This window comes from Brevibacterium ravenspurgense, from assembly GCF_001584615.1.
Lineage (GTDB): Bacteria > Actinomycetota > Actinomycetes > Actinomycetales > Brevibacteriaceae > Brevibacterium > Brevibacterium ravenspurgense.
This window is the reverse complement of record NZ_LQQC01000012.1, coordinates 115,343-173,013: the sequence shown is the minus strand read 5'-3', so window position 1 is coordinate 173,013 and position 57,671 is coordinate 115,343. Positions and strand designations below refer to the sequence as shown.

At 62.7% G+C, this 57,671-nt stretch carries 50 protein-coding genes and 2 pseudogenes (2 of these 52 running past the window's edge); 26 read left to right on the top strand and 26 right to left on the bottom strand.

Annotated features, from left to right (window positions below; translation table 11 throughout):
- Positions 1 to 184, bottom strand: the beginning of a protein-coding gene (locus Bravens_RS09410) for an SDR family NAD(P)-dependent oxidoreductase (protein WP_019174350.1). Its footprint begins 578 nt before the window's first position; the window shows 184 of its 762 coding nt (coding positions 1-184); the start codon lies at positions 182 to 184; its stop codon lies beyond the left edge, outside the window.
- A 55-nt stretch (positions 185 to 239) separates the two neighbouring features.
- Complete coding sequence (locus tag Bravens_RS09405; protein ID WP_062022802.1) at positions 240 to 1,886, bottom strand: thiamine pyrophosphate-binding protein; 1,647 nt, start codon at positions 1,884 to 1,886, stop codon at positions 240 to 242.
- Between the two features lie 110 nt (positions 1,887 to 1,996).
- On the opposite strand from Bravens_RS09405, the gene Bravens_RS09400 reads away from it, so the two are divergent.
- From Bravens_RS09400 to Bravens_RS09380, 6 genes are all read left to right on the top strand, one after another.
- Complete coding sequence (locus Bravens_RS09400; protein WP_062022799.1) at positions 1,997 to 2,641, top strand: TetR/AcrR family transcriptional regulator; 645 nt, start codon at positions 1,997 to 1,999, stop codon at positions 2,639 to 2,641.
- Positions 2,642 to 2,650: 9 nt separating this feature from the next.
- A complete protein-coding gene (locus tag Bravens_RS10860; RefSeq protein ID WP_280512880.1) occupies positions 2,651 to 2,776 on the top strand; it encodes a hypothetical protein in 126 nt (41 codons plus the stop codon).
- 29 nt (positions 2,777 to 2,805) lie between these two features.
- Positions 2,806 to 4,311, top strand: a complete 1,506-nt coding sequence (locus tag Bravens_RS09395) for a succinyl-CoA:acetate CoA-transferase ScpC (protein WP_062022796.1) — start codon at positions 2,806 to 2,808, stop codon at positions 4,309 to 4,311.
- Positions 4,312 to 4,313: 2 nt separating this feature from the next.
- Positions 4,314 to 4,643: a rhodanese-like domain-containing protein gene (locus tag Bravens_RS09390; RefSeq protein WP_062023020.1), complete on the top strand. Its 330-nt coding sequence runs from the start codon at positions 4,314 to 4,316 to the stop codon at positions 4,641 to 4,643.
- Positions 4,644 to 4,990: 347 nt separating this feature from the next.
- Positions 4,991 to 6,643 carry a phosphoglucomutase (alpha-D-glucose-1,6-bisphosphate-dependent) gene (gene pgm / locus Bravens_RS09385; protein ID WP_062022793.1) on the top strand — a complete coding sequence of 551 codons (1,653 nt, stop codon included), beginning with the start codon at positions 4,991 to 4,993 and terminating at the stop codon, positions 6,641 to 6,643.
- 103 nt (positions 6,644 to 6,746) lie between these two features.
- Positions 6,747 to 7,955, top strand: coding sequence for an MFS transporter (locus tag Bravens_RS09380; RefSeq protein ID WP_062022790.1), 1,209 nt, complete (start codon positions 6,747 to 6,749; stop codon positions 7,953 to 7,955).
- A 1,198-nt stretch (positions 7,956 to 9,153) separates the two neighbouring features.
- Here Bravens_RS09380 and Bravens_RS10575 read toward each other — a convergent pair.
- The 3 genes and pseudogenes from Bravens_RS10575 to Bravens_RS09360 all read right to left on the bottom strand — a co-directional run bounded on the left by Bravens_RS10575 (position 9,154) and on the right by Bravens_RS09360 (position 13,517).
- Complete coding sequence (locus Bravens_RS10575) at positions 9,154 to 10,416, bottom strand: hypothetical protein (protein WP_157452745.1); 1,263 nt, start codon at positions 10,414 to 10,416, stop codon at positions 9,154 to 9,156.
- Positions 10,417 to 10,656: 240 nt separating this feature from the next.
- A pseudogene (locus Bravens_RS10480) lies at positions 10,657 to 11,552 on the bottom strand (IS110 family transposase).
- Positions 11,553 to 11,978: 426 nt separating this feature from the next.
- Entirely contained in the window at positions 11,979 to 13,517 is a 1,539-nt protein-coding gene (locus tag Bravens_RS09360; protein ID WP_082791119.1) for an MFS transporter, read from the bottom strand.
- A 295-nt stretch (positions 13,518 to 13,812) separates the two neighbouring features.
- On the opposite strand from Bravens_RS09360, the gene bioB reads away from it, so the two are divergent.
- Positions 13,813 to 15,009 (top strand): biotin synthase BioB, encoded by a 1,197-nt coding sequence (gene bioB / locus Bravens_RS09355; RefSeq protein WP_062022769.1) that lies wholly within the window; start codon positions 13,813 to 13,815, stop codon positions 15,007 to 15,009.
- Positions 15,010 to 15,124: 115 nt separating this feature from the next.
- Here bioB and Bravens_RS09350 read toward each other — a convergent pair whose 3' ends face one another.
- Positions 15,125 to 15,475 carry a TM2 domain-containing protein gene (locus tag Bravens_RS09350; protein ID WP_019174341.1) on the bottom strand — a complete coding sequence of 117 codons (351 nt, stop codon included), beginning with the start codon at positions 15,473 to 15,475 and terminating at the stop codon, positions 15,125 to 15,127.
- 280 nt (positions 15,476 to 15,755) lie between these two features.
- On the opposite strand from Bravens_RS09350, the gene Bravens_RS09345 reads away from it, so the two are divergent.
- The 3 genes from Bravens_RS09345 to Bravens_RS09335 all read left to right on the top strand — a co-directional run bounded on the left by Bravens_RS09345 (position 15,756) and on the right by Bravens_RS09335 (position 18,354).
- Positions 15,756 to 16,955 carry an IS110 family RNA-guided transposase gene (locus Bravens_RS09345; RefSeq protein WP_062022766.1) on the top strand — a complete coding sequence of 400 codons (1,200 nt, stop codon included), beginning with the start codon at positions 15,756 to 15,758 and terminating at the stop codon, positions 16,953 to 16,955.
- Positions 16,956 to 17,212: 257 nt separating this feature from the next.
- The gene (locus tag Bravens_RS10475; protein WP_082791117.1) at positions 17,213 to 17,740 is read left to right on the top strand and encodes a helix-turn-helix domain-containing protein; all 528 of its coding nucleotides are present in this window, start codon (positions 17,213 to 17,215) and stop codon (positions 17,738 to 17,740) included.
- A gap of 14 nt (positions 17,741 to 17,754) precedes the next feature.
- Positions 17,755 to 18,354 carry a PIN domain-containing protein gene (locus Bravens_RS09335; protein ID WP_062022764.1) on the top strand — a complete coding sequence of 200 codons (600 nt, stop codon included), beginning with the start codon at positions 17,755 to 17,757 and terminating at the stop codon, positions 18,352 to 18,354.
- Positions 18,355 to 18,437: 83 nt separating this feature from the next.
- Here Bravens_RS09335 and Bravens_RS09330 read toward each other — a convergent pair.
- A pseudogene (locus Bravens_RS09330) lies at positions 18,438 to 18,626 on the bottom strand (hypothetical protein); the annotation flags it as partial.
- A 452-nt stretch (positions 18,627 to 19,078) separates the two neighbouring features.
- On the opposite strand from Bravens_RS09330, the gene Bravens_RS09325 reads away from it, so the two are divergent.
- Positions 19,079 to 20,428 (top strand): sodium/glutamate symporter, encoded by a 1,350-nt coding sequence (locus Bravens_RS09325; protein WP_062022758.1) that lies wholly within the window; start codon positions 19,079 to 19,081, stop codon positions 20,426 to 20,428.
- 104 nt (positions 20,429 to 20,532) lie between these two features.
- Here the strand turns inward: Bravens_RS09325 and Bravens_RS09320 are convergent, their stop codons facing one another.
- The 4 genes from Bravens_RS09320 to Bravens_RS09305 all read right to left on the bottom strand — a co-directional run bounded on the left by Bravens_RS09320 (position 20,533) and on the right by Bravens_RS09305 (position 24,125).
- On the bottom strand, positions 20,533 to 21,438 hold the full coding sequence (locus tag Bravens_RS09320) for a hypothetical protein (protein ID WP_062022756.1): 906 nt from the start codon (positions 21,436 to 21,438) through the stop codon (positions 20,533 to 20,535).
- On the bottom strand, positions 21,439 to 22,542 hold the full coding sequence (locus Bravens_RS09315; protein WP_062022753.1) for a magnesium and cobalt transport protein CorA: 1,104 nt from the start codon (positions 22,540 to 22,542) through the stop codon (positions 21,439 to 21,441). It lies immediately after the preceding gene.
- 115 nt (positions 22,543 to 22,657) lie between these two features.
- Positions 22,658 to 23,149: a hypothetical protein gene (locus Bravens_RS09310; RefSeq protein ID WP_062022750.1), complete on the bottom strand. Its 492-nt coding sequence runs from the start codon at positions 23,147 to 23,149 to the stop codon at positions 22,658 to 22,660.
- Positions 23,150 to 23,306: 157 nt separating this feature from the next.
- Positions 23,307 to 24,125: a DUF8083 family protein gene (locus Bravens_RS09305; protein WP_062022748.1), complete on the bottom strand. Its 819-nt coding sequence runs from the start codon at positions 24,123 to 24,125 to the stop codon at positions 23,307 to 23,309.
- Between the two features lie 163 nt (positions 24,126 to 24,288).
- Here Bravens_RS09305 and Bravens_RS09300 point away from each other — a divergent pair, with 163 nt between their 5' ends.
- On the top strand, positions 24,289 to 24,489 hold the full coding sequence (locus Bravens_RS09300; protein WP_019175876.1) for a DUF3073 domain-containing protein: 201 nt from the start codon (positions 24,289 to 24,291) through the stop codon (positions 24,487 to 24,489).
- A gap of 131 nt (positions 24,490 to 24,620) precedes the next feature.
- Here Bravens_RS09300 and purM read toward each other — a convergent pair whose 3' ends face one another.
- The 5 genes from purM to Bravens_RS09275 are packed head-to-tail and all read right to left on the bottom strand — an operon-like array spanning position 24,621 to position 29,306.
- Positions 24,621 to 25,793 carry a phosphoribosylformylglycinamidine cyclo-ligase gene (purM, locus tag Bravens_RS09295; protein WP_244878151.1) on the bottom strand — a complete coding sequence of 391 codons (1,173 nt, stop codon included), beginning with the start codon at positions 25,791 to 25,793 and terminating at the stop codon, positions 24,621 to 24,623.
- Between the two features lies 1 nt (position 25,794).
- Complete coding sequence (gene purF, locus Bravens_RS09290; RefSeq protein ID WP_062022745.1) at positions 25,795 to 27,306, bottom strand: amidophosphoribosyltransferase; 1,512 nt, start codon at positions 27,304 to 27,306, stop codon at positions 25,795 to 25,797.
- Between the two features lie 31 nt (positions 27,307 to 27,337).
- Positions 27,338 to 27,769, bottom strand: a complete 432-nt coding sequence (locus Bravens_RS10720) for a hypothetical protein (protein WP_062022742.1) — start codon at positions 27,767 to 27,769, stop codon at positions 27,338 to 27,340.
- Between the two features lie 53 nt (positions 27,770 to 27,822).
- A complete protein-coding gene (locus Bravens_RS09280; RefSeq protein ID WP_062022740.1) occupies positions 27,823 to 28,206 on the bottom strand; it encodes a sterol carrier family protein in 384 nt (127 codons plus the stop codon).
- 8 nt (positions 28,207 to 28,214) lie between these two features.
- Entirely contained in the window at positions 28,215 to 29,306 is a 1,092-nt protein-coding gene (locus Bravens_RS09275) for an asparaginase (protein ID WP_062022736.1), read from the bottom strand.
- 74 nt (positions 29,307 to 29,380) lie between these two features.
- Between Bravens_RS09275 and purD the strand changes: the two genes are divergently transcribed.
- The 8 genes from purD (at position 29,381) to Bravens_RS09235 (ending at position 38,715) form a co-directional block, all read left to right on the top strand.
- Positions 29,381 to 30,670 carry a phosphoribosylamine--glycine ligase gene (purD, locus tag Bravens_RS09270; protein WP_062022734.1) on the top strand — a complete coding sequence of 430 codons (1,290 nt, stop codon included), beginning with the start codon at positions 29,381 to 29,383 and terminating at the stop codon, positions 30,668 to 30,670.
- Positions 30,667 to 31,590, top strand: coding sequence for a phosphoribosylaminoimidazolesuccinocarboxamide synthase (locus Bravens_RS09265; RefSeq protein ID WP_062022731.1), 924 nt, complete (start codon positions 30,667 to 30,669; stop codon positions 31,588 to 31,590). Before purD ends, Bravens_RS09265 begins: the two co-directional genes overlap by 4 nt.
- Before the next feature lie 66 nt (positions 31,591 to 31,656).
- Positions 31,657 to 31,914 carry a phosphoribosylformylglycinamidine synthase subunit PurS gene (gene purS, locus Bravens_RS09260; protein WP_061941593.1) on the top strand — a complete coding sequence of 86 codons (258 nt, stop codon included), beginning with the start codon at positions 31,657 to 31,659 and terminating at the stop codon, positions 31,912 to 31,914.
- 38 nt (positions 31,915 to 31,952) lie between these two features.
- Entirely contained in the window at positions 31,953 to 32,693 is a 741-nt protein-coding gene (gene purQ, locus Bravens_RS09255; RefSeq protein ID WP_062023009.1) for a phosphoribosylformylglycinamidine synthase subunit PurQ, read from the top strand.
- 4 nt (positions 32,694 to 32,697) lie between these two features.
- Complete coding sequence (locus Bravens_RS09250; RefSeq protein ID WP_062022728.1) at positions 32,698 to 33,726, top strand: DUF6882 domain-containing protein; 1,029 nt, start codon at positions 32,698 to 32,700, stop codon at positions 33,724 to 33,726.
- Between the two features lie 112 nt (positions 33,727 to 33,838).
- Positions 33,839 to 35,929 carry a prolyl oligopeptidase family serine peptidase gene (locus Bravens_RS09245; RefSeq protein ID WP_062022725.1) on the top strand — a complete coding sequence of 697 codons (2,091 nt, stop codon included), beginning with the start codon at positions 33,839 to 33,841 and terminating at the stop codon, positions 35,927 to 35,929.
- A 59-nt stretch (positions 35,930 to 35,988) separates the two neighbouring features.
- On the top strand, positions 35,989 to 36,972 hold the full coding sequence (locus Bravens_RS09240; protein ID WP_062022723.1) for a glycine betaine ABC transporter substrate-binding protein: 984 nt from the start codon (positions 35,989 to 35,991) through the stop codon (positions 36,970 to 36,972).
- 123 nt (positions 36,973 to 37,095) lie between these two features.
- Positions 37,096 to 38,715, top strand: coding sequence for a long-chain-fatty-acid--CoA ligase (locus tag Bravens_RS09235; RefSeq protein WP_062022720.1), 1,620 nt, complete (start codon positions 37,096 to 37,098; stop codon positions 38,713 to 38,715).
- 103 nt (positions 38,716 to 38,818) lie between these two features.
- Here Bravens_RS09235 and trhO read toward each other — a convergent pair whose 3' ends face one another.
- On the bottom strand, positions 38,819 to 39,709 hold the full coding sequence (trhO, locus tag Bravens_RS09230) for an oxygen-dependent tRNA uridine(34) hydroxylase TrhO (protein ID WP_061941579.1): 891 nt from the start codon (positions 39,707 to 39,709) through the stop codon (positions 38,819 to 38,821).
- Between the two features lie 131 nt (positions 39,710 to 39,840).
- Between trhO and Bravens_RS09225 the strand changes: the two genes are divergently transcribed.
- The 6 genes from Bravens_RS09225 to Bravens_RS09200 all read left to right on the top strand — a co-directional run bounded on the left by Bravens_RS09225 (position 39,841) and on the right by Bravens_RS09200 (position 48,807).
- A complete protein-coding gene (locus Bravens_RS09225; protein WP_062022717.1) occupies positions 39,841 to 40,665 on the top strand; it encodes an acyl-CoA thioesterase domain-containing protein in 825 nt (274 codons plus the stop codon).
- 159 nt (positions 40,666 to 40,824) lie between these two features.
- Positions 40,825 to 43,146, top strand: coding sequence for a phosphoribosylformylglycinamidine synthase subunit PurL (gene purL, locus Bravens_RS09220; RefSeq protein ID WP_062022715.1), 2,322 nt, complete (start codon positions 40,825 to 40,827; stop codon positions 43,144 to 43,146).
- Between the two features lie 490 nt (positions 43,147 to 43,636).
- Positions 43,637 to 44,614, top strand: coding sequence for a DUF2891 family protein (locus Bravens_RS09215; protein WP_082791133.1), 978 nt, complete (start codon positions 43,637 to 43,639; stop codon positions 44,612 to 44,614).
- 71 nt (positions 44,615 to 44,685) lie between these two features.
- Entirely contained in the window at positions 44,686 to 46,065 is a 1,380-nt protein-coding gene (locus Bravens_RS09210) for an NAD-dependent succinate-semialdehyde dehydrogenase (protein ID WP_062022711.1), read from the top strand.
- Positions 46,066 to 47,439, top strand: coding sequence for an NAD-dependent succinate-semialdehyde dehydrogenase (locus Bravens_RS09205; RefSeq protein ID WP_061941570.1), 1,374 nt, complete (start codon positions 46,066 to 46,068; stop codon positions 47,437 to 47,439). It abuts the gene before it with no gap.
- Between the two features lie 165 nt (positions 47,440 to 47,604).
- Complete coding sequence (locus Bravens_RS09200; RefSeq protein WP_082791115.1) at positions 47,605 to 48,807, top strand: cobalamin-independent methionine synthase II family protein; 1,203 nt, start codon at positions 47,605 to 47,607, stop codon at positions 48,805 to 48,807.
- Between the two features lie 130 nt (positions 48,808 to 48,937).
- Here the strand turns inward: Bravens_RS09200 and Bravens_RS09195 are convergent, their stop codons facing one another.
- The 9 genes from Bravens_RS09195 to Bravens_RS09155 all read right to left on the bottom strand — a co-directional run.
- Complete coding sequence (locus tag Bravens_RS09195; RefSeq protein ID WP_019175895.1) at positions 48,938 to 49,303, bottom strand: SdpI family protein; 366 nt, start codon at positions 49,301 to 49,303, stop codon at positions 48,938 to 48,940.
- A complete protein-coding gene (locus Bravens_RS09190) occupies positions 49,300 to 51,435 on the bottom strand; it encodes a S9 family peptidase (protein WP_062022708.1) in 2,136 nt (711 codons plus the stop codon). The genes Bravens_RS09195 and Bravens_RS09190 overlap by 4 nt, the downstream gene beginning before the upstream one ends.
- Positions 51,436 to 51,471: 36 nt before the next feature.
- Positions 51,472 to 52,758, bottom strand: a complete 1,287-nt coding sequence (locus Bravens_RS09185) for an adenylosuccinate synthase (RefSeq protein ID WP_062022706.1) — start codon at positions 52,756 to 52,758, stop codon at positions 51,472 to 51,474.
- Between the two features lie 214 nt (positions 52,759 to 52,972).
- Complete coding sequence (locus Bravens_RS09180; protein ID WP_082791114.1) at positions 52,973 to 53,434, bottom strand: DUF3151 domain-containing protein; 462 nt, start codon at positions 53,432 to 53,434, stop codon at positions 52,973 to 52,975.
- A 35-nt stretch (positions 53,435 to 53,469) separates the two neighbouring features.
- Positions 53,470 to 54,333 carry a hypothetical protein gene (locus Bravens_RS09175; RefSeq protein WP_062022703.1) on the bottom strand — a complete coding sequence of 288 codons (864 nt, stop codon included), beginning with the start codon at positions 54,331 to 54,333 and terminating at the stop codon, positions 53,470 to 53,472.
- Positions 54,330 to 55,451: a glycosyltransferase family 2 protein gene (locus tag Bravens_RS09170; protein WP_062022700.1), complete on the bottom strand. Its 1,122-nt coding sequence runs from the start codon at positions 55,449 to 55,451 to the stop codon at positions 54,330 to 54,332. The genes Bravens_RS09175 and Bravens_RS09170 overlap by 4 nt, the downstream gene beginning before the upstream one ends.
- Positions 55,452 to 55,456: 5 nt before the next feature.
- Complete coding sequence (locus tag Bravens_RS09165; protein WP_062022697.1) at positions 55,457 to 56,224, bottom strand: ABC transporter ATP-binding protein; 768 nt, start codon at positions 56,222 to 56,224, stop codon at positions 55,457 to 55,459.
- Positions 56,208 to 57,056: an ABC transporter permease gene (locus Bravens_RS09160; RefSeq protein WP_062022694.1), complete on the bottom strand. Its 849-nt coding sequence runs from the start codon at positions 57,054 to 57,056 to the stop codon at positions 56,208 to 56,210. The genes Bravens_RS09165 and Bravens_RS09160 overlap by 17 nt, the downstream gene beginning before the upstream one ends.
- Before the next feature lie 79 nt (positions 57,057 to 57,135).
- Positions 57,136 to 57,671: the end of an FAD-dependent oxidoreductase gene (locus Bravens_RS09155; RefSeq protein WP_062022692.1), read on the bottom strand. It continues 676 nt past the right edge of the window; only the last 536 of its 1,212 coding nucleotides appear in the window; its start codon lies off the right edge, out of view; it ends in the stop codon at positions 57,136 to 57,138.

Below are 57,671 nucleotides of genomic sequence, written 5' to 3'. Positions count from 1 at the left end.
TCTGCACGTCGGCCTTGACGAAGTGGGCGCGTTCGCCGAGTTCTTCTGCGGCCTTCGCACCGGCTTCTTCGTTGAGATCGATCATGACGACGTTGGCACCGGCCGCGAGCAGACGCTCGGTTGTCGCGCGGCCAAGACCGGACACGCCGCCGGTGACGAGGGCGGATACTCCCTGAATTTCCATAGCTATCTCCTCACTGTGGTGTTGCACAGCTCACTTTAGCGGCAAGTGATGCACCTTACGAACGGGGCTTGGGACGGAAGCGCTCCAGCGGATCGGTGACCACTTCGATGACGGTCGGCGCGGTGATTTCGCCGAGTTCTCCCAGCACCGAATCGAGTTCATCCAGGGAGCTCACGGTGTGCCCGGCAGCGCCCATTCCTCGGGCCATGGCGGCAAAGGACGGCCATTCGACGAACGAGGTTTCGCCCTTGGAACCGAAGTTCTCCAGCTTGTAGAACTCGGCACCGTAGCAGGAGTCGTTGAGCACGACGACCACCAGCGGCAGGCCGTCGCGCACCGCGGTGGAGACTTCCATGAGCGAGTGCATTGCCGCGCCGTCGCCGACCCACACGACCGTCGGGCGCGACGAATCCGCGTAGGCCGCACCGACACCCAGGGGGATGGCCAGACCGATCGCACCGAAGTAGCCGGCGAAGTCCCACTTGCCAGGGTCGACAACCATGTGCTGGACGACCGACGGGAAGTACATGCCGATGTCGGACACCTGGTTGATCTGCTTCTGGCCGTCGTGGCTGATGGCCGTGCTGATCCGCATTGCCGCGTCACGCACGTCAATGTGGTCTTCGCGCGAGGTGGAGCGGTAGTCATCGAGTGCCTCCCGCTGGGGGCGGTCCTCAAGTGCCGCAACGTACTTGGGTGCCGGGCGACTGTCCGCGTCCGGGTCGGCTTCCAGCAGGGTTCCGGCAAGAGCGTCGACCGCTGCCGCAACATCCGCCTGGATGGCGACGTCGACGGGACCGTATTTGCCGAGCGCTTCGGCGCAGCTGTCCACCTGGATGATCTTCTTGCCTTCCATCAGGTGGTAGTGGTCGGTCTGCCAGTTGTTCAGTGACGCCCCGAAGGCGATGACGACGTCGGCGTCACCCATGTATTCAACGCCGACTTCGTTGGACAGGGTGCCGTGGATGCCGAGGTTTTCCGGTTCGCCGCGGAACAGGTCCTTTGCAATGAGAGAGGTCATGACGGGAGCGCCGATCATGCGGGCGAAGCGCAGAACAGAATCGCGCGCACCTGCCGAAATGACACCTCGTCCGGCCAGGACCAGTGGACGCCGAGCCGACATGAGGTAGCCCAGAGCGTCCTCGACCCGGTCGGAGTCCGCGCCGAGCACCGATGCGGGCTGGCTGAGGTCGGGCAGTTCGGGCAGGTCGACTTCGTCGTTCATCTGCGCGTAGGGGATGTTGACGATCACCGGCTGCTGGCGAGCGCGAGCCCGCATAACGGCCTTGTGGATCGTCTTCACGGCATCTGCGCCGGAATAGGAGCGCTCATAGGCGGCACCTGTCAAAGCTGCGACTGCCGCGATGTCGATGCGCTGGTAGTGCTCATTGACGTCCGGGGTGTCGCCGGTCAGCAGCACCAGCGGTGTGCGGGCGCGCGCAGCTTCGGTCAGTGCGGTGATGGCGTTGGTGATTGCGGGACCGAAGGTGACAGTCGCCATGCCGACTTCGCCCGAGAAGCGGGCGTAGCCGTCAGCTGCCAAAACGACAGCGTCTTCGATTGACATGCCGATGTAGCGACCGTCGGTCTGCTCAATGAAATGACCCAGATACGCGAGGTTGGCATCACCCATAAGGCCGAACAGCGGCTTGCCGGAACGTTCGTGGGCAAGGAAGCGGCTAATCGCTTCGTAGTTCTTCACTGCGGACTCCTTTGTAACAGCGGCTGCGCATAGTGCACGCTGCACTGTACCCCGGAAGCGACCCTTTTGTATGCAGAACGATCGTTTGAACCTACGATAGCCTGGCGTTTATGAAACGTTCAGGACAACAGCTCAAGGGCCGCGACGCTATTCTGCGCGCCGCGCGGGAAACATTTGCGGCAAAGGGATTCGACGGTGCATCCATCCGCGACATCGCCAACACGGCGGGGCTGAACCTGTCTGCCCTCTATTACTACTTCGATTCGAAGCAGGCCGCCCTTTTCGAACTCATCCGCACCAGCTACCAAGAGTTCAACACCGCAATCGACGAGGCCCTCAACGCCGCCGAACCGGACCCGGTTGCCCGCGTGGCCGTGTTTGTGCGCGTTCTTGTGCGCTACCGGGCCGCGAACCTCGCAAGCTCCCGGCTTCTGCTGCTCGAAACAGAGCGCCTGAGCGAGGACTACCGGCCTGAGATCGATGAGCTGCGCGTCTTCACCCGCGGTCAGCTGTACGAACAGGTCCGCCTCGGCAAAGAGCAGGGTGTTTTCGACATCGACAACCCCGACCTCGCGGCCCGCTCCATTCTGGCCATCAGCAATGTCCTCCCTCAGTGGTGGAATCCGGACGGCCCACTGCAGGTCGAAGACCTCGAACGCGAATACCTCGAGCAGAGCCTGCGGATTCTGGGCTGCACCGAACGCGGTCCCCGCCTGACCGCCACAACGCTGCCGCCGATCCCCTCCGACGCATAAGGCCCAACCGTGGAGTTCTACGCGGCACTTGAGGACCTGCGCAAGGCGATCGAGGCGGGCAAGGCGAGCGGCACCTCGGGAAATGACAATGAAGAACCAACCGGCGGCACGGCAGGCGCCGACCCGGCGGTGTGAGCTGTTGCGCAATTTGGAACAATGAGGCTATGGCTCGCATTGTGAATACTGTTCTCGCGGACAAGGTGATGTCTGCCGAGGAAGCTGCTCGTTTCATCAACCCCGGCGACAACGTCGGAATGTCCGGCTTCACCGGAAGCGGATACCCGAAAGCCGTACCCACGGCACTGGCAAACCGCATGGAAGCAGCACACGATGCGGGGGAAGACTTCTCGATCGGACTGTTCACCGGGGCATCGACTTCGGATGAACTCGACGGAGCACTCGCCAAAGCCAAAGGTGTGCACTTCCGCACCCCGTTCAACACCGACCCCGACATGCGGGCAGCCATCAACAACGGCGACGTCGACTACCTCGACGCCCACCTGAGCCACCTGGCCCAGCAGGTGTGGTTCGGCTTCTACGGCAACCTCAACGTCGCCGTCGTCGAAGTCGCGGCCATCCTGCCCAACGGCCTGCTGGTGCCCGGCGCGTCCGTCGGCAACAACAAGACCTGGCTCGACCTGGCCGACAAAGTCATCCTGGAAGTCAACGAGTGGCTGCCCAACGAAATCGAGGGCTTCCACGACATCTACTACGGCACCCACATTCCGCCGCACCGCAACCCCATTCAGATCCTCGACCCCGCACAGCGGATCGGCGACCCCTACCTGCGGGTTGATGAATCGAAGGTCGTTGCGGTCGTCAAAACCAACTCCCCGGACCGCGACAACAAGTTCAACCCGGTTGACGAAAAGTCCGAGGCGATGGCGAACTACCTCATCGACTTCCTCCGTTCGGAAGTCAAGAACGACCGCCTGCCGAAGAACCTGCTGCCCTTGCAGTCGGGCATCGGCAACGTCGCAAACGCGGTGCTCGCAGGCCTGCAGGAATCCGAATTCCGCAACCTCACGTCCTTCACCGAGGTGGTGCAGGACAACCTGCTGAGCCTCCTGGAAGAGGGCACGTTCACATCCGTGTCCGCCACGGCCCTGTCGCTCACCCGCGAAAAAGCCCAGTACTTCAACGACAACGTCGAAAAGTTCAAGGGCCGCCTGCTGCTGCGCCCACAGGAAATGTCGAACCACCCCGAAATCGTCCGCCGCCTGGGTGTCATCGGCATCAACGGAATGGTCGAAGCCGACATCTACGGCAACGTCAACTCCACCCACATCACGGGGACGAAGATCGTCAACGGAATCGGCGGTTCCGGCGACTTCGCACGCAACGCGTTCCTCAACTTCTTCGTTTCGCCGTCCACCGCGAAGGATGACGCGATTTCGTCGATCGTGCCGTTCGCCAGCCACGTCGACCACACGGAACACGACACCCAGGTGATCGTCACGGAACAGGGAATCGCAGACCTGCGCGGGCTTTCGCCAATCAAGCGCGCCCGCCGCATCATCGACAACTGTGCCCACCCGAACTTCCGCGACAGGCTCACCGACTACCTTGACCGAGCCGTTGCCGCCGACCCCGGCGGTCAACACACACCGCACATTCTCGAAGAAGCGCTCAGCTGGCATATCAACCTGCGCGAAAACGGAAAGATGTGATCATGTTCGAAGAACCCACCTGCTCAGTCACCGAAGTCCCCGACGACGCGATCGTCCTCGACGTGCGCGGGCGCGACGAATTCGCCGCCGGCCACATCAAAGACGCCATCAACGTTCCACTGGACGAACTGCAGGAACGGCAAGACGAGGTGCCATTCGACGTCGACGTGTACGTCATCTGCCGCACCGGTCGCCGCTCAGCACACGCCACTCAGTTCCTCAACATGGCCGGCCACGACTGCATCATGGTTGTCGGCGGCATGGACCAGTGGCACCACGAAGCTGAACTGCCGATCGTCGCCGAAGGCGACGCCGCGCCGTACGTGAAGTAAAACTGCGCGTGGAATAAAGCCGCGTGTAAAGCAAAGCCCTCAGAGACAGCGAGCGGGCCGGAAGGAAAACCTTCCGGCCCGCTCTGTTTGGTCAAGGCAAGCAGTCGTTGACAGCCGCCCTCACCAGGGCTGTCAGCGATGCTTCCGGCGTGCCGACAGCCAGTTTTTGGGGCTCACGGCCAGTCTGAAGATGGCCGCGGAGCATTGCCCATAATGCACGACACGGTGCCATTTTCGAAACTTTGCTGCCGACACCTCGGCCTCATTCCGGACACCCGGAATCCGCTATTCAAGATTTACCGGCCCCACGGTGGAACTGAGCCGATAACTTCGGCACACTCTGCTGTATGAATGACCGCGCTGGACTTCCCGCTTCTGAAAGCGACCTCACCGACATCCCGCAGCTGCTGGATGACTACCACGACATCGTCCCGGGCCCGGACGATCCGGCCCAGCGGGTGTCGTTCGGCACCTCGGGCCACAGGGGCACCAGCTCTGCGGGTTCGTTCAATGAGGCCCACATCGCGGCCATCACTCAGGCGATCGTGGAATACCGGCAGGATCAGGGCATCACCGGCCCGCTGTTCCTGGCCCGCGACACGCACGCGCTTTCCGAACCGGCTTTCCTCACGGTCAACGAAGTTCTGGCGGCGGCGAACGTTCCCACGTTCATCGACGAACGTGACGGCTACACGCCCACTCCCGTGCTGAGCTTCGCGGTGCTGCGCCACAACCGTGAAGCCGCCGGCACCCACGGGCAGGCCGACGGCATCATCTTGACCCCCAGCCACAACCCGCCGACTGACGGCGGCATCAAGTACAACCCGCCACACGGCGGTCCGGCCGGTGCGGAGGAAACCGCGTGGATTGAGAACCGTGCCAACGAACTCCTTCCCCAGTGGCAGGACATTCCGCGCACCGAGTTCCAGCGAGCGTTCCACCTAGAGAACACGCAGAACTTCGACTACATCGGCGCCTATGTCGGTGCGCTTGACGATGTTGTCGACATGCAGGCCATCCAGTCTGCTGGTCTGCGGATCGGCGCTGATCCTCTGGGCGGTGCGGCTGTCGACGTGTGGGCGGCGATTGCCGACACCTACGACCTCGATCTGACCGTCATCAACCCCACGATCGACCCCACGTGGTCGTTTATGCACCTGGACTGGGACGGCAAGATCCGCATGGACTGTTCGTCCGAGTACGCCATGGCCGGACTGATCGAAGCGCGTTCGAGCTTCGACATCGCCGTGGGCAACGACCCCGATGCCGACCGCCACGGAATCGTCACCCCGGATGGCGGACTGATGAACCCCAACCAGTACTTGGCCACCGCGATCGACTATCTGCTCACCCACCGACCCGGTTGGACTGCCGGCGCGCTCGGCAGTGCCGGGGTCGGCAAGACGCTGGTCAGTTCGCGCTTGATTGATGCGGTCATCACGTCTCACGGCAGGTCCGTGTACGAGGTTCCTGTCGGCTTCAAGTGGTTTGTTCCGGGTCTTCTGGACTCAAGCTTAGTCTTCGGCGGTGAAGAGTCCGCTGGTGCTTCGTTCCTCGACAAGCAGGGACGCCCGTGGAGTACTGATAAGGACGGCATCATCATGAGCCTCCTGGCCGCGGAAATGCTGGCGGTGACGGGGCAGACGCCTTCGCAGCGCTGCGCTGAGCTCATCCAGAAGCACGGCGAATTCACCTACCGCCGCGTGGAAGCTGCTGCCGACCGCGAACAGAAGGCGAAGCTCAAGTCGATTTCAGCTGACAGCGTCACGGCTGACTCTTTGGCCGGTGAGCCGATTACGGCTGTGCGCTCTCACGCTCCCGGCAACGAAGCGGCGATCGGCGGTCTGAAGGTCGAAACCGAATCCGCGTGGTTTGCTGCTCGCCCTTCGGGTACGGAAGACATCTACAAGATCTACGCTGAATCGGCACGCGGCAGCGAACACCTGCAGCAGGTCATCGACGAAGCGCAGGCACTCGTAGACTCCGTGCTGGCTGAGTGAGGACGGCCTGTTTAGGCGGGCGTTTGGGTGCGTCGTAAGGCGGCGTTTGGCGTTGCCGTGAGGCGGGCGTTTGGCCCGTTGTGTCGCGGTCTAGGATGAGACCATGTTCTCTGCCTACCGCGATATCTTCGGCATCCCCGGCGCTTTGAAGTTCTCTGCGGCAGGTCTTATCGCCCGATTGCCGATTGCCCTTCTGGGCTTGGGCGTGGTGCTGTTCATTCAGGCAGAAACGGGCTCGTACGCTCAGGCGGGAATTGTGGCCGCCACCTTCATGACCGCGCAGGCGATTTCGAACCCGCTTCTGGGCAAGCAGATTGACCGGCACGGCCAGGCGAAGGTCATGGTGCCCGCGACGATCATCCACGTCATCGGCCTGGCAGGCCTGCTGCTGGTGGTGTACCTGCGGCTGTGGCCGGGACTGCTGTTCGCTTCGGCCGCTGTTGCCGGCGCAACCGTCGGCTCCGTTGGGGCTCTTGTCCGTGCTCGGTGGGCCGCGGTGACAAGGAACCAGAAAGAGCTCGACACCGCGTTTTCGTGGGAAGCGGTTGCCGATGAGCTCATGTTCGTTTCCGGGCCGGCCGTTGTCACCGCTTTGGCTACCGCACTCTGGGCGCCGTCTGGTGTTGTCCTCTCGATGGCTGCGGTCACGATCGGTGCAATACTGCTCTACCCGCAGAAAGCCACGGAACCTCCCACCAGCAAGCGCGAACCACGGGCAATGCGCGGCAAGGTGCTACGCAATCGCGGCATCCTGTTTGCCGTCATCGGCCAGTTCTTCCTCGGCATCAACTTCGGCGCGGTCGATGTTTCGACGATCGCCAGCGCAGAAGAGCACGGGGTGAAGAGTGCTGCCGGCATCGCACTGGCCGCCTACGCCCTCGGCTCGCTCATTGCGGGCATCGTCTACGGTGCAGTGAATTTCCGGGCGCCGGTTCGCGTGCGCTACGCCGCTGCCGCGGGTGCCCTGGCGCTGCTGTCGTGGCCGCTGGTGTTCGCCCCGAACATGATGGTGCTGACCCTGCTTATGCTGCTTGTGGGCTTCGCGGTGTCGCCGACGCTCATCACCGGCAGCTCGGTTGTGCAGTCCTTGGCTCCGCCCAAGCGCATGACGGAAGCCCTTGCCTGGATTTCAACAGCCATCGGCTTCGGTGTTGCCGTCGGTTCTGCCGTGTCGGGAATCGTCATCGACCACTACGGCGCCCACGAGGGCTATCTGGTCACGGCGGTGTCCATGACGGCGGGGGCTCTGTTCATCCTGGCGGCCAACCGCACGTTCGAACCGCCGAAACCGCAGCGCGTCGTTCTCACCTGACGCACCTCGGGCAGGACTGTCATCGAACGAGCGTTCTCACTGATGGCTGTTTGAGCCTTGCACGTCACCGTCCGCCAAATGTGTTCACTTGACGGGCATCCGCCTCAGGAATCCAAGGGACAGCACCGCTCGACACGCCCAAATCTGCGTTTGGGAAAAATCTTGACCAAAATCACACATTGTGACTGTTCTTTACGCTCACTCTCAGAGTACAATTGGGTTACCGCGGTGGTCCGGCTGAAAAATGTCTGGCCATCGCGGATTAATTTTGCCCAGTTTCGGGCCGCAGCCAGCTTCAGACCCCACCCCAGATCCCGGTGAGTGCACATCCCGTGCGCGCCCGGCACCTCGTGCCCAAAAAAAACACCCGATAGCCGGAATCCACGCCTTAGCCACAACAAAACACCCCTTAGCCGGAATCTGCGCCTTAGCAGTCACTGCTAACGGGAGTTTCGATTGCTAAAGCGCAGGTGGGGGCTGAAGAACGAGGTGCCGAACGTGATTGCGCCCGGCACCTCGTGGTTTCCCGCTCCCCAGACCTCGGTGGGTGTGAATCCGGAGCGCGCCCGGCACCTCGTGCCCAAAAAAAACACCCGATAGCCGGAATCTGCGCCTTAGCCGCAACAAAACACCCCTTAGCCGGGATCTGCGCCTTAGCAGTCACTGCTAACGGGAGCTTCGATTGCTAAAGCGCAGGTGGGAGTGTGTAGCGAGCAGCGCCTCGTGAGCTTCCCCTCCCTGCCCGGCACCTTCGTGCTGCGCCGACGGTCGGCAGTCCGAAGCTAGCCCGGATAGGTATGTTCACGGTTTCTTACTGAACCATCCGAAGAAATGGGCCATCTTCACGGTGAAGACAACGAGGGCAGCAGCTAGCAGAACAAACGTCAGGTAGTACGCCGTGCTCGATATGAAGGTGCTCTGATGAACGGGTGGATATCCATCTTGAAAACAGACTATCCGCGGTGGAGCAAATGATGTTTCGACCCATGCTGACGTTGAGTGCCGAATCTCGCCCGAACCGTTCACCGGACATTTTCCCACTCCCTCTATGGTGTTATCGGCTTGCCACGTCTCAGCAAGAAACGCAACTATCGATGTTGCAAACGTGCAGACAGCACCGAGAATGAGCACCCTGGTGCGAACAAAGCGAGAAACCCATGTGGGTGTTGTCTTTTTCATAAAGTACGCTCTTCATATTTTAGGGCGTGATGGCACTGGGCCGTTTGTCTTCGAACTCGTCCCAGTTGAAATGAGCGGGCGTTTTCCACTTACGTTCAGAATTGAGCAGAAGCATGTCTCTATTCCCGTCTAATGGCCAAGGCGCTGACTCCGGGAACAGATTCATGCAGCTGCTTTCGGCGGGAAGTCCGGCGCAGTTGTCACTGACAAACTTGGAATTCGCAGAAATATGGCTCCACGGCTTATCGCCGGGATTCAGCCGCATATCTACGAAGATAGTTTGGTGTAGATTCAGTCCGCCCCCAAGTGGTAGGTCAAGATCGGACACGCCTTTGGCGTGTTGAATGCCGAAACCGATCGCCCCCATCTGACAGCTGTCGAACGCATGATCATTGTCGATATAGGTGTTGTTGTGATCTTCTCCGTCATTAATGACAGCGGTCATCGTTGCTCCAGCTAACGATGCGTTAGCCCAGAACTGTTTATTAGTCCCGATTGGGCAAGTTGGGCGTTTGTTCTTGCCGTCCAGAGAGTAATTCCATTGGTACAGCTGGAACTCTAACCCCCAGCGCAAAGGATCTGGTGCATTTTTCAGGTTTGATTTTCCGAGCCAGTCGGCATTGATTAAGACCTGTCTCTTCCCGTCAACGTTGTCTTTGGTTTGGAACCACACACTGTTGGCATGCGCACGGGTAGGAGGTTCAGAAGACCGAGCTTTGTCTTTCACAGCTGCCGCTCGGTTCTGTTGTTTCGTCTTAGGAACCTCTTGGTCCCGTTTGCGGGTCAGATCAGCGTCCCCTGCATCTTGAGGCGGTTTACCACGAGCATCGTCAAGGAGATCATTCGATGCAGAAGAGCTGCGTGCTGCCGTCGTACTCGCACTGTCCTTTGCAACCACAGTAAGTTTATTTACTGCCGCATTTCCGCCAGGAGCCTGGTTCTGTAGGTTTTCCTCTAGGTTCTGAATATTCGCATCTAATGAAATTGAAGAGTCATAAATGTAACTCCCGACTCCGTTACCAACTTTGAACCCTACGGATTGGACTTCGAAGTCATTATTTTTTGCGATTTCGAATGCATCGCGAGCTGAAATTGGATGGTCGAACTCTATTGCCGTGCTCTCTGCTTGCTGATCTGACGAATTTGTAGCCACAGGTTCTGGTGCTCCTATAACAGGGGTCACTAGCGCCAGGGGCGAAAATGTAAACGCTGTGATCGTCAGGAATAGCGCGCTTTTAGAGATCGTTAGCAGGGGTTTGGAATCCTTTTTTTGATAACCCATACCGCCCTCCCTTGGACTGCATCGCTTAAAGGGCTCCCTTCATATTGTACACATCAAACAATTACTTGTAAATTACATTAACAAATATTGACTATGAAAGGTTCATGAGAGGGGTCAACACCTCGAAATAAAACGCGTGTTTGGTTAGCGGTTGAATAAACATGCGAGAAAACCTCGCCTTTCAGGAGGACGAGGCGGCGCAGTCTGAGTCGCTATATGGGGGTGCTTCTATAGTTTTCGTCAAGCTGCTGAAGCTTGTTGCGTGGGGCGGGGTTTGTAGCGGGTGCCGTCGCGAAGCATGGCGTATAGGACGTCGGTTCTGCGTCTGGCCAGGGCGATGATGGCTTGGTTATGGCGTTTGCCCTCGGCACGTGTTTGTGTCGTAGTACGCACGTGAAAGTGGGTCGGCTTTGATAGATGCGAAGGCTGATAGGAATAGTGCGCGTTTGAGGGTTTTGTTTCCGCGTCTGGAGGGTGCTTCACCGCGAATGGAGGTTCCGGATCGGCGGGTTACTGGTGTGATGCCGGCGTATGAGGCTAGGTGTGCGGCGGATGTGAAGCTTTTTGCCGACGACTTCTGTGAGGATACGCGCGGCTGTCCTGACCCCGATGCCGGGCATAGAGGTCCGGACGCAGGTTCGAGGGTGAGCATCGACCACCGTTAAGATCTCGGCTTCAATATCGGCGCGCTGCTCGGTCAGCTGGGCGGTCAGATCGTCATCGAAGCCACACAGCATTGACAATTCGGCGATGTGTTCGTCCGCGATAGTGATCCCGCGCAGTGTGTGGGGCATGGTGCGGGCTGTGTCAGCGATGATGTACGCATCCCTGGCATCGGTCTTCGCCTGGCCTGGATGAAGATCAGCGACACGGCGCATGGTCAGCCCCGGCAGGTAGGCAACGGCAATCCCCAGTTGTTGGGCTACCGCGAAAACTCACGCGCCTATGGTTTTAGGCTGGTCCACCACGACCAGCAGTTGTTCATGCTTGACGGCAAGAGCTGTTAACAGTTCTTGGATCTTCGGTTCGGATTGCGGCAATGGCTTGTCATGCACTACCTGGCCATCATGGTCAACAGCGGTGGCATGATGTTCTGTCTTGCCGAGAATGATGCCAAGAAATACTTGTGGTTGCATCGGTTACCTTCTTCGGTTTCTTAAGCACAAACTAGGTCACCGATGGTTCGTTCGCTCACATCCACGTTACGCAGCCCCACAGTATTCAGAGCGTGCTTCTATTAGCGATCCGAACGAACCAGACTGATCCCAGTGACAACACCCCCCGGATCATGGACAACTGGGGGCAGACATCATGCCGGGGCCAGCCGGTTCCCTGCACTGCCTATCCTGACGGAAAACAGTGACACCTAAAAGGTAACGGGGTACTGTTGCAGCCGCTTCTGAGGGAGGGGTGTCACCAGGGACGAACGGCGCCTCGTGAGTTTCCCCACCCCAGACCCCAGCATGGCGCAAATCCTGAGCACACCCGGAACCTCGTGCCGTGCGCTCCCTGCCCGGCACCTCGAACTGCACTTGCCTCGGATTGTGGCCCAGCCTGTGATCTCACACCCCGGCGGGTACTGCCTCCTTGGTGAGTGGCGCCTCGGCGGGTTCTTCGTGGTCAAGCGCCTGCCCGCGAGTTTCCTGCAGCAGCCATGCGCAGACCAGCGAAATGACACCCGTTGCGCTCAGCAGCAGCCCGATTCCCGTTCCGCCGTATGTCGCACTGATGGCACTGGCGACAATCGGCACGATTCCACCACCCAGAATTCCGCCGATGTTGTAGCCCAGACCAGCACCGGTGTAGCGGTAGCGGGGCTTGAACAGCTCCGGCAGGTACGAACCCAGCGGTCCGTAAGCGCAGGCGTAGAACAGCAGCGTCAGGCACTGAGCCAGAGCAAAGGCCGCGCCCGTGCCAATGGAAATGACGGGGAAGATGAACAGCGCCCACACGGTGCCGGCGGCAAAGCCGAAGATCAGCAGGCGACGGCGACCAAAGCGATCGGACAGCCATCCGGCGAGCACAACCGTCACACCGAGAACCACGGCTGCGAGCATGTTGATTGCCAGCACAACGGTGCGCGGTAGGCCGATGCCCTCGGGGTCGGAAGCATAGGACGTGAGGAACGACGTCGAGGTGTGGAAGAAGGCAAACAGCATCACGAGGCAACCGCTGGCCAGCAGAACTTCACGCGCCTGGAAGCGGAACACGTCGATGAACGGCGAGCGCTCACGCGACTTACGGCCGCCGGCTTCGCCAGCGTCAGCGCCCTCAGCGCCAGCACCACCCGCGGCACCGGCCTCACCAGCCTCAGCTTCGCGCTTGAGCGCTTCTTCCGCGGCGGCCTGCGCCTGAATGAACGCGGGGGTTTCGGCAATGCTCAGACGAACCCACAGGCCGATGGCAATGAGCAGTGCCGAAGCCACAAACGGAATCCGCCAGCCGTAGCTCAGAAACGCCTCGGATGAGTCCCCGGCAACCAGCGCGGAAACGAGGAACGTGGCATTGGCCAGGAACATGCCGGCGGGCGTGCCCAGCTGTGGAAACGCTCCGTACAGGCCGCGCTTGTCCTTCGGCGCATATTCGGCGGTCAGCAGCGCGGCGCCGGCCCATTCGCCACCAACCGCAAAGCCCTGAAGGAACCGCAGAGTCACCAGGATGATGGGCGCGGCAACGCCGATCTGCGCCGCCGGCGGGATGAGGCCCATGAGCACGGTGGCCGCACCCATGATGAGCAGTGTCGAGATGAGCGACTGTTTGCGCCCGATCCTGTCGCCGAAGTGACCGAAGAAGATCGACCCCACCGGCCGGGCCACGAAGCCCACGCCGAAGGTCGCGAAGGACGCCACGAGCGCCGCTCCCGAGCCCAGAGCCGGGAAGAACACGGTGGGGAACACGAGTGCCGCCGCTGTGCCGTAGATGAAGAAGTCGTAGAACTCGATGGTGGTCCCGGCAAAGCTTGCCGCGCGTACGCGGCGCAGCTCCCGCGGTGTGGGCTTCCCACCGCTCCCCACCGCCGAGGTGCCAGCCGCCGAGGTGCCGGTTGCCGAGGTGCCGGGCGGGCTGGTGTCGCCGCCGGCGGGTGTCGCTGTTGTCGTCATGAGGTCTCCTCTGTGGTCTGAGCCGCTGCTGCGCGGCGATTCGAAGACGACGCTAAAGACACCTCGGGATCACGCCAGGCACCGTTTGCAACACGGCGACGCGGTTTGTCACACGTTTGTCGCCCGGCGTCACACAGGGCCACTTCGGCGTCATAGACCTGTCGCGGGACGTCATAGAGCCGCAGCACTCACGGAACGGCCGAGACTGCAGCCTGAGCAGCGCCCACACACGCCACCACCGAATGTGACCCGCGTCGCGTTTGACAGAAATTGAACACTGTTCAATAGTTGAACGGTGTTCAATTTCAGTGAAATCGCCGATCGCGCCGTCGCGGGCACTCCAGCGTCCGCTGACGAAGCGCTGAGCATTCTGCGCTCTGACGACTCCCAGCTGCTTGACCTCGTTGCCGCCGCCGGCCGCGTGCGCCGCCACCACTTCGGCATGAAGATCAAGGTCAACTACCTGGTCAACCTCAAATCAGGTCTGTGCCCCGAAGACTGCGGCTACTGTTCCCAGCGCCTGGGCTCGGACACTGAAATCCTCAAGTACTCGTGGCTCAAGGGCGATGAAGCCCGCCGCCAGGCAGAGTTCGGACTGGCCGGCGGAGCATCGCGTGTGTGCCTCGTGGCATCCGGCCGCGGACCGTCGAACCGCGATGTTGAGCGGGTCGCAGGAATGACGGAGGACATCAAGGCCAACAACCCCGATGTCGAGATCTGCGCCTGCCTCGGGATCCTCAAAAACGGCCAGGCTGAGCGTCTGCGCGATGCCGGAGTTGACGCCTACAACCACAACCTCAACACCGCGAAGTCGCACTACGAAGACATCTGCTCAACACACACGTGGGACGAACGCGCCGAAACCGTCAGCCGCGCGCACGAAGCCGGCATGTCGCCGTGCTCCGGCCTGATTGTCGGCATGAAGGAAACCGACGAGCAGATTGTCGAAGCCGTCGAATCGCTGCGCGAACTCGGTTCGGACTCCATCCCGGTCAACTTCCTCATCCCCTTCGAGGGGACACCGCTGGAAGGTGTCAACTACCTCACGCCCACCCAGTGCCTGCGGATTCTGTGCGCCGTGCGGCTCATGTGCCCCGACAAGGAGCTGCGCATGGCCGGCGGGCGCGAAATGCACCTCAAGACGCTGCAGCCCATGGCCCTGCACGTGGTCAACTCGCTGTTCCTGGGCGACTACCTCACCTCAGAAGGGCAGGCAGCCGAAGACGACCTCGACATGATCGTCGACGGCGGCTTCGAAATCGTCGGCCAGGACGACGCGCGAGCCCTGCGCGACAGGTTGCGTGCCCACCGCAAGGCACACGCTGAGGCCATGGGCGGTAATACAGACGACGCCCCCGCAGCCGAAGCCCCGGCAACCCTGCCGTGCGGCAAGAGCGCACCCCCGGCAGGCGCCTCGGCAGGTGACGGCAGCGTCACCGTGCCCACTATCCGCCGGCGCGGAGCGGGAACGGTGCTGGCGCCGAACGCCTAAGCGACACTCACCCCCAGCCCCTACCGTGTTGGCGCGACTCACCTCGCGCCAAGCTGCAGACAACAGAAGAACCCCGGCGCAAACCGGGGTTCTTCTGTGCTCTGAAGCTACGAGATCAGAGGCCGAGCGCCATGGCGTCCGACTGCAGGTCACCGAGGTTGGTCACGCTGCAGCCACCGAAGCCGATGCCCAGCACAAACAGGACAATGGTCACAATCCATGCCAGCTTCTTGTGCTGTTCGTAGCCCTCCAGCGGCTGGCCGCTCTTATCGCGGCCTGCACCGACCAGGTAGATGATGAGGTCGATGATCGCCCAGATGCCGAAGCCGCCCAGTGTGATGAGCTTGAGCACGCCGGTGCCGATCTTGCCAAGGTAGAAGCGGTCGATGCCCAGGGTTCCGAGGAACCAGGCCAGCAACCAGGTAACGAGAAAGCTTTTCTGAGATGTGTGCGTATTGGTAGTCACACGCCAACAGTAAGCGCATACGGCTCGCCGCACCAAAATTCCCCCCCCGTTACATTCATTCATAGGTCCTCACCAGAGGATCTGGTCGCTGGTCCTGGTATGGCTTTCTTGCCCTGTCACTGATGATCCGGGGGGTGTTGCCGCCAGGAGTCCAGGACGCGCGTTGACTGCTGATAGGGACGTGGCCTGACTCTTGTCGAGGTCTCTTCGTAACGTGGGTGCCAGCATCGGGTGTCGTGACATCAGCGACCCGGGTAACGCAGGACGAGGGGGACCTGTCATGACAACCGAATACGCAATCACACTGGGCCTTGATGTCGGGAAGTCCGCCCATCATGGATGCGCGCTCACACCCGAGGGGCAACGCGTGTATGACCACGAGCTGCCCCAGGACGAAACCGCCTTGCGGAAGGTCTTCACCGACCTGCAGCAGCACGGTCGGGTGCTTGTCGTGGTCGACCAGCCGAACACGATCGGGGCACTGCCAATCGCTGTCGCCCGTGATCTCGGCACAGACGTCGCTTATCTCCCGGGGTTAGCGATGCGCAAGGCCGCGGATCTGTATCCGGGACGGTCGAAAACCGACGCCAGGGACGCGTTCATCATCGCTGATACCGCCCGGACAATGCCACACACGCTACGAGCCGTGGACCGCAATTCCGAGGTCTTGTCAGCACTGAAGGTGCTCTCCGGATTCGACGAAGACCTCGCTCGTGAATCAACGCGCGCGATCAACCGACTACGGTCCCTATTAGTCCAGATCTACCCATCACTGGAACGTGTCTTCCCCGGTGCCGTTCTCACTCGGGCAATCGTGTTGGATCTGCTGATCCGCTACCACGGTCCCGCCGGACTCAAAGCTGCCGGCAAAGCCGGAGTGAAACGGTGGGCACGTCACCACAGCCGCAAAGACCCAGGCCCGCTCATCGACCAGATCTTCACAGCACTATCCGAACAAACCGTCACAGTGCCCGGCGCTGACGCTGTTGAACTCGTCATCCCCAGAGTCGCAGCCCAGATCAAAGAGCTTAAGCATCAACGAGACATCGTCGCCGAAGAAGTAGAGAAGCTGGTCGACGACTTCCCTCTTTCCACGGTCTTGACGTCGATGCCAGGAGTCGGGATCAAGACCGCAGCACAGATCCTCCTGGCCGCTGGCGACCTGTCCGCGTTTCCCACGCCAGGACACCTGGCCGCCTACGCCGGAATCGCTCCAATAACCCGAAGGTCCGGGACCTCAATCCGAGGCGAGTTTCCTGCCCGCGCCGGGAACAAGAAATTGAAGAACGCGTTATTCCGGTCCGCATGGGTCGCCTCCTGCCACGACCCAGTATCAAAGGCGTACTACGAGCGAAAAAGAGCCGAGGGCAAGCGCCATAACGCAGCAGTCATCTGCCTGGCCCGGCGCCGACTAAACGTCATGTACGCAATGATGAAAACAGGCACGCTCTACGAGCCCCGCACCCCAGCCACGGCTTGACAAACAACATAGGGACACCCCTCAACGTATTCATGCAGGCATCCTGAACCATGGACGGATTGGCACCGCCGAAAAATGCGGGCTAATGCCAAAATGAACCACCCTGGCCACCTTGCGCCGCGCCAATGACTACCGCCTGCGTGGGCGCGGACTGGGGCACCAAACGTAGGACGCAGCTTGTGGGCAAGTGCCTCATGCACTAACATATTCGAAGTAAACGCAAATAATTTTCGCTTATTGCAGATGAGGAGCCTGACATGTCCGCGAACGAGACGCTCGCTCCGTCGACCCATGTCGCCCGGGACGAGCAACAGCTCGGACACCTCTACGATGCGCTCACCGCCGAGGAGGCTCTGGCCCCTCGACCCCGGCACTACCTGGTCGGCGGCGCCGACCGCGACCCTGTCGAGCTCCCCGAAGAGGTCTACGAGGCGTTGCTGGACGTCGTCGACGCGATGCGTAAGGGCCTGTCGGTCACGGTCTCGCCAACCTCGCAGATGCTGACCACTCAGCAGGCCGCCGATCTCCTGGGCATCAGTCGGCCCACGCTCATCAAGGCCCTCGACGAGAAACAGCTCCCATACACGCGCACGGGCACGCACCGCCGGATCGCTTTGACGCACGTGCTCGACTACCGCGAGAGACGTCGACAGGCACAGTACGCAGCCATCGACGCGCTCTCGGTCGACGTCGACGAGACCAGCGACATCGACCAGACTCTGGCCGACCTGCGCCGTGCCCGCAAGGAGGTCGCTGCCAAGCGCCGGGCGTCGAAGGCTGACTGAAATAGACTGGCGTCATGTTTTCCGCCGTTCTCGACACCAGTGTGCTTTGGCCCAGCCGGCAGCGCGACTTCCTGCTGTCGCTGGCGGCTGAGAGAACTTACTCCCCCAAGTGGAACACCGCGATATTGGACGAGCTCGTCTTCCATGAGACCGAGAAACTCGCCGAGCGCGGCACTCCTGTCGAGGAGGCGGAACACTCTGCTGAGCGCCTGATCGGTCAGATGTCGACTGCCTTCGACGACGCTCTGGTCACCGACTGGGAGCCGCTCGAGGGCACCTATGGGTTGCCGGACCCCGATGACGAGCATGTGCTGGCCGCTGCCATCATGTGCGGTGCCGAGGTGATCGTCACCGAGAACCTCAAGGACTTCCCCGCCTCGAAGCTGCCAGCACCAGTTCGAGCGACGCCGGCGCGGGACTTCGTCTATGACACTGTCCGCGCGCATCTGACGCAATCGTGCCGGGCGGTGGTCGCGATGTGCGACCGTAGCGGACGACACGGCCCGAAGCTCACCGTGGCCGATCTTCTGGCGATCTTCAACGAGCGCTACAAGATGACCGAGGCTGTGGAGCTGCTGTCCGCAGCGCCTGGGCTGCGAGAAGCCCTCAGCTGACCTGGCGGGCTGTACGGGCATTCTCACGCAAACGGGCGCTGCGGGATCAGCAGACCCTGAACCTCCAAGCCAACCGCGCGGCCTCAGCCCTCCTGGACCCCTGCCACCACGGACGGACCCGTCACGATCCGGCGCAGCACCTCGGTGAGGTGGTCGATACCGGCGAGCAGATCCTCGTCCTTGGTGAACTCGTTGAGATTGTGCGAGATCCCCTCGACGCTCGGAACAAACAGCATCACTGTCGACACGAGGTCCTTCATATTCGTCGAGTCGCGCGCGGTGTCCTGACTCATATGTGGTCTCCGTTCTGCTGTGCGGCGTACACGTCGGTTCCCGAGGCGCGGTTCGCGTCCGGCATCTCGTCGGCGGAAATACATTCACCCGGCGGACTGAAAATCGAAAGGTCACCGGATCGACGCCGGTCGGAGCCACAACCACAAGAGGCCCTGCACCCCGCTTGGGGAGCAGGGCCTCCGCGCTTTCCCATGCCAGGTCCCCCATCAAGGTGAGATTCCGCAGCAAACAGGGGCGGCACCTCGTGCCCGCACCGAAGCCACCGGCTCGGTACGAGCACATCACATCGAGACCGTACCGAAATCCGAACTGAGTGCGAGTTTCACTGTGACACGTTAAACTTCCTGAGAGAACTCTGTGTTGCCAATCACTGCTCTGACTCCTGTTGCAGTTCGCAAAGACGCGGCAAACCTGAGCCGGAAGGAACCCAATGTCTGAATTCACTCCGTGGACTCTCCTCATAGATGCGGGAATGATCGGAGCCCTCCTCGCCGTCGGCGTGCTCTTGCGCGCAATCATGAAGTCACTCCAATCACTCCTCATTCCAGCGTCGTTCATTGCCGGCTTCCTCGGTTTGGCCCTGGGACCCAACGGGTTCGGCCTGCTGCCGTTCTCCGAAGAACTGGGCACCTACGCCTCTGTGCTGATCGTCGTCGTCTTTGCGTGTCTGGCCATGTCCGATGACTTCGACTTCCGCAAGATCAAAGGCCCCATCGTGAGCTTCTCGGCATACGGAGTGCTCATCTACACCGCCCAGGTTGCGGTCGGCGTTCTTGCCGTTGTTCTGCTTCTGGGCCCGCTTTTCGGCGCTGACCTGACAATCGGCACTCTGCTGTTCGCCGGCTGGGCCGGCGGTTTCGGCACTGCGGCCGCTCTCGGCGATGTGTACGCGAACGCCGGGCACGAAGAGCTGCGCTCCTTGGCCTTCACCTCGGCAACCGTCGGCCTGCTCGCGGGCATCATCGGCGGCATCATCCAGGCGAAGATCGGTGCGATGCGCGGTCACGTCAAGGAATTCGCAGGCATGGAGTCCATTCCGGAAGACATGCGCACCGGTGTGCTGACCGGCGAAGACCGCCGCGCGCCCATTGGCCAGCACCGCTTCTCCGGTTCGAGCATCGAGTCCCTGGGCTTCCAGGTGGGCATCATCCTCGCAATTGCAGGTGCTGCCTACGCCATAACGACCCTGCTGGGCAACTGGTTCCCCGCTGTCAGCTTCCCCACCTTCACGGTTGCCTTCCTGGTGGGCCTGCTCGTGCGCGGTCTGTTCAAGGCAACCCGCACCACCAAGTTCGTCGACCGTGACACACTCAGCTCGATTTCCGGTTCCGCCACCGACATTCTCGTCGTCTGCGGTATTGCCTCCATTCAGCTGCAGGCTGTCGCCGACAACCTCCTGGTGATGTCGATTCTGTTCGTCGTCGGCCTGTTGTTCTGCCTGGGTCTGGGTCTGCTCGTAGCTCCCCGCACCCTGCAGGACGGCTGGTTCGAAAAGCAGATCTTCACGTGGGGTTGGGGCACCGGTGCCGTCAACACGGCAATCGCTCTGCTGCGCATTGTCGACCCCAAGCTGAAATCTGGAACGCTGGAAGACTTCGCAATTGCCTACATTCCAGTGGTGCCGGCCGAAATCACGGCTGTGACGTTCGTTCCCGCACTTGCCATGGCGGGCCTGGCCTGGCCGATTCTCGGCATTTGGGGCGGTATTGCCGTTGCGGCCGCCGTCGTCTTGGTGATAGTCACCGTGCGCAACCGCTCAGCAACACCAGCCGCCGCATAGCTGAGCTCACTGCCGTATAACCGCTGGAACGCGCCCGTCACCGATAGTGACGGGCGCGTTCTATTAGAACGGCTGCCGAGGTGCGGCTTTCGCGTGCCTCTCCCCTATCCCATGACGAGGCGGAGGACAGCTGCTCGTGCTTCTTCGGCTGTTCCTGCAACTGCGGTGCGAAACTGCGCTCCGACGCTGATCAGCGCAGCTGTTGCGGCTTCTGGGTCGTCGCCCAGACCGAGCACGGCTTTAGCGTCCCCGCACTGTTCGGCCGCTTCAGCGGTTTCAACGAGAACTGCCTCAACCGCGGTCCCGTGCGGGGCACCCACGGCGAAGATGCGCGGGCGGGCAGCATCCACCTCGAGATTCGCAATGATCTCCCACACCCGACCGGCAAGCTGCCCGACAGCGTCACCGGGCTCGCCGGGTTCACCGAACCGTTCGTCGATCTGCACCCACACGGTTCCATCGGCGGCCAACAGCCGCAGAACTTCGGAGTAAGCGGACGCGAGCACATCCACCCACCCCTGCCCGGCAGCATCATCGGCAATCCCCGGAGCAAAAGCCCGGATAACAGAGGCCGGACCGGCGAGCACCGGGCGGACGTCGATGCCTTCTTCATCGTGCGCTTCAGCCCGCAGATCAAACAGCCGCCCCGGACGCACGGACCCGGCAACAGGCGCCGCGGCGCCACTCAGCCCCGCGGGTGCTTCGAGATCAAGTTCAGCCCGCAGGCTCACGTGGGAAGTCGAACCGCCGATGAGCCCCAGCACAATCGCGGTCGAGACCAGCACCGAACCGTGGGCAAAGTCAGCTGGAATCGCGTGCGGTTCATACAGGCCGTCATCGGAAAGCCGGCGATAGGCCGACAGCCGGGCTGCGCGCATATCGGATTCGTACTCGGCTTCGTCGATTTCACCTGCGAGAAGCTTCGCCAATCGCGCATCCCGGATGTCTGCAAGAAGCTCCCGCGGAACAGACAGTGTCGTCGCGGCGGGAAAAGCGCGAGCGAAATCCACTTACATCCAGCCCTTTTTCTTGAACACCACGTACAGAACCACGGCCAAGGCGACCATTGCCCCGATCGCCATGGGATAGCCCAGCGGCCAGCTGAGCTCCGGCATGTTCGTGAAGTTCATACCGTAGATCGCACCGATGAGCGTCGGGGCGAAGAGAATAGCCGCCCAGCCGGAGATCTTCTTCATGTCGTCGTTCTGCCGCTGTGAGACAAGTGTCGAATTGACCTGCAGAATCTGGTTGAGCGCATCCCGCAGTTCAGAGATGTCCGGAATGACCGTCGCCAGGTTGTCAGACACGTCTTCCAGATAGGTCTGGAGCTCTTCGTCTTTTCCATAGCCGTGGCGCGTGATGCCGACGAGCAGACGGCGGATCACACCCATCATCGACGACGAGGCCTGCTGCAGTTCAATGACCTCACGCGACAGGCGGTAGATGCGTTCGGCAACCGCCGGATCACCCGAAAACACCTGACGTTCAATCTGCTCTTTGTCCAGTTCGAGTCCTCGCAGGACCCGCGGGTAATCGTCGACGAGCGAATCCATCAGTGCGTGAATGACGGCCTCGGGGCCGTGCTCCAACAGGCTGTCCTGCTCGGACCAGCGCTCAATGAACTGAGCCGAACGGCTGTGCCACGCTTCCGCGGCAGCCTGATTCTGGCAAAGGATCGCCACCTGATTGCCCCGCATGAGCACGTGGATTTCACCGATGTCGATGTCTTCTTTTGAGTCCCGGTAGACAACCGAGTTGACCACGACGAACAGAACATCGCCGTAGCGTTCGACCTTGGCACGCTGTTCTTTCGCTTCGAGGTCTTCCACCAGCAGAGGGTGCAGGTCCCACACGTCCTCGAGTTCGCTCAGCTGCGCCGGGGTGGGACGGTCCACGGCGAAGGTGACCACGCGGTCTTGGTGTTTGTGCGCGAGCGTGTCGATTGCTGTGATCTCGTGCTCCATGTCGATCGAGCGCAGACCGAACTTGTCGAATGACACTCCCCGGATGTTGTGCCGCACGGGCGTGGGCGCAGCCGGCTTTTCACGGCCGCGCCCCGCAACGCGGGGAAACAGAAGCCGGCGGCCGGAACTGGAGTTGTGAGCAGGAACCATGCCCTTATCCTCCCATGTTCCGCCTGTCCCCGGGTTCAGCTCACGCGCTGCCGCCGCCTGGAGCTGGTCTGAAGCATTCGGCCGCCGAGGCGGAGCGTGCCTCTGCGCGCAGGCTTCAGATCACGTACCAGTCGTAGGTTCCTGGTCCCGTCCGCTTGGCCTTCACCGGCACCGGCGGTTCAGCACGTCTGCTGACTGTCTGCCCCGCGGGGACATCGAGTCCTGGGATGAACGCCCCACCTGCTCCGAACGCCTTTTGGATCTTGATGTGGAAGCCGGCCATCCAGTCCTCCGGCGGTGTGAACACCACTGTCCTGCCTCCGTCGCGGACAGCAATTTCAAGACCCGCCTTCATTCGCGACCCTGGTTCGTCGGTGAACGGCGAGTGCTCCATCCGCAGATGAGCACCGATGACTTCACCGTCCAGGTCGAATCCGCGCGCCGAGCCTGCGGGTTTGGTTCCCTTGCGCAGCCCGATGACGCTGCGCATCATCAGCGCAATGACCACAATGAAGATGAGAGCACCGATCCACAGGATCGGAAACTCACCCAGCAGCCACAGAAACCCTGGAGCTTCGGCAGCTGACAGCTGTACCGAGTTGTCCATCTCTCATCCTTCCTTCACACCGCTACAACGATAGAAACAGCTGCGGTGCCAATCAAGAGTGCTGGGCCGAACGGAAGCGACGTCTTCAGTCCCTGGCGCTTGACTGCCATATAGCCCACCGCCACGACATCCGGCAGGGGCGGTTCAGTATCGCGCCTCAGCTTGAGCGCGAGAACAGACCCAGCTTCTCCCAGGCCTCCGTGTACAGGTTGAAGGCCGCGACCGCACTGTCGTAGTCATCCGAATCAAGCGCATCAACCCACGAATCGACGTAGTCCTGCGCCTGCTCCGGATCAAGCACACCCGTCATGCCGCCCAGGTCGAGTTCAAGAACCGCGTTCGGATCAAAGGTCTCCAGCCACGTGCCGAACTGTGCCGCAGATTCGACAACGGCACGCAGCCGGGACTTCTCGCGGATGACAGCCAGAGCCCAGTCCACGCGAGCAGAGGCAGCCACAATGTCCGTCCTGATGAAGGTGCGCTGGGAGCCGTCTTCCGCCTCGTCAGTTCTGATCCGGTCAGCATCAAGATCGAAGGCGAGCCACCACACCGGAGAAACCTCCCACGCGGCGGTGCGGGTGAACACCCGCTCATCAGGGTCGTCCTGCATCCATTCAACCCGTTTGGCGGCGGCCCGTCTGCGCGCCGACTTCGGCACGAGCATGTCGAGCTCATCGCGCGACACGTTCTCCGCCAAAGCCTCCACCGCGTGCCACGAGCGAATATCGTCCTGCACGGGACAGACTCGGGTGATCCCATCACCCCACTCTTCTGCCGTGAGGAAAATCGGGGTGCCGCGGTAGGAGTCTGCAACCGGGTCGGGAGGAAAGCTGATCAGCCGCGCATCAGCATCGGCGGCAACGAGCTCCTCGATCATGGAGCGGTTGTCCGACACCGGGTAGTCGCCGAGTTCCGGATGCGCGTCAAGCGGTTCGAAAACCCGCAGACAAACCTGATACCTGCGCTCATAAGCCATACCGTCTACCCTAGCCGCACACGGGTCCCACGATCGTCTTATGGGCCGTCTCAAATGGCAAAGTGCATAGGGGTCCGATAGAATGACGCCGAACTGAAGCACGCAAACTCAAACCGGGGCCTATCTTGGGTGCCCTGGATCGACGAAGAGGGGGTCGACGCCTGTGGGTCGCGGCCGCGCTAAGGCAAAGCAGATCAAGGTAGCCCGGAAACTCAAGTACTACAGCCCCGAAACAGACCTTTCCGCTCTTCAGCGGGAGCTTTCCGGCAAATCAGGATCGGACGACTACGACCAGTACGACGACGATCCTGACTACTCCGAATACGCAGAGAAGTACGCAGACTACGATTCCGACGACGACTGACGGACTCTGAGTCTGCACAGACAGAGGGGGCAACCAGCTTGGCCTGGCTGCCCCCTCTGTCTGTTCTTGCTGGCCTGTTTCGGCTGCTGCCGAGGTGCCGCCCGGATCAGGCGGCACCGGTCCGGGCCGTATCAGTCCAGGAGGATGGCCGCACCACCGTCAACGCCCTTGGCGCCGGTGACGTAATAGCTGTCAGATGAGTGCTCACCGTTGTCTTCGGCGACTTCACCCAGAACCCACGAACCGCTGAAGGAGCCCAGGACGTCGTCCACGCGGTCGGCATCGACGACGAGCACCATTCCCACGCCCATGTTCCAGGTGCGCTCACGGTCAGCCTGCGGCACACCGCCCAGGTCGCCCAGCACATTGAACACCGGGGGAACTTCCCACGTGCCGCGGCGCATGATGCCGATCGAACCGGTCGGCAGGACGCGGGCCATGTTCGCGGACAGGCCGCCGCCGGTCACGTGCGACATGGCGTGCACGGCACCGGGCTGGTTGTCCAGCAGTTCGAGCAGCTGACCGGTGTAGACGCGGGTGGGCACCAGGAGTTCTTCGCCGAGGGTGCGGCCGAATTCGTCAACGCGCGAATGCAGGTCCCAGCCGGCGTCTTCGATGACGCGGCGCACGAGCGAGTACCCGTTGGAGTGCAGGCCGGAAGCGGGAAGGCCGATGAGGACGTCACCCGTCTGCACTTTCTGCGCGCCAAGCATGTCGGTGGCGTCAACGACTCCGGTTGCAGCACCGGCCACATCGTATTCGTCTTCACCCAGCAGACCCGGGTGTTCGGCGGTTTCGCCGCCGACTAGGGCAACATCGGCTTCGCGGCACGCTTCGGCAATGCCGCGGACGATGTCGGCGATCCGTTCGGGAACGAGTTTGCCGCAGGCAATGTAGTCGGTCATGAAAAGCGGCTTGGCACCGCCGACGATGATGTCGTCGACCACCATGCCCACGAGGTCCCAGCCGATCGTGTCGTGGATGTTCATCTGCTGGGCAATCGCAACCTTGGTGCCCACACCGTCAGTTGAGGATGCCAGCAGCGGACGTTCGTAGTCCTTGAGGAAAGAAGCGTCGAACATGCCGGCAAAGCCGCCGACGCCTCCGACGACGTTCGCGTTGTGGGTTGCCGACACGGCCGACTTCATGAGTTCCACCGCGCGGTCACCGGCCTCGACGTCAACACCGGCAGAAGCGTAGGTGGTTTCGGGCCGTTCGGTCAGGCGGTGGCCGTCTTCGTCCGCCCGGCCTGCGGAGGCAGCCGGTCCGTGCAGAGGGCCAGTCGCGGAATTGGGCGGAGTCATGTCAGCTGTCCTTTGTTCCAGATGTTCCAGAGAGTTCTTTGTCAGAAAGATCGGCTTCCGGCGGCACCGGAATCTTGTAGTCGCCGGAGAAGCAGGCAGTGCACAGCTGACTGCTGTTCTGCTCGGTTGCCTCGATCATGCCGTCCAAGCTGATGTAGCCGAGGGAGTCCGCGCCGAGGGACCGGCAGATCTCGTCCGTGTCGAGCCCGTTGGCAATGAGTTCGGCACGCGTGGCGAAGTCGATGCCGAAGAAGCACGGCCATTTGACCGGCGGTGCGGAGATGCGCACGTGGATTTCCTTGGCACCCGCTTCGCGGAGCATGCGGATGAGTGCACGCTGCGTGTTGCCGCGGACAATCGAGTCGTCTACGACCACCAGGCGCTTGCCCTCGATGTTCTCCTTCACCGGGTTGAGTTTGAGGCGAATGCCCAGCTGGCGGATGGTCTGCGAGGGCTGAATGAACGTGCGGCCGACGTAGGCGTTCTTCATGAGCCCCTGGCCGAACGGAATGCCGGATTCTTCTGCGTAGCCGACCGCGGCGGGCGTACCGGAATCCGGGGTCGCGATTACGAGGTCGGCGTCAACTGCGTGCTCACGGGCCAGGCGGCGGCCCATTTCGACGCGCGAACTGTGCACTGTCTTGCCGTTGATGACGCTGTCGGGGCGAGCCAGGTAGACATACTCGAAGACGCAGCGAGCGGCTTTTTCTTCGGCAAAGCGGTGGCTGCGCAGGCCGTCTTCGTCGATTGCGATGAGTTCGCCCGGCTGGATTTCGCGGACGAAGGAAGCACCCACAATGTCGAGTGCGGCGGTTTCTGAAGCCACAACCCAGCCGCGGTCGATTTTGCCCAGAGCCAGCGGACGCACACCGTGACGGTCGCGCGCGGCATACAGGGTGTTTTCGTCCATGAAGACGAGGCTGAAAGCACCCTTGATCTGCGGCAGGAGGCCCAGCGCCGCATCCGTCAGGTTGTCGGCGTCAGAGGATGCGAGCAGTTCGGTGATGAGCGATGTGTCCGACGACGAATCACGGTGCGCGCGCGTGCGGCGGCGCTTCTGCTTGTGGGCCGCGACGACTTCGCGGTGTTTGTCCAGCCGTTCGTCGGCGAGCGCCTGGAGTTCGTCGAAGTTCGTCAGGTTGCCGTTGTGGCACAGTGCGACGGAACCGTAGCCCGTGGGTCCCAGGGTGGGCTGGGCGTTTTCCCAGGCGTGCGCGCCGGTTGTTGAGTAGCGGGTGTGGCCGATGGCCATGTGCCCCGGAAGGGTTTCGAGGTCGTTTTCGTCAAACACCTGGGAGACGAGTCCCATGTCGCGAAAAACGAGGATCTGCTCGCCGTTCGAGGCGGCGATGCCAGCTGATTGTGTCCCTCGGTGCTGCAGGGCGTAGAGGCCGAAGTAGCTGAGCTTTGCAACTTCTTCGCCGGGCGCCCACACGCCGAAGACACCGCATTCGTCTTGGCCTTTGTCGGCGGGGTCAACAACAGCTGTCAGGAGTCCATCTGCACGTGCCACGTTCGCTATTGTTCCACACGCCGAGCCGGGCTCAGGCTTCGCCGTCTTCGCGGGCCTGTTCGGCTTCCGTTTTGGTCTTCTGCTCTTCCGGGCTGAGTTCGAGCGAGGAGCCGCCGGCTTTGTCTGCTGCTTCGGCTTCTGCCGGGCTGGCTTCTGCCGAGTCGGCCTCTTCCCCGCCCTGCTCTTCGTAGTGGCCGGTGACCTCAACGGTGCGAGCCTTGCGGCGCAGAACCGCGTCCATGACGAGTGCGACACCAGCACCGAGAACGGCTCCGGTGATGGCCAGCAGGACAACGCCCATGCCGACGACGGCACCGCGGCTGTATTCCTGGCTCAGATCTCCCATGTTGAGGGGAAGGAAGGCCAGCACTCCGGCGATGATGACTCCGACGAGCGCGCCGACGGCGGCAAAGGCACCGTACTTCGGGGCGCGGCGGACCGAAACGAGGGCGGATTTCTTCATCGGGTTCTCTCCAGACGGCTGAGCTTCAGCGGTTTGCTGATCGGCAGACGATTCTAGAGCACGCCGCGAAGCGGCAGGTGCTCGCTCAGGTCAGAGCGGGTGCCGGAGGCGTCCACCCGGCCGGCCTCCACCTCGTCAGCAAAGTCGACCTGACCGGTGACCAACAGGAGCCAGGTCTCGGGCTGGACCTCGACGACGTTCGGGGGTGTTCCGCGGGAGTGCTTGGGGCCTTCGATGGCCTGGGCTGCGGCAAACGGCGGGATGCGGATTTCGACCGCACCACCGGGGTGGCGTTCTGCGAATTCCTCGACGGTGTAGCGCACGGCGGTGGCCAGGGTGCCCCTGTCGACATCACCGCTTTGGTGTTTGCGCCACTCCTGCCAGACTTCGAGTGCTTGGCGGCCCTCAGCGGGGTCGATGCGACGGCGGATGCTCATGATGCTCCTCAATGCTGTTCGGCTGTGTCTGCGTGGGACGTTGTCTGGTTGTCTGACGAGGTGCCGGCCCGGTTGTCGGGGCGGGCTGCGGTCAGTGCCGACTCGGCTGCGAGCAGACCGGCACCGGGCAGGACCTCGCCCGCGTCGAGTGCCCGGCCGTGTTCGTCAGCCCCACCGGTGACGCGCGGGGCGATGTCGGACAGGACGCCCAGCGCTGCTTCCATGTTGACGGCACCGGCGGCTGCGAGCAGGCGCAGGGCGACGAGTGAGGCTGGGCGGGATGATCCGTCGAGCACTTTCACCGCGGCAGCCCAGCCGTCCGGTGTGGCCATGACGGACACTCCTTCAGCGCCCTTTTTGGCAAGGATTCCCAGCCGTTCTATGACGACCGAGTTTTCACGCCCGTGACCTTCAATAGCCCACGGGCTGGCCAGGACAGCCGACATGAGCTGCTGGGCGCTTTCGGTTTTCCCGGAGGCCGCTGCGGCGATTCCGCGGGCCAGGCCGGGAAGGCTCAGCGCGTACACGGGAGCCCCGCAGCCGTCGATTCCAGCGGCCGCGGGGGCTTCGCCGCAGAACTCTTCGACTGTCTTCCGGACCTGTTTCTGCACGAGCGAATCGGGGCGCAGGTAGTCTTCCGGCCGTCCGCCGGCGATCTTCTGCGCCATGAGAAAAGCAGCGTGCTTGCCGGAGCAGTTGAAGAACAGGCGCGATTCGGCCATGCCGCTCATGCGCATGGCCGCACGGTTATCAGCGTCAGCCGGGGCGCAGGAAGGGCACTGGAGATCATCTTCGCTGAGATTGACCGAGGACAGCATGTTCTTCACGACCGACACGTGGTCGGCTTCTGCCCGGTGGCTGGCGCTTGCCACAACGGCGGCGTCGCCGGACAAAGGCACACCCAGCTCCATGCACGCGATCGCCTGCAGCGGTTTGAGGCATGACCGGACGAACACGGGCTCTTCCGGTGCGCCAATCGAGGCGACGACGGCACCACTGGGGTCCACAATGACCGCCGAGCCGATGTGCCGCGATTCGACGAAGTCGGAACGGGATACGACGGCGAGCTCTTCGGCACTGTCTGCGGTGAAGGTCTGCATGCGCTCCACCCTAAGCGCAGGCCAGCGCGAGGTCACGTCTGAGCACGTGTGGCGCAGGCCGTTAAACTGCCGGTGTGAAGGTCTTGGTTTTGGGTTCGGGCGCCCGCGAACACGCCCTTGTCACTGGTTTGGCCGCCGATCCGGGAGTGGACGCGCTCTACGCGGCACCCGGCAACCCGGGGATGGCACAGGAATGCGAAGTCCGCAGTGTCGCGATGACCGATCCCGAGGCGGTCGTGGCCCTCGCACGGGAACTTGCTGTTGATCTTGTGGTCATCGGCCCGGAAGCGCCCCTTGTCGCCGGTGTTGGCAATGCTCTGCGGGAAGCTGGGGTCGCTGTTTTCGGCCCCGACGCTGCCGCCGCGGAGCTCGAAGGCTCGAAGGCCTTTGCCAAGGAGATCATGGAGGCCGCCGGGGTTCCCACATCGCAGTCGGTCACCGCGACGTCCCTGGCCGAATGCGAAGAGGCCTTTGACCGCTTCGGCGCCCCGCACGTCGTCAAGGCCGACGGTCTGGCTGCCGGCAAGGGCGTTGTCGTCACGTCTGATCGAGACGAGGCTCTGGCTCACGCCCGCGCCTGCCTGGCTGAGGCCGACCGGGTTGTCATTGAGGACTTCCTCGACGGTCCCGAGGTGTCGCTGTTCGTTCTGTGCGACGGCACCACGACGGTCCCGCTGGCTCCCGCTCAGGACTTCAAGCGCGCACTCAACGGCGACGAGGGCCCCAACACGGGCGGCATGGGCGCCTACACTCCCCTGCCGTGGGCTCCCGAAGGCCTGGTCGAGGATGTCATTGCGCAGGTCGCACAGCCGGTCGTCGATGAAATGGCTCGCCGCGGAACCCCGTTTGTGGGGCTGCTGTACTGCGGTCTGGCGCTGACGAAGAACGGCATTGAGGTCATCGAGTTCAACGCCCGCTTCGGCGATCCCGAAACCCAGGCTGTTCTGCAGCGTCTGACCAGCCCTCTCGGCACTGTCCTGCACGCTGCTGCAACCGGTGAACTGGCGCAGCTGCCGCCGCTTGAGTGGGCAGACAAATCGGCCGTCACGGTCGTCATGGCCGCGGAGAACTACCCGGCCGACCCCGCCACGGGCGATGTCATCACCGGCATTGAGCAGGCGAACGCTCTGGAAGACGTGCACGTGTTCCACGCCGGCACCTCGACCGCAGAGGACGGAGAGCTGACCACCAGCGGTGGTCGCGTGCTGTCCGTCACCGCACTTGGCGCGGACCTCGCTGATGCCCGCGCCCGCGCCTATGAGGCCGTGGGCCTCATCCGGTGGCGCGGTGAGCACCACCGCACCGACATTGCCCAGCTGGCAGAAGAAAACCGCATCACGATCCCGCAGGGAGGAAGCCGATGACAGGCCACCAGGTTGAGGCCACCGTCGTTCCCGGATGGAAGCACGTCTACTCCGGCAAGGTACGCGACCTCTACGTGCCCGAAAGCGCTGAATCGCTTGCGGACGCCCCGTCGCTGCTGATGGTCGCCTCCGACCGAATCTCCGCGTACGACTTCGTGCTGGAATCCGAGATCCCCCACAAGGGCGCAGTCCTCACCGGATTGTCCACGTGGTGGTTCGACCAGCTGAAGGACATCGTCGGCAACCACGTGGTGACCGCCGATGTGCCCGCTGAGGTTGCTGGCCGCGGACTCATCTGCGAACCGCTCACCATGTTCCCCATCGAGTGCGTGGCCCGCGGCTACCTGACCGGTTCGGGGCTGGCCGACTACAAGGAGACCGGTGCGGTCTGCGGTGTCGAGCTGCCTGACGGGCTCGGCGAATCCGATCGCCTGGACGCACCGATCTACACGCCCGCCGCAAAGGCCGAAGTCGGTGAACACGACGAAAACATCACGTTTGAAAAGTCCGCCGACATGATCGGCAGAGACGACGCTGAGGCTCTGCGGGAGCTCACGCTCAAGGTGTACGCGCGGGCAGAGGAAATCGCCCGCGAGCGCGGCATCATCCTGGCCGACACGAAGTTCGAGTTCGGCCGCAATGCCGCGGGAGACATCGTGCTGGGCGACGAGGTGCTCACCCCGGACTCTTCGCGGTTTTGGGACGCACACGCCTACCAGCCCGGAAAGTCGCAGGCGAGCTTTGACAAGCAGTTCGTGCGCGACTGGCTCACAAGCCCCGCCTCGGGCTGGGACAAGAACAGCGGTCAGCAGCCCCCGCAGCTGCCCCAGGACATCATCGAGAAGACCTCGGCACGCTACATCGAGGCCTTCGAAAGGATCACGGGAGACACCTTCCCCGCACAGTCAGCCGGCGCCTGATTGGGAGACCCTGTTCGTTGCTAAGATGATGGCGCCGTCATCACCGGAGAACACCAAGGAGCGCAGGTGGCACGTTACATCGTCGAGGTCATGCCGAAACCCGAAATCCTCGATCCCCAGGGCAAGGCCATCGGAGCCGGACTCGACCGTCTGGGATTCTCCGGTTTCGCTGTCCGTCAGGGCAAGCGCTTTGAGCTTGAACACGACGGCGAACCCACGCCCGAAGTCCTCGAACAGGTGAAGAAGGCCGCCGAAACGCTGCTGGCCAACACCATTATCGAAGACGTCGTCGGCGTCTACCCCGCTGAGGACGGCGCCAAGTGACCGCCACCCGCACCGCCTACACCGACGGCGGCCCGCTCATCGGAGCGCAGCGCTCAACCACCACGCTCGAAGGCGCCGAAAACGTGCGCATCGGCATTGTCACGTTCCCCGGAACGCTCGACGACCGTGACGCCGCTCGTGCCGTCACGCTGTCCGGTGCGCAGGCCGTGAGCCTGTGGCACGCGGATGCAGACCTCAAGAACGTCGACGCCGTCATCCTGCCCGGTGGATTCAGCTACGGCGACTACCTGCGCTGCGGCGCCATTGCCCGCTTCGCGCCCGTCATGGACTCCGTCATCGCCGCGGCAGAAGACGGCATGCCGGTGCTGGGCATCTGCAACGGCTTCCAGGTTCTGTGTGAAGCAGGCCTGCTGCCCGGTGCGCTCGTGCGCAACTCCGCCCAGCAGTTCATCTGCAAGGACCAGGAACTCGAAATCGTCAACGCGGACACAGCATGGACCCGTGACTACGAAACCGGCGAAAAGATCACCATCCCGCTGAAGAACGGCGAAGGATCCTTCCAGGCTCCCGCTGACACCATTCGGGAACTCGAAGACAACGGCCAGGTGCTCGCCCGCTACGTGGGCGCGAACCCCAATGGCTCAATCGACCTGATCGCCGGTGTGACGAACAAGCGCGGCAACGTCGCAGGACTCATGCCGCACCCCGAGCACGCCGTCGAAGCAGGGTTCGGCCCGGATTCTGCAGTCGGCATGCGCCAGGGTGTCGACGGTCAGGGATTCTTCACATCGGCGCTGCGGACCGTCCTGGAGAAATGAGCTTATGAGCGAACTGACCACCCTGCTGCAGCAGGCCGCTTTCGGATCGATCGAGGCCCAGAGGACCTTTGAAGCGCTGCTGGCGCAGACCAACGGCGAATGGGAAGTCGACCTGCAGCGCGGACACATTGTGTTCGGCGACCAGCTGCACGCCGACGTTCACCTTCTGGGCTCCACCGACACCGTTTCCGGAACCTGGCGGTGGGCGTGGTCAGAGCTCAGCGATTTTTCCGGCCCCGTTGTTGAGCTCGCGAAAGCCGTACGTGACTACGGTCAGCGCGAGGGCATCAATAACCTCACGCTCGATGAGTTCAAAGCCGGTGACGACGACGCTCTCAGCCTGGTGATTGCCGCCAAGCGGATCACCGGCCACTGGGTGCACTACCCGCTGAAGACCGGCACGATGACCGTCTGGACCCTGCTGGACGTGCAGGGCTTCAGCGAAATCGAGCCGACCATCCGCTCCGTCGTCAAAGCACTGGCCGCCGGGGTGAAGTCCGGAGGCATCACGGACCACAGGCAGGCGCTTCTGGACTACGCGGCGCTGCGCGGCTTCGCAACCGCTCCCCTAGAAGGGTCCAGCCTGCGGATTCTGCTGGCCGACGGTTCGGCTGACACCGACTTCGACGAACAGTCCCGCCTGACCAACTGCCAGGTGCACGCACCTCTGGAAGGCGAAGCGCAGGAACAGTTCGCTGCCGCACAGCCGGTCACGCCGCAGTCCGTGCCGATCGAAGTCGACTTCAGCGTCGCCGCACAGACTGCCGAAGACAAGCCCGAGCCCGCCCTCGGCGAGCACTACACGGGCGCCGGCGAAGTCGACGAGCCGACGCCTGAACGCCCTGCAGCAGAAAAGCCTGCCGCAGCAGCCGAAGAAACCGAAAAGGCTCCTGCCGACGAAAAGGCGGAGGCACCTCGGGAACCGGCAGAAGACAAGCCGGCTGCCCAGCAGCAGGCACCGGAGCAGACCCCTGTCGAGGAACAGCCCAAGAAGAAGAAAAAGGGATTCTTCGGAAGACTCTTCGGCCGATGACGCGGGTGGCGGCCTGTGCGGTCGCTGCCGCTATTGCTGCTCTGCTGAGCTGAGGTTTTCTATACGCGGACCCCTATGTGTTCCGCGTCACTCCGGGGAGTACGATTTCGGCATGACCGAAGAAGCTCACTCCCCCGCATACGTCTCCACCCTCACGTCACTTCTCGATGCGCCGCGCACCGGAGAGCTGACCTGCCGCCGCGACGGCGGCCCGCTGTTGGCCTCGGTGCAGTCGCTGGACGGAAACGGCCAGTCCTACGCCACACACCTGGTTGAACTCGCCGCTGACGCGAACACCGACTACCCGTCGCCGCGACGTTTGACCCGCGGAGCAGCCTCGATCGGCGCGACCGCGATCGCCGAAGACGGCTCCGTCTTCTTCACCGCCAAACGTGCCGGCGACGACGGCGACGAAGCTGAGGACGCCGCCCTGTTCCTGCTGCCGGCACGCGGTGAAGCACGCCGCATTGCCACACGCCCCGGCGGTTTCGGCGGCCTCACTCTTCGACCCGGTGTGCTCGTGGCACAGCTGGCGGTGCATTCTCAGGCGAACAGCGAAGAAGAACACGCTGAGCTTGTCAAGAAGCGCTCAGACGCGAAAGTATCCGGCATTCTGCACACCGAGTTCCCCACCCGCCGGTGGGATGCCGACCTCGGGCCGCACGTCAATCGCCTGGCGGTGGCACAGCTGCCGCAGGATCTGAGCCAGCTGAGCTCCACCTCGGACGACTTTGCCCACAAGCGCGACGGCGACGACCTCCCGCCGCTGCTGGAGTTCACCTACCCGCAGATGCCGGAAGGCTCGCTGGTCGGCTGGGAAGCATCCGCTGACGGCACGTGGGCGCTCGTGTCGGTGCGACGCACACTCATGGACCACATCGACCAGGTGAGCATCCACCGGGTCGATCTCACGGGCAAGCAGGCGCCCCAGCAGCTGCTGACATCGCAGCCAACGGATTCACGCTGGCTGGGCGCTCTCAGCCCGGATGACGCGCGCGTGGTCATTGAACACGTCGATGAGTGGATGCCGGACCAGGACCTCCACCCGCGTCCCCACGTGCACACGATCGACGGTGACGGCGGTTTGAGCGGCGAGCAGCCCCTGTGGCCGGAGTTCGACCAGTGGTTCGACGCTGTGTGGCTTGATGACAGCACACTTGTGGCGGCCTCCGATGACCACGGCCGCGGTTCCGTGTGGATTGGCGGGCTCAACGATGCCGCTCCGCGCAGGCTGGCCGGTGGGCCCGAACAGAAGTACGTGTTTTCCGCAGTCGCCGTGCACGACGGCCGCGTGGTTGCCCTGCGCTCCTCCATTGACACTCCACCGCAGCCGGTTGCAATCGACCCCGCCAGCGGCGAGGTGACTGAGCTTGCCAATCCGACCGGGGCTGTCGAGGTGCCAGGTCGGCTTGATGAGGTCACGGCGACTGCTGAGGACGGCACCGAGATTCGCGCCTGGCTGTCACTGCCGGACGTCGATGGCCCGCACCCGCTCGTTGTGTTTGCACACGGTGGCCCGTGGGGTTCGTGGAATGCGTGGACCTACAGGTGGAACCCCGCACCGTTTGTGGCTGCCGGCTTTGCGGTGCTCCTGCCGGACCCCGCGATTTCCACCGGTTACGGACAGTACATGATTGCCCGCGGTCAACAGCAGCTGGGCGGCACACCATTCACCGACATCATGGCTTTGACCGACGCAGCGGAAGAGCGTACCGACATCGACTCTGAGCGCACAGCCTTTGCCGGTGGATCCTACGGCGGCTACATGACCAACTGGGTGGCCGGGCACACGGGTGCGCGCTTTAAGTGCGCTGTCACTCACGCTTCCCTGTGGAACACCGAATCCATGGGCCGGACAACCGACAATTCTTCGTGGAACGATGCGATGGCCGGTCAGTCGAAGGAGTACTCACCGCATCTGTACGCTGCCGACATCGAGATCCCGATGCTTGTCATCCACGGCGATAAGGACTACCGGGTGCCGATCGGCCAGGGGCAGGAGCTGTGGTTTGACCTGTTGCGCAAATCGAAGACCCCGGCTGGGCCGGACGGGCTGACGCAGCACCGCTTCCTCTACTTCCCCGATGAGGGCCACTGGATTCTGGGCCGCGGAAATGCGGAGGTCTGGTACCGCACGTTCATCGACTTCCTTCGCCACCACGTGCTGGACGAAGAAACCCAGACGGCAGAGGAACTCGGCTGAGGCGGACTCGCAGCGCTTGTTACTGTGAAAACGATGACAACCGCTATCGAAGGAGCATCGTGAAAACTGCACGCCTACTCACCGCACTCAGCGTTTCCGCTGTCATGCTGTTCACCGGCTGCAGCACAGAAAGTGCGGGAACCACCGACGCGAACAAGGACCGCGATTGGGGTGAATGCACACCAGCAGGCGATTCACAGCCACTCGACGAAGTTGAAACCGCAGAAGACGAAGACAAGTCCGTGACTGTCGCCGCGTTCAACGGCTGGGATGAAACCATCGCCACAGCGCACCTCGCCAAGTACCTCTTGGAGAACAACTACGACTACTCGGTCGAAGTCAAAATGTTTGACCTGGCTCCGGGTTTCGTCGCCACCGCAAACGGCGATGTCGACTGGATGTCATCGTCAATGCTGCCGGTAACCCACGCAAAGTACATCGAAAAGTACCAGAACAAGCTCGAAGAGCAGGGCTGCTGGTACGACGAGGCGCAGAACGTCATTGCTGTCAATGAAGACGCTCCCATCACCAAACTGAGTGAACTGAAGGACCACAAGGACGATTTCGGCGGCGAAATTGTCGGCATCGAAAAGGGTTCAGGCCTCATGGATGCGACGGAAAACGACGTCATCCCGGAATACGGTCTGGATGACTTCAACCTCATTTCATCTTCGACCCCGGCCATGCTGGCAGCTCTGAGCAAGGCCGAAAGCAGCGGTGACAACATCGCCGTCACCCTGTGGCACCCGCACTGGGCGTATGACGAATTCAAGATCCGCGACCTCGAAGATGACCTCGGCGCTTTCGGTGAGCCCGACTTCCTCTACTCATTCTCACGTGTTGGCTTTACGGACGAGCATCCGCAGGCCGCACAGGCTCTGAAGAACCTGGCGCTGACTCCGGAGCGCCTTCAGAGCCTGGAGAAGGTCATGGCCAAGGACTACGACGGCAAGGAACCTCAGAAGGCAGTCGACGAGTGGGCTCAGGACAACCAGGACTTCTTCGACGAATGGCAGAGCGGCGACCTCAGCACTGACAGCTGATCCCCGACTCACAACGTCATTTTCACTTCACGGCCCGTCATACTTACGTCATGTATGACGGGCCGTGAAGCAGTGTGACCTCTAAAGCCGTCGAGGAAGCTCAGCTCTGGAAGCGTCGCAGCTATGACTGGACTGCACACACCTCTTTCGCCGCTGAGCTTCCTTGAGCGCAGCGCCCGCGTCTACCCCAACCGCACAGCCGTCATCGACGGCGAAACTACGCGCACTTTCGCCGAGCTCGCCGCAGATGCGCAGCACCGAGCCCAGCTGCTCGCCGACCTCGGCATCCGTCCGGGCGACCGGGTGGCCTACATGGCGCCGAACACCCTCGAAATGGCGCTCGCGCAGTTCTCGGTGCCGCTGGCAGGTGCCGTCCTCGTACCGCTGAATATCCGCCTGACCAGCGCAGAAATCCGGTTCATCCTCGAACACTCCGGTGCGCGGGTCTTCGTCATCGACGCCGAATACATCCCGGTTGTCCAACCGCTCATCAGCGGACTCACCACCGTGGCGACCATCGCCGTCGACCGCACTGCAGACCCCTCCGCACATCTGCCCGAAGGCTTCACCGACCTCGCAGACCTCCTGACCCAGACCCAGCAGCCGTGGGCAGACCCGACCGGGCAGGCACCTCGTGAGTTCCGGTGGGCTCCCCACAGCGAACTCGACCCGCTGGGGATCAACTACAGCTCCGGCACAACGGGCAATCCCAAGGGTGTCGTCGTCACCCACCGTCAGGCGTACACAAACGCGATCAACCAGGTGCTGCACTCCCACTTCGACACCGACAGCGTCTACCTGTGGACCCTGCCGATCTTCCACTGCAACGGCTGGTGCGGAGTATGGGCGCTCACGGCCGCCGGCAGCACCCAGGTGTGCCTGCGCGCAGTGCGCGGGCCCAAGATCTGGGAACTCATCGACCGCCACCGAGTCACACACTTCAACGGCGCACCGACCGTCGTGCGGACCATCCGCGATGCCGAGCAGGCACACCCGCTGAACTACACGCTGCGGGTCACATGCGGCGGTGCACCGCTGGATCCTCGCACTCTGGCCGATGTCGAAGCACTCGGATTCTCCGTCACCCACTCCTTCGGCATGACCGAAACCGCAGGCCCCTACACGATCGCCTACGAACAGGAGGAATGGAAGAACCTCCCGGCCGATACCCGTGCCGCGCTGCTGGCACGGCAGGGTGTGGGACAGATCGGCTCGAGCGAACTGCGCGTTGTCGAGCGCGAACCAGACAGCGACGGGCTTCTGGTCGATGTGCCCGCCGACGGTGTCTCAATCGGCGAAGTCGTGGTGCGAGGCAACACCGTCATGGCCGGCTACTACCGCAACCCCGAAGCCACCGCAAAGGCCTTTGCCGGCGGCTGGCTGCACACCGGGGACCTCGGTGTTATGCACCCTGACGGCTACGTCGAACTGAAGGACCGCGCAAAGGACATCATCATCTCCGGAGGCGAGAACATCTCGACCATCGAAGTTGAGCACGCCATCGGCTCGCACCCGCTGGTAGCCGAAGCCGCAGTCATCGGAGTGCCCGACCCCAAGTGGGGCGAGCGCCCGCGGGCCTACGTCGTCACCCGCGACGGGGCTGAACTTGAAGACGAGGTGCTCACGGCACACGTGCGAGCTCGCCTTGCCGGGTTCAAGGTTCCGCGCGAGTACCGCTACGTGGCCGAACTGCCCAAAACTTCAACGGGCAAGATCAGCAAAGTTCAGCTGCGGGAGGGGTGAAGCGAGGCGCCGCCTGCCCGGTAGGCTCAGCGGCTGCACGGCAGGCCCAGCCGCCGCACGGCAGGCTCAGCGGCCGCCCGGCAGGCCCCCTGCAGCCGCACCCTCACATGCCGACTGACACGCAGCTGCCGCACGTGGGGTGCAGGCCGGCGCGGGTGCAGTCTTCACAGCGCAGGAACTGCTGGCGGCAGCTTTCATTGGCGCAGTTGACGAACTTCGGCGTGCGCTTGCCGCACTCCAGGCACGAGCCCAGCGACTCAGCACCAGAGCCGAACTCCATGTGCATACGCTTGTCGAACACGTACAGCGAACCGTCCCACAGGCCTGAATTGCCGTAGGTTTCGCCGTAGCGGACGATCCCGCCGTCCAGCTGGTAGACCTCGTTGAAGCCTCGGTTCTTCATGAGCACCGACAGCACTTCGCAGCGGATGCCGCCGGTGCAGTAGGTCACGACCGGGCGGTCTTTGTATTCGTCGTATTTGCCGGATTCGATTTCGTCGATGAAATCCCGCGTGGTTTCGACGTCCGGCACGATTGCACCGCGGAAGCGCCCGATTTCAGCTTCCATTGCGTTGCGTCCGTCGAAGAACACAACGTCGTCGCCGCGTTCTTCGATGAGCTTGTGCAGGGCGCCCGGCTTGAGGTGCTCTCCCCCGCCGATCACGCCGTCAGCGTCGACCTTGATTTCATCCGGTGTGGTGAAGGTGACAAGCTCCGGCCGGACTTTGACGGACAGGCGCGGGAAGTCGTCGCCCTGACCGGTGGACCATTTGATGTCGGCCTTTTTGAACGGTTCGTAGCTCTTGGTGATGCGCACGTACTTTTTGACGTCGTCGATGTCTCCGCCGAGTGTTGCGTTGATGCCGTCTTTGGAGATGATGACGCGCCCCTTGAGCCCGCATCCTTCGGCGAGCGCGTGCTGCCACAGCCGCACGGCTTCTGGGTCAGCTAGAGGGGTGAATACGTAGAAGAGGACGATTTTCTGCACCGACATAGCCTCAATTGTATTGAGCGCCCCAACTGCCGAGGCGCCGGTCACCACCCGCCGGGCTCACTCCCGAGGGCCGGGCCTCACCAGATCCCGTCAGCTGCTCCACCGTATGAGACGCGTGCCACAATGCGCGTATGGACGTTTTCTTCAAGCGCAACGGCGCGCACAGCTTCACGGCCACGCAGCACACCTCGGGAGCGTGGAACCCGCAAGAGCAGCACATTTCGCCCACGCTGGGCCTCATCACCCACATCATCGAATCTGACGCGCAGGCTCGCGGTCACGACCACCTGCAGGTTTCGCGGATCAGCTTTGACATCTACGGTGTGGTGCCGATTGCGACGTATGACTACAGCGTTGAGGTGCTGCGGCCGGGACGGACCATCGAACTGGTCGAAGTGCTGCTCACCTATGGCGGGCGGGTCATTGTGCGGGCTCGCGCCTGGCTGACTCTCGAGGTGGAGACCGCTTCTCTTGCCGCCTCGCCTTTCCCCGCACTCACCCCGCTGGAGGACATGGAAGAGTTCGCCGGTTCGAGCGTGTGGCCAGGTGACTACATCACCACTCTGCGGGCGTACCGGCACCAGTTCGAACCGGGGCGTGCGCACTTCTGGCTGGCGTCCACGGTTGATCTCGCCGATGAGCCGACCTCGCAGTTCGCGAAGTCTGCGGCCCTGCTCGATACCGCCAACGGCATGTCAGTCCGCGAAGATCCGCGGAAGGTCGCGTATCCCAATGTCGAACTGACCGTCACGTACATCCGCAAGCCCCACGCACCCGTACCGGGAGTGCAGCCGCAGCCGGTCCCCCAGGACCCTGTCGGCCTGCCCTGGCAGGCCGGGGATGTCAGTGTCAGCTTCGGCCCCACCGGCCTGGGCACAACCCACACCGTCTGGCACGACGCCTACGGCCCCTTTGCCGTTGTCACACAGTCCCTGACAGTCCGCCCGCTCAGGTGAGCGGCACCTCGTGAGCTTTGCGGAGCACCCCGGTGCGACGCCCATCGACCGCGTGCCGCAGGCGGGTACGCGCGCGGTAGGATGACCACGGAATCCCCCGTCATCCCCGCGCACCCGGATACGCGCGAGGAGCGCACCAACGAGAGGACCTCGACAGGCATGTCATCCACGAACCCCTCTGCCGACAAAAAGGTCAAGGAGACCGTCGAATACGCGGCCGCCAACCCGGATGTCGAGCAGGACTGGGCGTCACTCGGCCTGAAGGAAAACGAGTACGACGCAATCCGCGAAGTGCTCGGGCGTCGTCCCACCTCGGCAGAGCTGGCCATGTACTCCGTCATGTGGTCGGAGCACTGCTCCTACAAGTCCTCCAAGGTGCACCTGCGCAAGTTCGGGGAATACCTGACCGAAGACATGAAGAAGCACATGCTCGTGCCGATCGGCGAAAACGCCGGTGTTGTCGACATCGGGCAGAACTGGGCCGTCACGTTCAAGGTTGAGTCCCACAACTCGCCGACCATGGTCGAGCCCTACCAGGGTGCGGCCACGGGTGTCGGCGGCATTGTCCGCGACATCATCTCGATGGGTGCACGCCCGGTCGCGGTTATGGACCAGCTGCGCTTCGGTGCAATCGACCACCCTGACACCGCTCGGGTGTGCCACGGCGCTGTTGCCGGCATCGGCGGCTACGCCAACTCGCTCGGCCTGCCGAACATCGGCGGCGAAACCATCTTCGACCCCGCCTACCAGGGCAACCCGCTGGTCAACGCGCTGGCCGTCGGCATCATGAAACACGACGACATCCACCTGGCGAACGCCTCCGGTGCCGGCAACAAGGTTGTTCTGTTCGGTGCGCGCACCGGCGGTGACGGCATCGGCGGTGCCTCCATCCTGTCCTCCGAAAGCTTCGAAGAGGGCTCCGAATCCAAGCGCCCCGCAGTGCAGGTCGGTGACCCGTTCAGCGAAAAGGTGCTCATCGAGTGCTGCCTCGAACTGTTCGCTGCAGACACCGTTGAGGGCATTCAGGACCTCGGCGCGGCCGGCATTTCCTGTGCCACCTCGGAACTGGCCTCCAACGGTGACGGCGGCATGCACATCGCCCTGGACGACGTCCTGCTGCGCGACCCCACGCTGACGCCCGAAGAGATCCTCATGTCGGAATCTCAGGAGCGCATGATGGCAGTTGTGCGGCCCGAGAAGCTCGACGAATTCATGGAGATCGTGGGCAAGTGGGAAGTCGAAACCTCGGTTCTCGGCGAAGTCACCGACACCGGCCGCCTGGTCATCGAATGGCACGGCGACGTCATCGTCGACGTGCCGCCGCGCTCCGTCGCCCACGACGGCCCGGTCTACGAACGCCCCTACAGCGAACCGTCCTGGCAGGCTGAAACACAGGCCAACACGGTCGACGCCGCAGGACTGGCCCGCCCCGAAAGCGGCGACGAACTGCGCCAGACCCTGCTGGACCTCGTGGCCTCACCCAACCTGTGCTCGAAGGAATGGGTCACCAACCAGTACGACCGCTACGTCCAGGGCAACACCGCTCTGGCCTTCCCCGACGACGCCGGTGTCATCCGCGTCGACGAAGAAACGGGCTTGGGCATTGCACTGGCCACCGACGCCAACGGCCGCTACACCTACCTGGATCCGGCAACCGGCGCTCAGCTGGCACTGGCCGAGGCCTACCGCAACGTCGCCACCACCGGTGCTCGTCCGATGGCCGTGACCGACTGCCTCAACTTCGGTTCGCCGGAAGACCCCGCCATCATGTGGCAGCTGGCCACCGCGATTGAGGGCCTCGCGAAGGGATGCCAGGCTCTTGGCGTTCCCGTCACCGGCGGCAACGTGTCGCTGTACAACCAGACGGGCGACACCGCGATCCTGCCCACCCCGGTTGTCGGCGTCATGGGCGTTTTCGACGACGTCACCCGCGCAACCCCGTCGGGCTTCACGGGTGCCGGCCACGCCATCTACCTGCTGGGCGAAACAGAAGAGGACTTCGGCGGTTCGGCCTGGGCGGATGTCGCACACGGCCACCTGGGCGGTCTGCCGCCTAAGTTCAAGCCGGAAGCTGAACGCGAACTCGGCGAGATCCTCATCAACGCCAGCCGCGACGGCATGATCGACACCGCGCACGACCTTTCGGAGGGCGGTCTGGCCATCGCCGTGGCCGAATCGGTTATGCGCTTCGGCATGGGTGCGCGCATCTGGCTGGACGAAGTCATCAACCGCGACGGTGTGGACCTGTTCACCGCACTGTTCTCCGAAACCGCAGCCCGTGCAATCGTCGCCGTGCCGCGTTCGGAAGAAGTGCGCTTCACCGACATGTGCACCGCCCGGAACTTCCCACACGTGCGCATCGGCATGACTGATGCCGGCGAAGACAACCAGGCGAGCCTCGAGGTGGTCGACCAGTTCACCATCGGTCTGCAGGAGCTCCTGGAAACCTCGAAGGGCACCATGCTCAAGCACTTCGGCTGATCTGAAGCCAACACACCAGGTGCCGCTCACCGTTCAAGGTGAGCGGCACCTCGTTCGTTTTCTGCGCTTTCATCCCACGCTGCTGCGTTTCAGTGGATCTAGCGGTCACGAACCCCGGACTCTGCTCACAAGTGCAAAAACTCGGTTGATCCGGCAGAAAACTCTCGAGTTTTTGACCACCAGAGCAGAATCCGGAGTTTTTGCACGCCACAGCAGACACACATGATCACACCTACAGGACCGCTGGCGGTTTTCCCTGCGTATGCGACCGCATTCCGCACACGCTGCTGCGCTTCAGTGGATCTAGCGGTCACGAACCCCGGACTCTGCTCACAAGTGCAAAAACTCGGTCAATTCGGCAGAAAACTCCCGAGTTTTTGCACGCCGCAGCAGAGTCCGGAGTTTTTGCACGCCGCAGCAGAGTAACGAACGGTAACTTGGTGGGATGTTGTTTCCACACCGGCGGCCCAGCAGAAAACAGTTGGCGGCGGTGGCGCTTGAGAACGTCACCCGCGAGTTTCCGTATGCCGCGCACCACGTGCAGCGCGACCATGCGGACCTGAAGCAGCCGGTGGACATGCACCCGGCGTTCGGCAATTCCTTTGACTGGCATTCCAGTGTGCACATGCACTGGCTGCTGACTCAGCTGTTGGAAGCCGAATATGAATCCGAGGGCCTGGACGCACCGTGGGCGCAGCAGGCACTCACGATCCTCACGGAGCACCTGAGCCCGGCGAACCTCGAGGTCGAGGCCACGTACATGCGGGCCAATCCGTCATGGGAACGTCCCTACGGCTGGGCGTGGGCGGCACAACTGGCCTCCGCCCTGCATACTTCTCACCTGCCTCAGCTGCATTCCCTTGCCGCAAATGCAGCTGTGCTCGCTGAGGCAGTTTTTGACCTCACACTGAACTGGCTGGATACAGCGCCTGCGCCGGTCCGCCACGGCCTGCACACCAACACCGCCTTTGGTCTGCGCCGAATCCGGCGGGCGGCAATCACGCTTGAGCGCAACGACGTCGTCAGCGCCGTTGATGCTGCGGCCCGCAGGTTCTTCGCCGGTGACCGCGCGTGGCCGTTCCACTTTGAGCGCAGCGGTCACGACTTCCTGTCCGCGGGACTCTGCGAGGCCGACCTCATGCTCGAGGTGCTCAGCAGCGAAGAACTCGAGACCTGGTTGCCTGCGTTCCTGTCCGAGCTCTCGCCCGATTCCGAGGTCCTGACACCGCTGACAGTGCTCGACCCCACGGACGGGCACCAGTCGCACCTCTACGGTCTGGGTCTGACCGTCGCCGCTTCTCTTATCCGCATAGCGGCAGTTTTCGCAGACTGGGGCGACACGGTCCGCGCCGAACAGCTGCGCCCTGCCGTGCCCGCACTTATGGCGCCGGGCCTCGAGGCCGCCGTATCGGACGAATACATGTCATCCCACTGGATTGCGACATTCGCCTGGGAAGCACAGCAATAGGCTAAGCGGAATGTTCCCCGGTGCCGATAGTGTTAGGGCTAACAGAGACCTCGAACGACTAAGGAGGGTCGATGAGCTCGAACTACGCGGTGACGAACCCGGCAGACGGCCAGGTGAAAGCCGAGTACGAAACCATCTCCGACGCCCAGCTGAACCAGGCACTCGACACAGCTGTCGAAGCCCAGAAGCAGTGGGCCGCTCGTCCCATCGAAGAGCGCGCCGCCGTTGTGAAGAAGGCTGCTCAGCTGTTCGACGAACGCGCTGACGAACTCGGCCACATCATCGGAAAGGAAATGGGCAAGCGCCACTCGGAAGGCGCTGAAGAAGCCCAGTTCTCCGCTGAAATCCTCAACTACTACGCCGACAACGGCGCTGAATTCGCAGCCGACAAGAAACTCGACACCCCGGACGGCGCTGCCATCCTGCAGAGCCGCCCCATCGGCGTTCTGCTGGGCATCATGCCGTGGAACTTCCCCTACTACCAGGTGGCTCGCTTTGCTGCGCCCAACCTCATGCTGGGCAACGGCATTGTGCTCAAGCACGCTGAAATCTGCCCCGAATCCGCGCAGATCATCGAAGACATCTTCCGCGAAGCCGGTCTGCCCGAAGGCGTCTACGTCAATGTGCGCGCTTCCCACGACCAGATTGCCGAAGCCATTGCGGATAACCGCATTGCTGGTGTTTCGCTCACCGGTTCAGAGCGCGCCGGCGCAATCGTGTCGGAACAGGCCGGCAAGGCGCTGAAGAAGGCCGTTCTTGAGCTTGGCGGTTCCGACCCGTACATCATCCTCGACACCGAGGACGCGAAGAAGGCAGCGCAGGACGCGTTTGCCACCCGCATGTACAACACGGGCCAGGCGTGTGACTCCAATAAGCGCCTGATCGTCATGGACGACGCCTACGACGAATTCGTCGACGAACTGGTCCGCCTGGCCTCAGACATGAAACCCGGCGACTACACGAGCGACGACCCGACCGTCTACCAGCCGCTGTCTTCACGCGGGGCGGCAGAGAACCTCGCCAAGCAGATGGAACAGCTCAAGGATGCCGGCGCGACCATCCGCACCGGCGGCGAACTCGCTGACGGCCCCGGCGCCTACTTCAGCCCCGCCGTCGTCACCGACGTCCCCGTGGGCTCGGATGTCTACTACGAAGAGCTGTTCGGCCCCGTTCTTGTGGTGTACCGCGTCAGCTCGGACGAAGAGGCCCTTGAACTTGCCAACGATTCGCGCTTCGGTCTGGGCGGCACCGTGTTCAGCACCGACACCGCACGTGCAGAAGCCGTCGGCAGCCGCCTGCACGTGGGCATGGCCAAGATCAACTCCTACGACACCGATTCAGCCGCACTGCCGTTCGGCGGTGTGAAGAACTCCGGCTACGGCCGCGAGCTCGGCCCCGTCGGCATGGACGAATTCGTCAACAAACGCCTGTTCTACACCAAGGAGGACTGAATGAGCATGGACTACAAGGTCATCAACCCGGCAACGGGAGAGACCGTTGAAACGTTCCCGGCCATCAGCGACGACGAACTCGAAGCAGTTCTCGCAAAGGCAGAAAAGGCCCAGCGCGAATGGGCTGAGCTCGACATGAGCGAACGGGCGAAGATCGTCCACCGCGTTGCCGACCTCTACGACGAGCGCGCCGAAGAGCTCGCCGAAATCATCGGCGTCGAAATGGGCAAGCGCCGCTCGGAGGCCATCGGCGAAGCCAAATACTGCGCAAAGATCTACCGGTACTACGCCGACAACGCCGCAGAGTTCACCAAGGATGTTCCGCTGGATGCCCCCGGAGGCAAGGCTGTCATGCAGCACAAGCCGGTCGGCACCATCCTCGGCATCATGCCGTGGAACTTCCCCTACTACCAGGTGGCTCGCTTCGCATCCCCCAACCTCATGCTGGGCAACGCGATCGTTCTCAAGCACGCAGAAATCTGCGCAAAGTCCGCTGGCGTGATGGAAGAGATCATGCTGGAGGCCGGCGTGCCGGAAGGTGTTTTCCAGAACATCTACGCCAAGCACGACCAGATTTCGAAGGTCATTGCCGATGACCGCATCGCCGGTGTTTCGCTCACCGGTTCCGAACGCGCCGGTGCCGCAATTTCGGCTCAGGCCGGCAAGGCGCTGAAGAAGGCCGTTCTTGAACTCGGCGGTTCCGACCCGTACATCGTGCTGGACTCCTCCGATGTCAAGGCTTCGGCTCAGCTCGCCTACAAGACCCGCCTGTTCAACACCGGCCAGGCGTGCAACTCGAACAAGCGGATCATCGTCATGGACGACATGTACGAAGAGTTCGTTGACGAACTGGTCCGTCTGGCATCTGAGGCCACCCCCGGCGACTACACGAGCGAAGACCCGAACGTCTACATGCCGCTGTCGTCGCGCGCAGCAGCTGAGAACCTCTACGACCAGATTCTGCGCGCCAAGGACGCCGGCGCCACCATCCGCACCGGCGGGCAGATCTCCGACGAGGGCGCTTACGTGTCCCCGACCGTCATCACCGACATTCCGGTGGGCTCGGACATCTACTACGAAGAGTTCTTCGGTCCGGTGCTCGTGGCCTACCCGGTGTCCTCTGACGAAGAAGCGCTGGAACTGGCCAACAACACTCAGTTCGGTCTGGGCGGCACGGTCTTCAGCGAAGACGTCGAACGCGCCCAGAAGGTCTCCGACCGGCTGGAGGTGGGCATGGCTTCGGTCAACATCCCGAAGGCCGGTGCCGAATACCTTCCGTTCGGCGGTGTGAAGCGCTCCGGCTACGGCCGTGAACTCGGCCCCGTCGGCATGGACGAATTCGTCAACAAGCGCCTGTACTACGTGGCCGACTGACGCAAACCGTGCTCACCTGAGCACAGCGCCTCAGCCAAGCGGCGCCTCGTCAATTTATGACGAGGCGCCGCTTTTATTTCACAAATATTCCGAAATGCGTCAACGTCGGAACACGCATGTTTGCCCGTTCATATGATGAAAAAAATTCATCCAGAAAGGAGCATCATGACCATTCGCGTTTCTCACGCCGGATCACTGCCGCGCACCGACAAGCTGATTACCGCCAACGCCGCGCGCTTTGATGACAACATCGACACAGACGAGTTCGGACAGCTGCTGACCGATTCCGTTGTCGACATCGTCAAGCGCCAGAAGGACGTCGGCATCACGGAAGTCAATGACGGCGAATACGGTCACGCCATGGCCGCCGAAAGGGACTACGGCGCCTGGTGGCACTACTCCTTTGAGCGCACCTCGGGCCTTGAACTGCAGGATGTGCACTTCCACAATGCTCCCCCGGTCCGCTCCGAACCGGGCAAGGTTGTGCTGACCAGCTTTCCCGACCGCCGCGACCGCCACCTGTTCCCCGGCGTGTACGGCGACGTGGAAGCTTCTGGCGCTGACACCGGACAGCAGCAGCAGTTCCCCGTGGCCGTTGAGCCGGTGCGCTACGTCGGCCAGGAGCTCATCCAGCGTGACATCCAGAACCTGAAGAAGGCCTGCGAGGCAGCCGGCGTCGACCCATCGACCGCCTACATCAACTCGCTCGGCCCAAGCTCTGCCGCACGCATCGAGAACGGCTACTACGACACCGCGGAAGAGTTCATCTGGGCCATGGCCGATGTCTTCCGTGAAGAGTACCTGGCAATTGCCGAAGCCGGCTTCATCATCCAGATCGACGACCCCTCAATTGCTGAGAACTGGGACCAGATCAATCCCGCCCCCACGTTCGAGGAGTACCGCAAGTTCACGCGTCCGCGCATTGAGGCGCTCAACTACGCGCTGCGCGGCATCGACCCGCAGCAGGTGCGCTTCCACACCTGTTGGGGCTCCTGGCACGGCCCGCACGTTACGGACCTGCCCTTCGAAGAGATCGTCGACGATGTACTGAGCATCAACGCCGCCGGCATCACCTTCGAAGCTGCGAATGTCCGCCACGAACACGAATGGCGCATCTGGGAGGACACCAAGCTGCCCGACGGCAAGTACATCATCCCCGGCATCGTGTCCCACTCGACGAATATCGTTGAGCACCCGCAGCTGGTGGCAGACCGCATTGAGCGCTTTGCCCGCCTGGTGGGCCCCGAAAACGTCGTCGCCTCGACCGACTGCGGTCTGGGCGGACGCGTCCACCCTGAAATCGCCTGGGCGAAGCTCGAAAGCCTCGCACAGGGCGCTGAGATCGCATCCAAGCGCCTGGGCAGCTGACCCAGCTGCGCTGATCACCTAACACCGGCACAGAGACAAGCGGCGCCTCGTCATTCTTCTGACGTTGCGCCGCTTGCTGTCCCCGGTTCCGGTGCGGCTGCCGCTGGGCACCGGTTCCGGAACAGGCGGTCTACCGTTTGCCGCGGGCGGCGATGATGGCGAACACGGTGCCGAAGATGCCGATGAAGATCTGCCCGCACAGGCCCAGCAGCGCCATCATGAGCGCCCCGCCTTCGCTGACCCACACGGCCAGGGCGATTGTGGCCAGCAGTGAGATCACGGCGATCCAGGGGGCTGCGGCAATGTAGATGAACGCGGCCCGGTGGGCGTGCTTCCACACTTCCGGTGAGCGGCGGGTGGCACCCATGCGGATGCCCCACCGGTCGTTGGGGCCAAGCCGGCCGGCGGCAGCGGCGCGGGTCGGAAACCACAGAAGTGCTGCCACGCCGAAACCGAGCAGGGTGAATACGGCTGCCGCGATGAGCGTCGGGCTCACTGTTCGCTGCCTTCGGCCAGGCCCAGACGGTCAAGCATCCAGGCCATCCAGAATGCTGCTTCGCGCCACGAGTCATAGCGGCCGGATGCTCCACCGTGACCGGAGGTCATGTCGGTTTTGAGGATGACGTCGGCGCCGACTTCGCGCAGGCGGGCCGTCCACTTGGCGGGTTCGACGTACAGCACGCGGGTGTCGTTGAGCGATGTGATCGCCAAAATCGGCGGGTACTGCTGCTGCGTGACGTTTTCGTACGGCGCGTAGCTGCGCATGTACTCGTAGAACTCCTTCGAGTGCAGCGGGTCGCCCCACTCTTCCCATTCGATGACGGTCAGCGGAAGCTCCGGCATGAGCATCGAGGTGAGCGAATCGACGAAGGGAACGTCCGCGATGATCCCGGCGAAGCGGTCCGGAGCCATGTTGGCGACCGCGCCCATAAGCAGACCGCCGGCGGAACCACCGCGGGCAACCATCCGATCGGCTGTCGTCCAGCCGGTGCTGATCAGGTGGTCGGCAACGTCGATGAAGTCGGTGAAGGTGTTCTTCTTGAACTCCATGCGGCCCTGTTCGTACCAGTGGCGGCCCATTTCGCCGCCACCGCGAATGTGGGCGATCGCGAACACGACGCCGCGGTCCAGCAGGCTCAGGCGGGCGGCCGAGAACGCCGGGTCCATGGACGCTTCGTAGCTGCCGTAGCCGTACAGGTTGAGCGGTGCTGGGCCGCTGCGGTCAACAGCGTCGGTGCGCCACACGAGGCTCACCGGGATCTGCGTGCCGTCGGCCGCCGTTGCCCATTCCAGGGTCTGCGAGTATGCGCCGAGGTCCACACCGGGCACTTCTGTCACCTTGCGGATCTGCGTGCTGGTCGGAGTGCAGTCAGCGACCGTGTGCGGACGGACGAGCGAACCCATCGTCACTCGCACGTGCGGCTGGTCGAAGGAGTGGTTGTCCGCTGCAATGAAGCGGTAGCCGGCGTCTTCACCGGAGTCGACCTCAGTCATCGGGCGCACGCCGTCTTCGGCGGCAGCACTCAGGTCGATGATGCCGACCCGGGCAAAGCCCGCGCGCCTGTAGCCGACGGCGATGAGGCCGCTGAACGCCTGGACTTCTTCAATGCGCATGCCGCTGACATCGCTCACCACCGGCCGGGCCTGGGCTGCCGAGGTGCCGGGGGCTGCCGCTGGAACATCGACGATGTCGAAGTCGGCTCGTTCGCGGTTGTGGACTATGAGGAAGCGGTCTTCCCCGTCGATCACGGCGTGTTCGACGGAATAGTCGACGTCCTGCTCACGCGGCCACACCGGCTGCGGTTCGGCTGTTGGGTCCGAGGTGGGGATGAACCAGGTGCCGGACGTGGTCTTCGCTTCGGTCGCGATGAACAGGTAGTCGCCAGTGCGGGAAAGCTCAGCGCCCACGAAGAACCTTTCGTCGTCTTCTCGGAACACCACGACGTCGCTGTCAGTTGAGTCTCCCAGGGTGTGCCGCCACACGGTGTCGGGGCGCCAGGAATCATCGACTGTTGTGTAGTAGATGTGCTTGCCGGTGCCGTCGAAGCATGCTCCGTAGAAGATGCCGGAGATTTCGTCTGGCAGATCTTCACCGGTTTCCAGATTGCGGATGCGCAGTGTGAAACGCTCATCGCCAACCCGGTCGACGGCGTAGATGAGCAGCTTGCCATCGGGGGAAACATCGAGAGAGCCGACTGCGAAGAAGCTGCTGTCACCGGCTTCAGCGTTGAAGTCGATGAGCTGTTCTTCGCCGTCCAGAGCAACACCCGGTTCGATGCCGGGTGGGGTCCAGCTGTCAGCGTCGCGCACTGGGACGCGGCAGTAGGCCGGGTAGTTCTTCCCCTCCGAGGTGCGGGTGAAGTACCAATGGTCGCCGCGGCGGGCGGGAACTGAGAGGTCGGTTTCCTTTGTGCGCGAACGGATCTCGTCGAAAATCCGCTCACGCAGGCCGTTCAGGTGCTCCGTGCGAGCATCCGTGTACGCGTTTTCGCGGTCCAGGTAGTCACGGACCTGCGGGCTGTCTTTGTCGCGCATCCATTCGTAGTTGTCGACGAACGTGTCGCCGTGGAAGGTCCGCTCGTGGGGAACCTTCTGCGCGGGTTCGGGTATCTGCGGGGTTGAGTGCATGCCACAAGGGTAACCGGCACGCACCCGTTCGGCAGATCAGTCCAGCAGGTCGTGGCGAACGATCGACTGTTCGCGGTCGGGGCCCACGCCGATGACCGAGATTCGGCAGCCGGACATGCGCTCGAGCGCCAGCACGTAGTCCTGTGCGTTCTTCGGCAGGTCATCGAAAGTGCGGCAGCCGGAGATGTCTTCCTTCCAGCCGGGGAAGGTTTCGTAGATCGGCTTGGCGTGGTGGAAGTCCGACTGAGACATCGGCATTTCATCGAAGCGCTGACCGTCGACGTCGTAGGCCACGCACACCGGGATTTCGTCCAGGTCGTCGAGCACGTCGAGTTTGGTCAGCACATAGTCGGTGAAGCCGTTGACGCGGCTTGCGTAGCGGGCGATGACTGAATCGAACCAGCCGCAACGGCGCGGACGGCCGGTGTTGACGCCGAATTCGCCGCCCTGCTTCTGCAGGTATTCGCCCATGTCGTCGAACAGCTCCGTGGGGAACGGCCCAGCACCCACGCGGGTGGTGTAGGCCTTCACGATGCCGACGACGCGGTTGATGCGGGTGGGGCCAACGCCGGAGCCGACGCAGGCACCGCCGGCGGTGGGGTTGGACGACGTGACAAACGGGTAGGTGCCGTGGTCGACATCGAGCATGGTGGCCTGGCCGCCTTCCATGACGACGACCTTGCCTTCATCGAGTGCCTTGTTGAGCAGCAGTTCGGTTTCCGCCACCATCGGCGCAATGCGGTCGCGGTACTGCGCGAAGTACTCCATGATTTCGTCGACCGTGACATCGCGGCGGTTGTACACCTTGACCAGAAGTTCGTTCTTCTGGCGCAGGGAGCCTTCGATCTTCTGACGCAGGATCGATTCGTCGAACAGGTCCTGCACGCGGATGCCCAGGCGTGCGGTCTTGTCCATGTAGGTGGGGCCGATTCCGCGGCCGGTGGTGCCGATTGCGCGCTTGCCCAGGAAGCGCTCCGTAACCTTGTCCAGCGTCTGGTGGAAAGGTGCCACCAGGTGCGCGTTGGCGGAGATCTTGAGCTTCGAGGTGTCAGCACCGCGTGCTTCCAGACCGTCGATTTCATTGAACAGCGCTTCGAGGTTGACGACGACGCCGTTGCCGATCACAGGTGTGACATTCGGCGACAGAATACCTGCGGGCAGCAGCTTGAGTTCGTACTTTTCACCGCCGACGACCACCGTGTGCCCGGCGTTGTTGCCGCCGTTGGGCTTCACGACGTAGTCGACCTGGGTACCCAGGATGTCTGTGGTCTTGCCCTTGCCTTCGTCGCCCCACTGGGCACCGACGACCACGATTGCAGGCATTCGTCACCTCACGTTGACTTCTTCGCACATTCAGCGCATACAAAAAGGCGGATGACCGCCGTTGCCACCCCATTCTATCGGATGGGCAGAAATGTGATGCGGGGCACTGCGCACTGACGGGCCCACGAACTCCCCGCCGGCAGACGAAACCGGGGCTGCCCCACACGTCAGGAACAGCCCCGGTCAGTCACAGGCTAAGGCGAGCGGCGCCTCGTCAGCTTCCAGAGCCGATGCGGTCAATGGCCTCCGGATCGGAGTCGCGGAGGAACTTCTCAATCCGCTGGGCCTCTTCTGCTTCGCCGATGCCGGCGGCGGCCCGGCCCAGGTTGTACAGGGCGTGGAGGAAGCCGCGGTTGACCTCGTGGGAGTACGGAATCGGACCGACACCGCGCCAACCAGCCTGACGCAGAGCGTCGAGGCCACGGTGGTAGCCCACGCGGGCGTAGGCGTAAGAGTCCACCAGGCGGCCCTCGGAGAAGGCTTCGTCTGACAGTTCGGCCCATGCCAGGCAGGACGCCGGGAGGTCGTGGGCCACGTCGATGGGCTCTTCGCCGGCGTCCAGGCGGCGGCGCGCCTCGACATCCGGGTGGTCATCCGGCAGGTAGGTGGGCTGGGGGCCCAGTTGCGAAGCGTCGAGGTTGCCGATGTGTGCGGGTTTGCCGAGCGGCTGGCTCATGTTTCTCCTTCAGCTGTGAAAGCGCGGGGCGCGCTTCACTTGTTGCTTTTGACAGCGGGCGGCTGGACGGTAAAGGGGTCAGTGGTCAGCGCACCGAAGATGCCGTCCTGCTCAAGCGCCTTGAGCTGCTTTTCTGAGGCAACACCGGAAGCCCACACGCGAATTCCCGCGCTGTCGTAGGCGTCCGTGTCGAGGTCCTCTTCGCCGGCCTCCAGCGCGACCATCGAAACACCGGCTTCTTTCAGTTCCCCGGGTGTGGTCGATGTGACTTCGCCAATGTACATGCCGGTGGCGCCGGCTTCTTCGGCGGCACTGAGCACTTCGAGCGATGTCGAGCGCACAATGAGCGCATCCGGGTCTGAGCGCTTTTCGGTGATGTCCAGGACGTCGCTGAGCACTTCCTGTGATTCCACGCGGGGTGCGAACACCAGGTACTTGCCGTAGCGCTTCATGGCGTCGTCAAAGGTAATCGGGGTGCCCGGGCGGGTATGCTCCCCGCTGCCGTCTTTGCTCTTGGCAGGCGGGATCTTGGACGACAGGAACTTGTCGGTTGGCGTTTCGTTCAAAGGCTGGGCCAGGTTGAGGTCCGCCTGCACGGATTCGGCGTTGGCCAGCACGAGGTCGTCATCGGCGGTTTTCGCCAGGTCAACCGCCGGGAGGTAGCCGAACTTGGCGTTCTCTTCGACCGCTTCAAGCGAATTTGCCGGCAGGGAGTCCGAACCTCCGCCGAGTGCCGCCACGGCAGGTGTGTTGAGGCCGTCAACCGTCAGGCGGTCCTTGGGCGTGAGAACGAAGACCGCCACAGCAATCAGGATGCCCACCAGCACGAGCCCACCCGCAATGAGCGGGGCGTTGAACCCTTTCGCCGGCTGTTTGCCGAACTCAAACTTCTTGCTCATGGGCGGTCCTGTTCTTCTGTCCTGTCTTCTGCCGAGGTGCCGCGCGCCTCTGTTCTTGATCGGTCGGCATCGCTGTGGTCGGCTCCCGTGACGATGCCCTTGAGGAAGCCGGTTCCCCACGCAATGTGCATGGTCGGCACGGCCGCGGCGAAGGCTGCGCGCTCCTGTTTGTCAGCATCCTTCGCCGTCAGCGCGAGCGCTGACACGACGGCGGCGTAGGAGGCGGCACCGACTTGCGCTGCGCCGATTCCCCAGCACACGGGCTTTGGCAGGCGACGAGCCGCGCCGGTGGCCTGCAGCGCTGTTCCCACTGCGGCGGTCGCCAGGCCGGCAACCAGCACGGGCGGAGCAAAATAGCGCAGGCTGTTGCGGGTGCTGTGGCGGCGCACGATTTCGGCACGCCATTTGCCGGTTGCGTAGAACTGTTGGGCCACGCTGCGGATATCGGCGCGTGGCCAGTAGGTGACGACGAGTTCCGGGTTGAACCACACGAGTCCGCCTGCCGCACGGATACGCAGGTTGAGCTCCCAGTCCTGCCCGCGGCGCAGGGTGGGATCAAAGCCGCCCAGGAGGTCGAAGACTTCGCGGCGGAAGATTCCGAGGTAAGCCGATTCGCTCGGGCCCGCCTGCGCACCCGAATGATAGGCGGGTCCGCCCAGGCCAATCGGCGACATGTAGGCACGAGCAACGGCTTTTTGGAACGGGGTCTCCCCCACTGCGCGCATGAGTCCGCCGACGTTCGCGGCACCCGTTTCGCGCAGAGTGTCAACACCGATCGCCGCGTAGTTCGACGGCAGTTCCGAGTGCGCGTCAACCCGGATGATGACCGGGTAGCGGGTTTCGGCAATCGCCAGGTTGAGGCTCGTGGGGGTATCGCCCGCGGGGTTGTGCACCACGTGGACGCGCGCATCATCGCGGGCCATGCGCTCGGCGATTTCAGCTGTCCGGTCAGTTGAAGGACCCAAGCCTATGACGATTTCCTTCGGCCCCAGGTACTCCTGGTTCAGCACCGTCTGCACGGCGCGTTCGATCCGGCTCTCTTCGTTGAGCACCGGCATGATGAAGGACACGCCGGGACGCTCATCGAGTTCCCACAGCTGGGAAAGGTCAATGCTCACGCAGCTCACCTGTGTGCTTCGTATTCTTTGACGACGTCTTCGGTGTCGCCGTCGGCCATGAGGACGCCCTTTTCAATCCAGATTGTCCTGTTGCACGTGTCGCGAATGGACCGCATGGAGTGCGAAACGAGGAAGACGGTACCGGCAGATTCGCGGATCTTGCGAATGCGGGCTTCGGACTTCTTCTGGAACTGGCGGTCGCCGACTGCCAGAGCTTCGTCGACGATGAGGATTTCATAGTCCTTCGCCGTGGCAATGGCGAACTTCAGCCGGGCGGTCATACCGGACGAGTAGGTGCGCATCGGCATGTCGATGAATTCCTGCAGACCGGTGAATTCAACGATCTCGTCGTATTTCGCTTCGATCTCTTCGCGCTTCATGCCCATGGCCAGACCACCCAGGATGATGTTCTGGCCGCCGGAAAGATCGCGGATGAGTGCGGCACCCACGCCCAAGAGGTTGGGCCGGGACCGTGCGTAGACGGCTCCCTGCGTGGGAGGGATGAGGCCGGTGATCGCTTTCATGAGGGTCGATTTGCCGGATCCGTTTGTTCCGATGACGCCAATCGATTCGTTGGCGTTGGCGGTGAAGGACACGCCCTTGAGGGCTTCGACTTCCTTGTAGCTGCGTTTGCGCTGGAACAGCCCGCCGGCCTGACTGGGTGTCATGCGTTTGCCCGTGGCCAGTGTCTTGAACGTCACGTGGAGGTCGTCGACGACGACAACGGGTTCGCCTTCGCGGGGTGAGGAATCCATATCAGCTTTCTCGACCATAGCGCTCCTCTGCTCGCCAGAAGAAGACCATGCCGATGATCAGCAGGCCGAACGCCCACACCGCCAGGTGCCACCAGTAGTTCCAGTGGATTTCGTAAGCGCCCATGAGGATGCCGCGACCCAGTGACAGCACCTCGAACAGGGGGTGCCAGTCGAAGATGGCCTTGAGGATCGGCCGGCCTTCGACGAGCGTCAGGGGGTTGAAGAACACACCCGAGGTGTAGAAGATCATGCGTGAAATGTAGGGCGTGATCTGGCTCAGGTCGCGGAAGTGCACTGTCAGGCGGGCGAAGATCAGCGCCACCCCGGTGTTGAGGATTGCAAACAGGGCCACCAGCGGGATCATGAGCAGCCACTGGAGGTTCGGGAGGTCACCGCCGATGATGACGAGAATCGCCATGAGAATCAGGGTGGGAATGAAGTTGAAGAACTCTTCGAGCACCTTGGCCAGCGGCAGAACCATGCGCGGGAACGGCAGGGACTGCACGAGGGAAGTGTTCGAGATGATCGACTTGGCTCCGCCGTTCATGGACGAGTTGTAGAACTCGAGCATGAACACGCCGATGATGACGTATGGCACGAAGTTCGGCGGTCGGCTGCCGGCCAGGATGAAGCCGAAAACCAGACCGTAGATGAGAGCGGAGAACGACGGGCGCAGGAGCACCCACAGCTGACCCAGGCGGTTGCGCTCGTTTTCACTGCGCATGCGATAGCGGGCCAGAGTCGCCGTGAAGTCGCGCCGCCGCCACACTTCGCGCATATAGGTGAAGAACGGCGCCCTGGCGCCCACCCGCTCGAGTGAGTGCTCAGCGGCGAAATCACTCATTGACATGAATGCGCGACTCTTCCTTAGACGTTGATGAACACCAAGATTCTACCGAGTGGTCGGATAAACCGTGCTCATGTGGCTTTCAGGCGATTCGCCCCGCCGGCTGGCGCGAGCGGGCACGCATATCAAAATCCGGTGCCGCGGCTTCAGCACGCGTCACAGCACCCGGCAGGTCACGGCCGTCCGCAATCGCGTCAAGCCCTTCGGCCAGGACGGATCCGAGCAGCCGCTTGGCGGCATTGTGCGCCGGTGGCAGGCCGATGGTTTCTACCCGAAGAAGCACGCTGTCATCGTGAGGCCCGCTGAAGAACAGCAGCTGCCCCCTGCCTGCGGCAGGATCGCCCAAAACAACGGGAGTGGGATCGCACACCCGGTAAGCAGCACCGGCGGTGAACACGCGGGTGGTGCCCTGGAAGCTCCAGCGGGAGGGCACCTCGCGCCATTCGGCATCGACGTCTTCACCGGCCAGGACGCGGCCCAGCCACAGCCCCTGGGACAGTGCGGTCGGCTCCGCACCTCCATCACCCAGGCCAGCGTTCGGCCCCTCCACGGGTTCAGCACAGTCGCCGATGGCCCACACGCCCGGCACCACTTGCAGATCAGCACCCACTGCCAGAC

Coding starts and splice junctions, on each gene's coding strand:
- Bravens_RS09335 (WP_062022764.1), top strand. CDS start 17,755: ATGTTTTCCGCCGTTCTCGACACCAGTGTGCTTTGGCCCAGCCGGCAG.
- Bravens_RS09160 (WP_062022694.1), bottom strand. CDS start 57,056: ATGTCAATGAGTGATTTCGCCGCTGAGCACTCACTCGAGCGGGTGGGC.
- pgm (WP_062022793.1), top strand. CDS start 4,991: ATGAATGACCGCGCTGGACTTCCCGCTTCTGAAAGCGACCTCACCGAC.
- Bravens_RS09205 (WP_061941570.1), top strand. CDS start 46,066: ATGAGCATGGACTACAAGGTCATCAACCCGGCAACGGGAGAGACCGTT.
- Bravens_RS09165 (WP_062022697.1), bottom strand. CDS start 56,224: ATGGTCGAGAAAGCTGATATGGATTCCTCACCCCGCGAAGGCGAACCC.
- Bravens_RS09180 (WP_082791114.1), bottom strand. CDS start 53,434: ATGAGCCAGCCGCTCGGCAAACCCGCACACATCGGCAACCTCGACGCT.
- Bravens_RS09390 (WP_062023020.1), top strand. CDS start 4,314: ATGTTCGAAGAACCCACCTGCTCAGTCACCGAAGTCCCCGACGACGCG.
- Bravens_RS09345 (WP_062022766.1), top strand. CDS start 15,756: ATGACAACCGAATACGCAATCACACTGGGCCTTGATGTCGGGAAGTCC.
- Bravens_RS09185 (WP_062022706.1), bottom strand. CDS start 52,758: ATGCCTGCAATCGTGGTCGTCGGTGCCCAGTGGGGCGACGAAGGCAAG.
- Bravens_RS09275 (WP_062022736.1), bottom strand. CDS start 29,306: ATGCAGACCTTCACCGCAGACAGTGCCGAAGAGCTCGCCGTCGTATCC.
- Bravens_RS09250 (WP_062022728.1), top strand. CDS start 32,698: ATGAGCGAACTGACCACCCTGCTGCAGCAGGCCGCTTTCGGATCGATC.
- Bravens_RS09225 (WP_062022717.1), top strand. CDS start 39,841: ATGGACGTTTTCTTCAAGCGCAACGGCGCGCACAGCTTCACGGCCACG.
- Bravens_RS09395 (WP_062022796.1), top strand. CDS start 2,806: ATGGCTCGCATTGTGAATACTGTTCTCGCGGACAAGGTGATGTCTGCC.
- Bravens_RS09315 (WP_062022753.1), bottom strand. CDS start 22,542: ATGGTTCCTGCTCACAACTCCAGTTCCGGCCGCCGGCTTCTGTTTCCC.
- Bravens_RS09280 (WP_062022740.1), bottom strand. CDS start 28,206: ATGAGCATCCGCCGTCGCATCGACCCCGCTGAGGGCCGCCAAGCACTC.
- Bravens_RS09360 (WP_082791119.1), bottom strand. CDS start 13,517: ATGACGACAACAGCGACACCCGCCGGCGGCGACACCAGCCCGCCCGGC.
- purM (WP_244878151.1), bottom strand. CDS start 25,793: ATGACTCCGCCCAATTCCGCGACTGGCCCTCTGCACGGACCGGCTGCC.
- Bravens_RS10720 (WP_062022742.1), bottom strand. CDS start 27,769: ATGAAGAAATCCGCCCTCGTTTCGGTCCGCCGCGCCCCGAAGTACGGT.
- Bravens_RS09175 (WP_062022703.1), bottom strand. CDS start 54,333: ATGAGCAAGAAGTTTGAGTTCGGCAAACAGCCGGCGAAAGGGTTCAAC.
- Bravens_RS09305 (WP_062022748.1), bottom strand. CDS start 24,125: ATGGCTTATGAGCGCAGGTATCAGGTTTGTCTGCGGGTTTTCGAACCG.
- trhO (WP_061941579.1), bottom strand. CDS start 39,709: ATGTCGGTGCAGAAAATCGTCCTCTTCTACGTATTCACCCCTCTAGCT.
- Bravens_RS09265 (WP_062022731.1), top strand. CDS start 30,667: ATGACAGGCCACCAGGTTGAGGCCACCGTCGTTCCCGGATGGAAGCAC.
- Bravens_RS10475 (WP_082791117.1), top strand. CDS start 17,213: ATGTCCGCGAACGAGACGCTCGCTCCGTCGACCCATGTCGCCCGGGAC.
- Bravens_RS09325 (WP_062022758.1), top strand. CDS start 19,079: ATGTCTGAATTCACTCCGTGGACTCTCCTCATAGATGCGGGAATGATC.
- Bravens_RS09190 (WP_062022708.1), bottom strand. CDS start 51,435: ATGCACTCAACCCCGCAGATACCCGAACCCGCGCAGAAGGTTCCCCAC.
- Bravens_RS09310 (WP_062022750.1), bottom strand. CDS start 23,149: ATGGACAACTCGGTACAGCTGTCAGCTGCCGAAGCTCCAGGGTTTCTG.
- purL (WP_062022715.1), top strand. CDS start 40,825: ATGTCATCCACGAACCCCTCTGCCGACAAAAAGGTCAAGGAGACCGTC.
- Bravens_RS09380 (WP_062022790.1), top strand. CDS start 6,747: ATGTTCTCTGCCTACCGCGATATCTTCGGCATCCCCGGCGCTTTGAAG.
- Bravens_RS10575 (WP_157452745.1), bottom strand. CDS start 10,416: ATGGGTTATCAAAAAAAGGATTCCAAACCCCTGCTAACGATCTCTAAA.
- Bravens_RS09210 (WP_062022711.1), top strand. CDS start 44,686: ATGAGCTCGAACTACGCGGTGACGAACCCGGCAGACGGCCAGGTGAAA.
- Bravens_RS09235 (WP_062022720.1), top strand. CDS start 37,096: ATGACTGGACTGCACACACCTCTTTCGCCGCTGAGCTTCCTTGAGCGC.
- Bravens_RS09400 (WP_062022799.1), top strand. CDS start 1,997: ATGAAACGTTCAGGACAACAGCTCAAGGGCCGCGACGCTATTCTGCGC.
- Bravens_RS09200 (WP_082791115.1), top strand. CDS start 47,605: ATGACCATTCGCGTTTCTCACGCCGGATCACTGCCGCGCACCGACAAG.
- Bravens_RS09245 (WP_062022725.1), top strand. CDS start 33,839: ATGACCGAAGAAGCTCACTCCCCCGCATACGTCTCCACCCTCACGTCA.